The organism is Bradyrhizobium betae, assembly GCF_004123905.1.
GTDB lineage: Bacteria > Pseudomonadota > Alphaproteobacteria > Rhizobiales > Xanthobacteraceae > Bradyrhizobium > Bradyrhizobium betae_A.
This window is the reverse complement of sequence record NZ_MZXW01000053.1, coordinates 1-56,240: the sequence shown is the minus strand read 5'-3', so window position 1 is coordinate 56,240 and position 56,240 is coordinate 1. Positions and strand designations below refer to the sequence as shown.

Below are 56,240 nucleotides of genomic sequence, written 5' to 3'. Positions count from 1 at the left end.
TCGATCACGTAGATGGTGAGGTCGGCCAATTCCGGGGAAAAAGTGGCAGCGAGATTGTCGCCGCCGGATTCGATCAGCACGAGGTCGAGCCCGGGAAATTTCGCGCGCATGTCCGCAACCGCCGCGAGATTCATCGATGCATCCTCGCGGATCGCGGTGTGCGGGCAGCCGCCGGTCTCGACGCCGGCGATGCGGTCCGGCGTCAGCGAGCCCGAGCGCACCAAAAACTCCGCATCCCATTTGGTGTAGATATCGTTGGTGATCGCGGCGATGTCATAGCGCTCGCGCATGGTCTTGCAGAGCAGGTCCATCAGCGCGGTCTTGCCCGACCCGACCGGGCCGCCGACGCCGACACGCAGGGGGCCGTGAGATTTCGCCATGTCACTCGCTCTTTCTTGATGGATTGAAGGCCGCACCACTCACGAGCGAAACAGCCGCGTATATTGCGTCTCGTGCCGCAGGCTGGCGAGATCGGCGCGAAAGGTCGCACTGCCGAGATCGTCCAGCGTCGCATTCAGCGCACGATTGGCGGTTGCGGCAACAGCGCTCTCGAGTTTCACCAGCACGCGCTGGCTGTCGGTCTGACCAAGCGGAACGAGCCGGCTTGCCGCCGAGATCCAGTTCGAGACCAACGCATGCAAGAAGGCGTGCAGTGTCTGTGCCAGCGGCACGCCGTGCATCGCGGCGACGACGCCGACGGCGACGGGATAAACCAATGGCGCGCGGCATGCCGCGACCATGGCATCCAATCCTTCCACATCCCATGCCGCACGGCTGATCTCTATGAAGGCGCGCCCTTGCGAGGTCGTCTCGAGCTGCCGCTCGCGCGACGGCACGAAGGCGGCGGCGAGTTCCGCGATATCGCTCAAGGTGGCGTCATCGCCAGCCTCGGCGACGCGATAGGTATGGACCAGAAACGTCGCGTCGCAAAAGCCCGAGCCGTCACCGAGCATCGCATCGAGCCAGTCGGCAAGCGTCGCCACGTCGGTGATGTCGCCAGCCTCGACCGCCCATTCGATGCCGCTGGAATAGGAGAAGCCGCCGACGGGGAACGCCGGCGACAGCCAGGTCATCAACCGGTACAGCGCCGCCGCCTCGCGCTCGGCGAGGCCGCGGCCTGTGACCGGCTCATTTGTGGTCATGAGCATGCTTGTGGCCGTGGTGATGGTCGGGGTGGTCGCAATGCTCGTCGTGATGATGGTGATCGTGTCCATGATCATGCGCGGCATGATCGTGCGCGTGGTGGTCATGGCCGTGATGATCATGGTGATCGTGACCATGATGGCCATGGTCATGGTGCGCATGGTCGTCGTGGCCATGTGCGTGACCGGCATCGGCATAGGCGCCGCCTTCGGGATCGAACGGCGCCTCGATCTCGACCACGCGGGCACCGAGACCCTTCACCATCGCCTCGATGACGTGATCGCGACGGATGCGTAAGGCCTTGGCCAGGATCTGCGTCGGCAGATGGCGGTTACCGAGATGCCAGCCGACACGGATGAGATGATGCGGATCGCGGCCGCGGATCTCGAGCAGCGGCTCGGGCGCCGCGACCACTTCGACCAGCCTCCCGTCCTCCAGCACCAGCGCATCGCCGCCGCGGAGCGCGACGGCATTCTCCAGGTCGAGCAGGAACTCGAGACCGCGCGTCCCCGTCATCGCCATGCGGCGGCGGTGCCGATCGTCGAAATCGAGCACGACCGTATCCGCCGGCGTTTCCGTGAAACGGTGCTGTCCCCTAACCTGCGTCGCCCGGATCATCGCCATGTCCTCAGAGCTTCTCGACCTTGCCGTCGCTGATGATCTCGATCACCGTCGGCGCCGTCTTCATTTGCGCGGAATATTCGCGCCACACCTTCATGTGCGGCGCCCGACCGTGGGCGTTGAGGTCTTCACGCGTCTCCCAACGCTCGACCACCACGTACTGATTGGGATTGTTGACGCTGACATTGCCGTCATAGGAGAGGCAGCCCTTCTCCTTGAGCGTCTCGACGGTGCAGACCTTGTGCCCCTTGATGAAGTCGTCCTTGTTTTCCGGCTTCATGGGCGTGGTCGCGATGACATAGATCATGGGGTTGTTCCCTGTTGTTCTTGTTAGCGGACGTCGACCTTTTCAGGCGTGATCACTTCGATCTTCGGCGGCGCCGTAAAGCACTTCACCGCGACGCGGCCGAAAATCTTCATGTGCTCCATGCCCCGGTGCGGCACCAGCGCCTCGGCATTCTCCCACTGCTCGACGAACACCATCTTGCTGGGATCGGTGACGCTCTCATGCAGATCATAGGCGATATTGCCGGGCTCCTTCCGCGTCTCCTTGATGCAGGCGGTGGCGGCCGCAATGAATTCGGCGCGCGTCTCGGGCTTGATGGTCAGGGTGGCAACGACGTAGATCACGAGAAATCCTCCCGGCTTTTCTTCTAAAAGGTTTGATACCGGGCCGGACATTAGACCAGCCGGGATCGAACGCAAAACCGGAAAAGCCGCCCCAGGATGCGCCGGAGACATGCGTTGAGGCGCTATTTCAGTACATGAAATACCGCTGCGCCATCGGCAGCACCTCGGCAGGGGCGCAGGTGAGCAGTTCGCCGTCGGCGCGCACCTCATAGGTCTCCGGATCGACCTCGATATTGGGCGTGGCGTCGTTGTGGATCATGCTCTTCTTCGAGATCTTGCTGCGGGTGTTCTGGACCGCATAGAGCTTCTTCTCGATGCCGAGTTTTCGCGCGAGGCCGCCGGTGATCGCCGCCTTCGAGGTGAACACCACCGAGGACGCCGTGCGCGCCCTGCCGAAAGCACCGAACATCGGCTGGTAATGCACCGGCTGCGGCGTCGGGATCGAGGCGTTGGGATCTCCCATCGGGGCCGCGACGATCATGCCGCCCTTGACGATGCAATCCGGTTTGACGCCGAAGAAGGCCGGCGACCACAGCACGAGGTCGGCCATCTTGCCCTTCTCCACCGAGCCGATCAGCTTTGACACGCCGTGCGCGATCGCCGGGTTGATCGTGTATTTGGCGATGTAGCGCTTGACGCGGAAATTGTCGTTGTCCTTGCCTTTGTCCTGCGGCAGCGACCCGCGCTGCTTCTTCATCTTGTCGGCGGTCTGCCAGGTCCGGATGATGACCTCGCCGAGGCGACCCATGGCCTGGGAGTCCGACGACATCATCGAGAGCGCGCCGAGATCGTGCAGGATGTCTTCGGCGGCGATCGTCTCCTTGCGGATGCGGCTTTCCGCGAACGCCAGATCTTCCGCGATCGAGGGATCGAGGTGGTGGCACACCATCAGCATGTCCAGATGCTCATCGATAGTGTTACGGGTGAAGGGGCGCGTCGGGTTGGTCGAGGACGGCAGCACGTTCTTCAGGCCGGCGACCTTGATGATATCAGGGGCGTGACCGCCGCCGGCGCCTTCGGTGTGGAAGGCGTGAATGGTGCGGCCCTTGAACGCCTTGATCGTGTCCTCGACGAAGCCGGATTCGTTCAGCGTGTCGGAATGCAGCATCACCTGGACGTCGTAATCGTCGGCGACCGACAGGCAGTTATCGATCGCGGCCGGCGTCGTGCCCCAATCCTCGTGCAGCTTCAACGCACAGGCGCCGCCCTTGATCATCTCGATCAGCGCGGCTGGCCGCGAGGCATTGCCCTTGCCGGAGATGCCGAGATTGACCGGGAAGGCGTCGAACGACTGGATCATCCGCCCCATGTGCCATGGCCCCGGCGTACAGGTGGTCGCGAAGGTGCCATGCGATGGGCCGGTGCCGCCGCCCAGCATCGAGGTGACGCCGGCCATCAGCGCGTGCTCGATCTGCTGCGGGCAGATGAAATGGATGTGGCTGTCGAAGCCGCCAGCGGTGAGGATCTTTCCCTCGCCCGCGATCACGTCGGTACCGGGGCCGATGATGATGGTGACACCAGGCTGGATGTCGGGATTGCCGGCCTTGCCGATCGCCGAAATCATGCCCTCCTTGATCGCGACGTCGGCCTTCACGATGCCCCAGTGATCGACGATCAGCGCATTGGTGATGACGGTGTCGGCCGCGCCCTGCTTGTTGGTGACCTGCGACTGCCCCATGCCGTCGCGGATCACCTTGCCGCCGCCAAACTTCACCTCCTCGCCATAGGTGGTGAAATCCTTCTCGACCTCGATGATGAGATCGGTGTCGGCCAGCCGCACCTTGTCGCCGGTGGTCGGGCCGAACATGTCGGCATAGACGGAACGCTTTATTTTGACGGACATCACGAGCCCCGTTTGCGTTTGAATGTTTGGTGCGTCACAGCAAGGCCTTCGCTGCTTTCACGGCATCATCGAATTTCTCGTCGAGCCACGCATTGCCGCCGCGGCAGCCCGCTACGACCTCCGTGGCCCACGCGACGTAGTCGGCGAGATCGTCGCGCTCCGCGGCGGTCGGGTCGGTTTGAATGCGCGCTCCCGTATTGCTGATCTTGTCGGCGATCTTGATCAGCTTGGCGCCGGGCGATTTGTGTGGAGCGTCCTCTATCTGTTTCCGCCGCCGCGCGGCCTTCGGCAGGCTCATGTCGTCGGTGCATTCGACGACGAGCGAAGCGACACGAACGGAGAATGTCTGCGCAAGCTCCTCGCGCGTGGTGCCGGTGTCCTCAATCACATCGTGCAGCCAGCCGGCGGCGACCAACTCAGCGTCGACCCCATCGGTCGCGGTCGCAAGCAGGTTTGCGACCTCGGCGAGGTGATTGATATAGGGCTCGTTGCCGCGCCCTTTGCGCGCCATTCCGTTGTGGCGGTGCGCAGCGAGTTCGGCAGCTTCGGTGACGAGGCGGACGGGTGACAGCATGGCAGATACCTCCGTTTCCGCCTCAACCGTGCCGCGCCATGCTCGTTCCTGTGCGCCTCACAGCTTCCCCATTACGTCGCCACGGAAGCCGTAAATCGTCTTCTTCCCCGCCAGAGCGACGAGCTGGACGTCGCGCGTCTGCCCCGGCTCGAAGCGGACGGCGGTGCCGGCGGCGATGTCAAGGCGCATGCCGCGGGACTTCTTGCGGTCGAATTTCAGCGCCGGGTTGGTCTCAAAGAAATGGTAGTGCGAGCCGACCTGGATCGGGCGGTCGCCGGTGTTGGCGACCGTCAGCGTCACGGTCTTGCGGCCGGCATTGAGCTCGATCTCGCCGTCCTGGATGAAGAGTTCGCCGGGGATCATGCGTCTTACTCCTACCTGATCGGTTCGTGCACGGTGACGAGCTTGGTGCCGTCCGGAAACGTCGCCTCGACCTGGATGTCGTGGATCATCTCGGGAATGCCGGGCATCACCTGGTCGCGGGTGAGCACCTGCGCGCCCGATTGCATCAGCTCGGCGACGGTGCGGCCGTCGCGCGCACCTTCGAGAATGAAATCGGATATGATCGCGATCGCCTCGGGATGGTTGAGCTTGACGCCGCGATCGAGCCGACGGCGGGCCACGATGGCCGCCATCGAGATCAGAAGCTTGTCCTTTTCGCGGGGAGACAGGTTCATGAAGAATCTCTTCCGTTCAACTCGTCAATTCAGCCGGTCAATTCAGCCAGAGCCGCGGCAGCGCGGCACCGGTGCGCGCCAGCACGGCCATCATGTCGGCGCGCAAACGCGCCGCATCTTGGGCACAGAACCGCGCCATTGCAAAGCCATTCCAGGCGGATATCCCGACCTCGCCGGAGAATGAGTCCGACGCCTCGCGAATGCGCTCGATCAATGCCTCGTCGCCCGGCACGATCAGTGCCGTGCCGATCGCCGCACCGCCCTGGGCAAATGCGGATCGCCCAAGTTTTGCGCCGATGTCCCCATCGAGCCTTACCGTCTCGGCGAACACCAGCCTGCCGCCACGTCGCAGCTGCCAACGGTCGACGAACTCGCCCTGCTCCATCCGCTCGCCCATGGCGGTGCGGCCGAACACGACGATTTCACAAAGCAGGAGCGAAGCCCTGTCATCAAGTTCGATGTCGAAGCGGCGATGGACCCGGGCGCGATCGAACAGGATGGTCTCCTGGGGCAGCCAACCGAGATGCGCACCTGCACCGACCTTCAATGCGATATTGAGCTGCGCCGCGGCCCCCGGCGCGCGGTAAACCTTCTCGGCCGCCGCCGTTGTCAACGTCAGCCGCGCGGCATCGGCCGCCGCGATCTCAATGTCGAAGCGATCACCGCCGGCAACGCCCCCGGCCGTGTTGACGAACACGCCAGAGAGCCCCTCGCCTTCCGGCGAAGGAAAGCGCACGCGGAGCGAGCCGGATTCATGCAAGACACCGCGCCGCGTCACGCCGTCGCGGGCATGGACGTCGAAGCGCACCGCGCCGCGGGCGCGGTTGGCCTCGAACACCGAAGATGTCGCCAAAGCGTCGCTGCGCATCCGTCTCCCCAGCCGGTCGCTGGCAGGATTTCTTCTTACAGCGCCATCTGGCGGCTGATTTCGGCCGGGTCAAGATTGGAGCGGTCGCAGGTGAACTTCACCGCGCCGCGATCCATCACCGCGAAACTGTCGCCGAGTTCGCAGGCAAAGTCGAGATATTGTTCGACCAGCACGATGGCGATGTTACCGAGATTGCGCAGGTATGAGATAGCGCGGCCGATGTCCTTGATGATCGAGGGCTGGATGCCCTCGGTCGGCTCGTCGAGCAGTAGCAATTTCGGCCGCATCACCAGCGCGCGGCCGATCGCGAGCTGCTGCTGCTGGCCGCCGGAGAGATCGCCGCCGCGCCGGCCGAGCATCGATTGCAGCACCGGAAACAGCGAGAACACGTCGTCCGGGATATTCTTGTCCTCGCGCTTGAGCGGGCCGAAGCCGGTCTTGAGGTTCTCCTCGACCGTCAGCAGCGGAAAGATCTCGCGACCCTGCGGCACGAAGCCGATGCCCTTGCGGGCCCGCTCGTAGGGCTTGAGCCCCGTGATGTCGCTGCCGTCGAACACGATCGCACCCGAGGAGATCGGATATTGCCCGACCATGGCGCGCAGCAGCGAGGTCTTGCCGACGCCGTTCCGCCCGAGCACGCAAGTCACCTTGCCGGGCTCGGCCGCAATCGAGACGCCGCGCAGCGCCTGCGCCGCGCCGTAGAACAGGTTGATGTCCTTGACCTCAAGCATCGCTCAGCGCCCCAAATACACTTCGACGACCCGGTCGTTGGACGAGACCTGGTCGATGGTTCCTTCCGCCAGCACGGTGCCTTCGTGCAGACAGGTGACCTTGACGCCGAGTTCGCGCACGAACGTCATGTCGTGCTCGACCACCATCACGGTGTGGGTCTTGTTGATCTCTTTCAGCAGTTCGGCCGTGAGATGCGTCTCGACGTCAGTCATGCCGGCGACGGGTTCGTCGACCAGCAGCAGTTTTGGATCCTGCGCCAGCAGCATGCCGATCTCGAGCCACTGCTTCTGGCCGTGGCTGAGGCTGCCGGCGAGGCGGTTGCGCGCGTCGGTGAGGCGGATCGTCTCCAGTACCTTGTCGATACGCTCGGACTCGGCCTTGCTGCCCCGCCAGAACAGCGTGCCACGGACGGAGTGATCGACATTGAGCGCGAGCAGGAGGTTGTCCTGCACGGTCTGGCTCTCGAACACCGTCGGCTTCTGGAATTTGCGGCCGATGCCGAGCTCGGCGATGCGGGTCTCGTCGAGGCGCGTCAGATCGGTGACGCCGTCGAACAGCACGGTGCCCTCGTCCGGCTTGGTCTTGCCGGTAATGATGTCCATCATCGTGGTCTTGCCGGCGCCGTTCGGGCCGATGATGGCGCGCATCTCGCCGGGCGCAAGCGTCAGCGACAGATTGTTGATGGCGTGGAAGCCGTCGAACGAGACGTGCACGCCGTCGAGATAGAGCAGTGCGGACGTCGCGCGGGTGTCCATGACGTTCATTGCGCCTACTCCGCCATCTTCGGTTCGGTGACGCCGTCTTCAGCCGCGGCGCTCGCACTGGCCGCGGCGACGCTTTTTTCCTTCGACTGGTCCCACCATGCATTGAAGGTGCCGACGATGCCCTTCGGCAGCAGCAACGTCACCAGGATGAACAGCGCACCGAGCATGAACAGCCAGTACGGTGCGAGCATGCCCGAGGTGAAGAGCGTTTTTGCGTAGTTGACCACGACGGCGCCGAGCGCCGCGCCGACCAGCGTGCCGCGGCCGCCGACCGCGACCCAGATCACCGCCTCGATCGAATTGCCCGGCGCGAATTCGGATGGGTTGATGATGCCGACTTGCGGCACATAGAGCGCGCCGGCGACGCCGGCCATGCAGGCCGAGAGCGTGAACACGAACAGCTTGTAGGATTCGACGCGATAGCCAAGGAAGCGGCTGCGCGATTCCGCGTCGCGGATGGCGATCAGGACCTTGCCGAGCTTGGAGGACACGACGGAGCGGCAGATCAGGAAGCTCAAGATCAGTGCCAGGCAGCTCAGCGCGAACAGCGCCGCACGGGTGCCCTCGGCCTGCACGTTGAATCCCAAAATGTCCTTGAAATCCGTCAGGCCATTGTTGCCGCCGAAGCCGAAATCGTTGCGGAAGAAGGCGAGCAGCAGCGCATAGGTCATCGCCTGCGTGATGATCGACAGGTACACGCCGGTGACGCGGGAGCGGAAGGCGAGCCAGCCGAAGCAGAAGGCGAGCAGGCCCGGCACGAACAGCACCATCAGCGCCGCGAACCAGAACATGTCGAAGCCGTACCAGTACCAGGGCAGCTTCGAATAGTTCAGAAACACCATGAAGTCGGGCAGGACCGGATTGCCGTAGACGCCGCGAGAGCCGATCTGCCGCATCAGATACATGCCCATCGCGTAGCCGCCGAGCGCGAAGAACGCACCGTGCCCGAGCGAGAGGATGCCGCAATAGCCCCAGATCAGGTCGATCGAGAGCGCGAGGATGGCGTAGCAGACATATTTGCCCCAGAGCGCGACGAGATAGGTCGGCACTTGCAGGAACGAGCCTGCGGGCAGCAAGAGATTGGACAGCGGAATCAGCACGCCGAGCGCTGCGACAACCAGCAGGAAGATCGTCGCGCCGCGGTCCAGCGATCGCGTCAGCATGTGAGGGGTCATGCTTCCACCGCACGGCCCTTGAGCGCGAACAGGCCGCGCGGGCGCTTTTGAATGAACAGGATGATGAGAACCAGGATGGCGATCTTGCCGAGGACGGCGCCGGCGACCGGCTCCAGGAATTTGTTGGCGATGCCGAGCGTGAAGGCGCCGACCAGCGTGCCCCACAAATTACCGACCCCGCCGAACACCACGACCATGAAACTGTCGATGATGTAGCTCTGGCCGAGATTGGGGCTGACATTGTCGATCTGCGACAGCGCCACGCCGGCGATGCCGGCGATGCCCGAGCCGAGGCCGAAGGTCAGCGCGTCGACGCGCGAGGTCGCGATGCCCATCGAGGCCGCCATGCGGCGGTTCTGCGTCACCGCGCGCATCTCCAGGCCCAGCGCGGTGTAGCGCAGCATCGCGAGCAGGATCGCAAACACGGCGAGCGTGAAGACAAGGATCCAGAGCCGGTTATAGGTGATGGTGATCTGGCCGAGCTCGAAGGCGCCGCTCATCCAGGAGGGATTGCCGACCTCGCGGTTGGTCGGGCCGAACATGGTGCGCACCGCCTGCTGGAGCACCAGCGACAGGCCCCACGTCGCCAGCAGCGTCTCCAGCGGCCGGCCGTAGAGGAAGCGGATGATGCTGCGCTCGATCAGCACGCCGATGGCGCCGGCGACGACGAAGGCGAGCGGCACCGCGATCAGCAGCGAATAGTCGAACAGGCCGGGATAGCGGGTGCGGATCACCTCCTGCACCACGAAGGTGGTGTAGGCGCCGATCATCACCATCTCGCCATGCGCCATGTTGATGACGCCCATCACGCCGAAGGTGATGGCGAGCCCGATCGCGGCGAGCAGCAGCACCGAGCCGAGCGAGAGGCCGTACCAGGCATTCTGCACCGTGGACCAGACTGCAAGCGAGCTCTGGATCGAGCTGATTGCACTGGCGGCAGCCTTGGTCACCGAGGCCGGCTGGTCGCCCATGCCTGTCAGCAGCGCCAGCGCCTCCTGGTCGCCGCGCGCCTTCAGGGTGGCGACCGCCTCCAGCTTCTCGACCTCGGTGGCATCAGGCTTGAACAGCAGGATCGCCGCGCGGGCGTCGCCGAGTGCGGCCTTGACGGATTTGTTGGTTTCCTTGGCCAGTGCGCCATCGACGGCCTCGAGCGCGGTTTCTTCGTGCGACTTGAAGACGGATTGCGCGGCCTGGAGGCGCGTTCCGATATCCGGCGACTGGAGCGTCAGGCTGCCGATCGCGGCATCGACGCTGCGGCGCAGGCGGTTGTTGAGACGCACCGCGCTCGCGCTGTCGGGAACGCTGGCGACGGGCTCGCCAGTTGCGGCGTCGATCGACTTGCCGTCGGCACCGGTGATGTAAACCTTCTTGCTATCGGAATCGGCCATCAGGCGACCGTCCTGGAGCGCGCTGATGATGGGGAAAGCCAGCTTGTTGCCGCTGCCCGCGACCACGCCGATCGCCTCTTCCGTATCGGAGTAATCGTCGTTGGCGAATTTGGCGACCGCATCCTCGAACGGACCGGCGAAGGCCGGCAGTGCGAACGCGATCAGGAATAGCGAAAGGACAAAGGTGCAGAAACGGGCGGACAAATTGGTTGGCACTGTGGATCACCCCGGCAGAAGCGGGGAGAAGGCGGCGGAATAGCCGCCTTCTCCCGTCGTGCAGTCAAGCGTCAGGTCCGGATCAGGAGCCGGAGCCGAGGCACTTGTTGGTCTTGGTGTTGAAGTTGCCGCACTTCTTGCCGACCCAGTCGCCGACCAGGTCCTTGGAGCCGTCGAGCTCCTTCGACCAGGCGTCGCCCGCGACAAGACCCGGGGTCTTCCACACCACGTCGAACTGGCCGTTGGCTTTGATTTCGCCAATGAACACCGGCTTGGTGATGTGATGGTTCGGGAGCATCTTGGAGGTGCCGCCGGTCAGGTTCTTGGCTTCGATGCCCGGGAGAGCGTCGATGACCTTGTCCGGATCGGTCGACTTCACCTTCTCGACCGCCTTGACCCACATGTCGAAACCGATGACGTGAGCTTCCATCGGATCATTGGTCACGCGCTTCGGATTCTTGGTGTAGGTCTGCCAGGCCTTGATGAACTTCTCGTTCTCGGGCGACTTGATCGACTCGAAGTAGTTCCAGGCAGCGAGATGGCCGAGCAGCGGCTTGGTGTCGATGCCGGCGAGCTCTTCTTCACCCACCGAGAACGCGACCACCGGGATGTCCTTGGCCTTGATGCCCTGATTGCCGAGTTCCTTGTAGAAGGGAACGTTGGCGTCGCCGTTGATGGTCGAGACCACCGCCGTCTTCTTGCCGGCCGAGCCGAACTTCTTGATGTCGGCCACGATCGTCTGCCAGTCGGAGTGACCGAACGGCGTGTAGTTGATCATGATGTCTTCCTGGGCGACACCCTTCGACTTCAGATAGGCTTCCAGGATCTTGTTGGTGGTACGCGGATAGACGTAGTCGGTGCCCGCGAGCACCCAGCGCTTCACCTTCTCGTCCTTCATCAGATAGTCGACAGCGGGGATCGCCTGCTGGTTCGGCGCAGCACCCGTGTAGAACACGTTGCGCTCGGACTCTTCGCCCTCGTACTGCACGGGGTAGAACAGGATGTTGTTCAGCTCCTTGAACACCGGGAGCACCGACTTGCGCGACACCGAGGTCCAGCAGCCGAACACGACCGAGACCTTGTTCTTGGTGATCAGCTCGCGGGCCTTTTCGGCGAACAGCGGCCAGTTCGAAGCGGGATCGACCACGACGGCCTCGAGCTTCTTGCCGAGCACGCCGCCCTTCTTGTTCTGCTCGTCGATCAGGAAGAGGATGGTGTCCTTCAGCGTGGTTTCGCTGATGGCCATGGTGCCGGAGAGAGAGTGAAGCACGCCGACCTTGATGGTGTCGTCCGCGGCCTTCGCGCCAGAAATGGAAGCCAGACCGAGCATCAGTCCGGCGGTCGCGGCGAGCACGCCGCGGCGGCTAAATGACGCCGCTATATCGTGAACGGATTTGTTAAGCATGAGTGTATCATCTCCCTGACGCAGACGTGAAAAAGACGCTGCGAAACGGCCCCACGGCCGCCTGCGATTAACGGAATCGCAAGAACCGTGCCATGGGCTGAGCACATGCCAACCTATTGGTTAGATTAGCCAATCCTCCTGTAATCCCAGTTTTGCCGTAGTCTAATTGCTCAAAACTTGGGCGAATAAAATGTATGCTAATGCGGCAATCAGTTCATTTTTTGGGCAAAACACTGCCTCTGTCTAAAATTCCGGCATAATTATTTTTGCACTGCAACCGCCATTTGAAGCTGCGTTGCCTTGAAAGCGCCCCCTGAATGTTCCATATGAGTGTCTGAGACCTCTTGCGAATCAAGGGGTCGTAGCGAGCCGCGTGTTCTTAAGCCCTTACGGGCCTCTGGCTTGCCCCACCCCATCAAGCCATCCGACACCCCAAACACGCAGGTGTCCTCACGACACCCTTCTGCGTGCGCCGCGCTGAATGCGCCGGGCGACCGCATTTGACATGGAAAGAACCCATCTTTTGACTTCGTTTCAGGACTTCGGCCTCGCCGAACCGATCGCACGCGCTCTCACCGAAGAGAATTACGTCACTCCCACCCCGATCCAGGCCCAGACCATCCCGACCGCGCTGACCGGCCGCGACGTCGTCGGCATCGCCCAGACCGGCACCGGCAAGACCGCCTCCTTCGCGCTGCCGATCCTGCACCGCCTGCTCGAGAACCGCATCAAGCCGCAGCCCAAGACCTGCCGCGTCCTGGTGCTCTCGCCCACCCGCGAGCTTTCGGGGCAGATCCTCGACAGCTTCAACGCCTATGGCCGCCACATCCGCCTGTCCTCGACGCTTGCCATCGGCGGCGTGCCGATGGGTCGCCAGGTCCGCGCGCTGATGCAGGGCGTGGACGTGCTGGTCGCCACCCCTGGCCGCTTGCTCGACCTCGTGCAGAGCAACGGGCTGAAGCTTGGCAGCGTCGAATTCCTCGTGCTCGACGAGGCCGACCGCATGCTCGACATGGGCTTCATCAACGACATCCGCAAAATCGTCGCCAAGCTGCCGATCAAGCGGCAGACGCTGTTCTTCTCGGCCACTATGCCGAAGGACATCGCCGAGCTCGCCGACGCCATGCTGCGTGATCCCGCCCGCGTCGCCGTGACTCCGGTCTCCTCGACCGTGGAGCGCATCCAGCAGCGCATTATCCAGGTCGATTTCTCGGCCAAACCGACGTTCCTTGCCAAGCTGTTGAAACAAGAGCCGGTCAACCGCGCCTTGGTTTTCACCCGCACCAAGCACGGCGCCGACAAGGTCGTGAAGACGCTTGAGAAGGCCGGCATTCCCGCCAGCGCCATCCATGGCAACAAGTCGCAGAACCATCGCGAGCGCACGCTGGCGCAGTTCCGCACTGGCGAGATCCGCACGCTGGTCGCCACCGACATCGCCGCCCGTGGCATCGATGTCGACGGCATCACCCACGTCATCAATTTCGACCTGCCCAACGTGCCCGAGACCTATGTGCACCGCATCGGCCGCACCGCGCGCGCCGGCGCCGAGGGCACTGCGATCTCGCTGGTCGCAGGCGGCGAGGAGCTCAGCTATCTCCGCGACATCGAGCGGCTGATCAAGGTGACGCTGCCGCGCGAGGATCTCCGCACCGACGCCGGCCGCCGCGATGCGGGTCCTCCCGCGCCGCAGCAAAGACAGGGTCGAGGCGGCCGCCCGGGCCAGCGTCCGCAGGGCGCACGGCACGGCGGTGACGGACGACGAGGGGACGAAAGGCATGCCGACGGACGCCACCATAGCGCTGGCAAGCAGGGCGACGGACGCCACGGCGAAGGACGGCATGCTGAAGGAAGGCCTGATGCAAGGCCCGGCAATGGCCCGAAGGGTTCTGGCCGCCGCCGGCCCGGCGGTAAGCCGCATTCTTCGCCAAACGATCGGTCAGAACAGCGTCCTGCGCATAGCGCAGGCAAGCCTGATGGGATACAAGGCGTTGCCTTTTTGCGCCGCGAGAGTCGGCCGAACGGCCAACCGACCCGCAAACCCCAATCGCACTAGCCGTCCACGACCTGGAGAAATTCATGGCTAAGGAAGAGCTGATCCAGTTCGAAGGACTGGTCACCGAAATCCTCCCCGACGCACGCTACCGCGTGCAACTCGACGCCGGACACGAGATCGTCGCCTACACCGCCGGCAAGATGAAGAAGAACCGCATCAAGACGCTGGCGGGCGACCGCGTGACGGTGGAGATGTCGCCCTACGACCTCGAGAAGGGCCGGCTGATTTTCCGCCACAAGGACGAACGTCTCAGCGGGGTGGGCGGACCTCCCCGTCCTGGACAGCGCGGTGGCCAGTTCCGCCGCCGCTGATCCACTTCCAGCGCCTCAGTTGTGGAACTAAAATTCTGACCTGTATGCTGATCCGCCGTGGACACCACGGCGGATCAAAAAATCGTGCACCTCAGGATTGTTTCGAGACCCCGTTTCCAATAAAATAAGCCCATCGATTTTCGGCCGGACGACATTAGCATCCACCGGTACAGCCGGTTCAGACACGCTGACGACCCTTCCAAAAATTCGATCTAACCTGCCTGCGCGAGCGGGCTCTGACATTGTGTATTTGAGAAGGGACTACCCCCATGAGCATGGGAACCGTGAAGTGGTTTAACGCGACCAAGGGCTTCGGCTTCATCCAGCCCGACGATGGCGGCCAGGACGTGTTCGTTCACATCAGCGCCGTCGAGCGTGCGGGCCTCGGCACGCTGCGCGAAGGCCAGAAGGTCTCCTACGAGATCGTCGCCGACCGCCGCTCTGGCAAGTCGGCCGCGGACAATCTGCGTTCCGCCGGCTGAAGCTCGCCGGGCGTTGGCCCGGACGAACCAAGAAACAGAAAAGGCCGTGCGGTACGCACGGCCTTTTTTCATGCACGAAAAAACGGCGGCGCTCAGTAAGTCGTGCAAGCCGTGGCAGGGCTGTAATAGACGCAGGTGGATTGGCGCGGGCGGGTATAGGAGACGTCGCTCAGGGTGATCGAGCTCTTGAGCACATAGCCGACCGACGGCGTGTAGGTGTAGTTGACCTCGCTGAAGATCAGATAGGTGCCGCCGACCGCGAGCGTCGAGGGAATCGTGACCGCGGATTTCTGCGTCCGCGGCACCGATCCCTTGCTCCACTGCACATGCGCCTGCAGGGTCGAGGGATCGACATAGAGCTCGCTGATCGTCGCCGTCACCGGCGAGCTGTCATAGGGCGTCATGATGCCGGTCGAAGCGGCGAAGAAATTGGTCATGTCGGTATCGCCGACAGAGGTCGACTGCGAGGTGAGGTCCGACAGCGTCCGCGCCATCAGCGTGACCTTGCGATCGATCGCCACGGCCGACGAGAATTCCACCGTGCCGAAGAACATCACCAGCATCAGCGGCACGATCACCGCGAATTCGGTCGCCGCCAGACCTCTGCCGTCGGCAAGGAATTCGTACGCCGTGAGACGCGTCGTCCGCCAGAATTTCGTAATCGCCTGCATCGCTAGGGTCCGTAAGGCTCGTTTTTGAACGCGGCCGTGGCCACCAGCAGCCGCTTGCTACCGGAGAGATTGGAAATGTTGTAGCCGAGCCCGGTGACGAAGAGCGGCCACTGATAGAACAGCCGCACCACCACGATGTCGCCCGAACTGCCCGGGCTATAGCCCATGGACGTGTCGAAATTTCCTGAGCCGTTGATGTGGCTCGGCAGCGTCACCGCCGAGAAGGACGAGAAGCTCGAGACGTCGACATAGAGGCTGTTGCAGTCGAACAGCGCCGGGATCTGGCTACAGACATAGGTCTTGAACGTCGTTTGCGTGCAGGGCGAGCTCACGCCGGAGACCGCGCAGGCCGTCACCGAGCCGGATTGCGCCTGCCCGGTCAGCACCACGCGCGCCGAATTCTGCGTGATGGTCTCGAGCACCTGGCCTGCGAAGAACATGAGCGCCGTCTCGATGATGGCGAACAGCAGCGCGAAGAAGATCGGCGCGACCAGCGCGAACTCGACGGCGGCAGAGCCACGGCGGCTGCCACGAAACCGGCGCAGCGCGGCGAGAAACGTGAATCTCCTAGGTGCAGGCGATGGCATCGCGTCAAATTCCCCGGCGGCAATCATCTGCTTCGTTCAATAGCGGAAACTGATTGTTTAAGTGTTTCAGGCGAAACGCACCCGGCGGACCGCACCGTCAAGGATGCGTTAACTACGAACGATCCGAAGGAGATGGAAAAGGGCGAACCTGAAGCGGGCTCCTCATCGCGCGCGTGTCCGGACCGGATCATGGGATCCAGCCCGGGCAAAGCCACCGATCGGTTTTGCTAGTTGGTTTTGGCGCCCGCGCCGGCGCCGCCGCTGGCACTGCTGCTCAGCGAACCGGCCTGGTTCATGGTGTTGTTGAAGTAGTTGTCGCTGTCGCCCAGCGTCACGCGGCGCTGGCACTGCGGCACGCAGCTGTAGGACTCTCGCTCGATCCCGCGATAGACGGTGACGAGCCGGTCGCTCGGACCTTCGACCTGGATCTGGCGATCCACCAGGATCTCGCCGCCCCGGTCGAGCGCAATGAAATTGGTGGCGCCGTAGCCCTTGCCCGTCACGACGATCATGCCGCCGGGCTGGAGCGTGACGTCGGCGATCAGGGGATTGCCGACCACGATGGTCGCCACCTTGCCCGGCAGCCGGACCAGCTTGGCCTGGTCGACATTGACGGCGATGGTCTCGGCGGTGGGCTCGGCAAGGCCGGCAGCCGGCGATGCCAGCACCGCGGCCGCAACCAGAAGACAGACGCGCGCATGACGGCGCAGCAGTTCTTTACGCATACTCTTACCCCCGGGACGTCACAAACCGGCAGAAGCGACTGGATACAGCGGAGCCGGTGCCCGACCCCGCTAACCTGCCCTCAATTCGTGAACGTTCCGCAAATTCGCCGACTATTGTTTGAACGGACTGATGTTTTCGTACACCCCGCTCTAGCGGCGGAACGGATAGGCGAGCTGGCCCGCGATCTCCTTCGGCATGGTCGCTTCGTCCTTGCCGTAATCCTGCGGCAGCTGCCCCTCCGGCATGCGGAAGGTGCCGAACAGCACGTCCCAGATCGGGAACGTGCCAGCGAAATTGGTGTCGCCGCCGTCTTCGAGCGGGGTGTGGTGCCAGCGGTGGAACACCGGCGTCGCCAGCACGTATCTGAACGGCCCGAAGGTCCAGTTCAAATTGGCGTGCACGAAGGCCGAATGGAAGGTCGTGAACGGAGCGACCCAGACCATGACGTTCGGGGAGATGCCGGCCATCAGCAGCACGACGTCGACCCCGATCGTGCCGAGCACGAGGTTGACGGGATGGAAGCGGGCCGCCGAGATCCAGCTGATCTCCTCCGAGGAGTGATGGATCGCATGATACTTCCAGAACTCACCGCCATGGAAAAGCCGGTGCAGCCAGTACAGCATGAAATCGGACAGGACCAGGAACAGCACGGCCTGCATCCAGAGCGGCAATTGCGCCAGCGGGCCGTGGCCGTTGTCGTAGAAGGCGATGAGATCGTCGGCGTCATGGATGTTGAACAAAAGGCTCGCACCAACGATCAGGAGCCCGATCCGCATGGTGCGCGCGAACACCGGAACGAAGAACCAGTAGCAGATGTCGGTGATGATCTCCCGCTTGCGCCACCACGGCACACCGGGATTGCAGGCCCAGAAGTACTCGAGGACCGTGAAGATCAGCGCGAGCACGAAGGTGACGGGGACCACCTTCGCGATGGTCTCGCCGAGCATCAGCGCGACTTGCATGGGCAGGCTCGACATCGTCGCCTCTCTTCCGAAATAGCTGGTCCGCCTTAGGCCTACTCCGTGAAATTTAAGGGAGGGTGAAGCCTGTGGGACGCTTGCGGCGGATCCGGAACCGGAGCGAATTGCGACGGGCGCCTTAAGGTGAAATTCACTTTGGGCACAAGCATCGAGCAGGATTGGGCTTTGCACGGTCGAATTAACTCTACCGAAAGAGCTCGGCTCTCATGGTCACAGCGTCAAAGACAGCGCCGAACGAGGCGATCCAACCCAGATGGAGTTATGTTCATGAAGAACCTGATTGCGCGCTTCGCCAAGGATGAATCCGGCGCCACCGCTATCGAATACGGTCTGATCGCCGCCGGCATCGCGTTGGCCATCATCACCGTCGTCAACAACCTCGGCAGCACGCTGAACACCAAGTTCGGTTCGATCAGCACCTCGCTGAAGTAAGCGACCGACCAGCGATGGCAAAAGCCCCGGACCTCCGGGGCCTTTGTTTTTTTGAGCACGGCGAGTTCCAGTGGCGTTGCGCGAGCACAGACCCGATGCCGCGGTTGCGGCGAGCAAGGCGGAGACGGTGCAGACCGGCTCGCCGGCGTACTGGGTCTGCGTTGCCCTGCTGCTTGCGACGGTCGCACTCGCCGCGCGCATTGCCAGCCTCTGGTGAGCACGCTCACGGGTTCCGCTTCTTGCGGCCGCTGCCGCCGTTGTCGGTTTGTTTAGCTCTGCCGGCTAGCATCGCCCGACGCCGGATCCCGCGGCGAGCCCAAGATTAATACCAAGCTCAAGACGCAGCCCATGATCCTCGACCTCGCGCGCCTTCTGCTGTTTCCCGCCCTGATGGCGTTCGCCGCCGCGAGCGATCTCTTCACGATGACGATCTCGAACCGAGTCTCGCTGGCGCTGGTCGCGGGCTTCTTCGTGCTCGCCTTCGCCGGTGGCATGGCACCTTACGAGATGCTGAGCCATGTCGGCGCCGGCGCGCTGCTCCTGGTCGTGGCCTTCGGCTGCTTCGCGATGGGCTGGATGGGCGGCGGCGACGCCAAGGTCGCAGCTTCTGTCGCGCTCTGGTTCGGCTTCGCCCAGTTGATGGACTTCCTGCTCTACGCTTCGCTGTTCGGCGGAGCGCTGACGCTTCTTCTGCTCCAGTTCCGGCAATGGCCATTGCCTTACGGGCTGGCGGGCCAGGCCTGGCTGGCACGACTGCACGACAAGGAGAGCGGCATCCCCTACGGGATCGCGCTCACGCTTGGCGCGCTGATGGTCTACCCGGAGACCGGATGGGTGAAGGCGATCGACCTCGCACACCTCGCACTGCGCTGAACACACCGGGTAACCCGGCGTTAAGCCGATTTAGATACGCCTCATTAACCATGCTTTGACGAATAGCTGGTCAACTGCCGATTACGGCGGCGGCAGCGTCGCGGCGTTTTGTGGAAAGTGAAGCGTATGAATAGGGCCCGCATAGTCGTCCTGACGGTCGCCATCTGCGCCGGCGGTGTCGCCGCGTATCTGGCGAGCGGCTCGGACAATTCTGCGCCGCCGCCGGCTCCGGTCGCGCAGCTTCCCACCGTCGACGTGCTGGTGGCCAAGAACGACATCGGCCTCGGCCAGACCGTCAAGCCGGAAGACGTGCAATGGCAGACCTGGCCGGCCGCAACCGCCAGCGCCACCTTCATCCGCCGCAACGAGCGTCCCGAGGGCGCAACTCAGGTGACCGGCTCGATCGCGCGCGCTCCCTTCATCCAGGGTGAGCCGATCCGCGACCAGAAGCTGGTCAAGCCCGAGGGCTCCGGCTTCATGGCGGCCATCCTGCCCACCGGCATGCGCGCGATCTCGACCGAGATCTCGCCGGAGACGGGCGCCGGCGGCTTCATCCTGCCCAACGATCGCGTCGACGTCCTTCTGACCCGCCGCCTCAAGAACCCCGACCAGAGCAGCGGCGCGCCTGACGTCGTCACCTCCGAGATCATCCTGACCAATGTTCGCGTGCTCGCCATCGACCAGGCTCCGAAGGAGAAGGAGGGCCAGAACGCAGTGGTCGGCAAGACCGTGACTCTCGAGCTCAATCCGTCGCAGACCCAGGTGCTCACTTCGGGCCGCCAGGCCGGAACGCTGTCGCTGGCGCTACGCAGCATCGTCGACGTCAAGATGAGCGAGATCACGCTCGACGATTCCGCACAGAAGCGCGATGGCGTTTCGATCATTCGCTACGGTATCCCAAGCTCGACGGCAAAGGCACGATGAGGACTGTCGATATGAAATGCAGGGCAGATCTGGCGACGATGCGAACCTCCGTGGTCCGCGCCCTGTCGTTCTCGGCCGCCCTCGCGCTGGTGCTCAACCCGGCGCTGACCCCCGTGGTCGCCGCCGATTACCGTCCGGGGACGCAGGTTGCCGCCGACGGCCAGATGAACGCGCGTTTCCTCTCGCTCGGTGTCGGCAAGTCGATCGTCATCGACCTGCCGCGCGACATCAAGGACGTGCTGGTCGCAGATCCCAAGATCGCGAACGCGGTGGTGCGCTCGGCGCAGCGCGCCTACATCATCGGCGCCTCGGTCGGCCAGACCAACATCGTGTTCTTCGATTCCGCCGGCCAGCAGATCGCGGCCTATGATATCGCGGTCAAGCGCGACCTCAACGGCGTGCGGGCCGCCCTGAAGCAAGTCCTGCCCAATTCCGACATCCAGATCGACGGACTCGGCGACGGCATCGTCCTGACCGGCACTGCGGCGAACCCGATGGAGGCGCAGCAGGCCAACGAGCTCGCCGCGCGCCTCACCGGCGACGCCGGCAAGGTGGTGAATTCGATCGTCGTCCGCGGCCGCGACCAGGTCATGCTCAAGGTGACCGTCGCCGAGGTCCAGCGCAATATAGTCAAGCAGCTCGGCATCGACCTCACCGCGAACCTGAACTACGGCACCTCGGTGGTGAGCTTCACCAACTCCAACCCGTTCACGGCTCTCGGTCGCAACCTCGTCGACGGCAACAATCTGACTACGAAGTTCGGCGCGACGCCGTCGGTGCAGGCCACCCTGCGCGCGATGGAAACCGCGGGCGTGATCCGGACGCTGGCCGAGCCGAACCTGACCGCGATCTCCGGTGAGTCCGCGACCTTCATCGCCGGCGGCGAATTCCCGGTCCCGGCGGGCTATGCGTGCGACCCGACCACGCATGTCTGTACCACCCAGATCAGCTTCAAGAAGTTCGGCATTTCGCTCAATTTCACCCCCGTCGTTCTGAGCGAGGGCAAGATCAGCCTGCGGGTGATGACCGAGGTCTCGGAACTGTCGAACGAAAATGCGATCACGCTGTCCCAGGCCGTGACCTCGACGTCGGTGAACTCGCTGACGGTGCCCTCGATCAGGACCCGCCGCGCCGAGACCTCGCTGGAGATACCCTCCGGCGGCGCGATGGCGATGGCCGGCCTGATCCAGCAGCAGACCAAGCAGGCGGTGAGCGGATTGCCGGGACTGATGCAGCTCCCGATCCTCGGCACGCTGTTCCGCAGCCGCGACTTCGTCAATAACGCAACCGAGCTGGTCGTGATCGTGACGCCCTATATCGTTCGCGCAGTGGCGCAGAAGGACCTGTCGCGGCCGGATGACGGCTTCTCGGCGCCCGCCGATCCGCAGGCCGAGCTGCTCGGCAACATCAACCGCATCTACGGCGTGCCCGGTAAAACCGAGCCGGCACGCAACTACCGCGGCACCTACGGTTTCATCACCGATTGAAGCGGAACGGGGACTTCACGATGACCACAAGACCACCCCAGCTTCGCAAACGCGCCATCGGCCTCGGTGGCGCGCTCGTCGGCATCGCGCTTGCGCTCGGCGGCTGCCAGCACGACGAGGTGACGACCGCCTCCATTCCCGACGACTACAAGCAGCGTCATCCGATCGCGATCGAGGAACAGAACCGCTCGATCGTCGTCTTCGTCGGCCATGCCCGCGGCGGCTTGAGCGCCGCCCAACGCGCCGACGTGATGGGCCTGGCATCGACCTGGCTGCACGAAGGCACCGGCGCCATCCATATCGATACCCCGTCCGGCACGCCCAACGCGCGCCCGGTCGCGGAAACGATGCGTGAGATCCAGTCGATGCTGGCGGCCGCGGGCGTTCCGCCGCGCGGCGTCACCGTTCGCACCTACCAGCCGGGAGACAAGCGCTTCCTACCGCCGATCCGGCTGACATATTCCAGGATCGCCGCCGTCGCCGGTCCATGCGGCCTGTGGCCGGAGGACATCGGCCCCTCGATGAAGAACAAGAGCTGGTTCGAGAACAAGGACTATTACAATTACGGCTGCTCCTATCAGCGCAACATGGCAGCCATGATCGACAATCCGTCGGACCTCGAGCAGCCGCGTTCCGAAACGCCGTCCTACACGACACGGCGCACCGCCGCTTTCGAGAAATACCGCAAGGGCAATCCGACCTCGGTTACCTATCCTGAGGCCGAGAAGGCCAAACTCAGCGACACCGGCAAATGATCAGTTACGCTCGCCAGACACACGAAGAGCAGCCGGACGCATCCCTCCCGCCGGTCGAGGAGCATATTGCGCCCGCACCGCGCGTTTCGGTCCAGGCCTTCTGCGAGACCGTGGAGACCGCCGCCGCAGTGCAGTCGGCCGGCGAGGACCGCCGCCTCGGCAAGGCTCACTTGAAGATTCAGATGGGCGGCATGGCGGCCGCGATCGAAGCCTACCGCTCAGCCCCCACGCCGAACGTGATCGTGATCGAGAGCGACGGCCGCAACGACCTCCTGGGCGGACTCGACCAGCTCGCCACTGTCTGCGACGCCGGCACCCGCGTGGTCGTGATCGGCCGCATCAACGACGTCACGCTCTACCGCGAGCTGGTGCGCCGCGGCGTCAGCGACTACGTGCTCGCGCCAGTCGGCGCGATCGAAGTCGTGCGCTCGATCTGCAACCTGTTCTCGGCACCGGAAGCCAAGGCAGTCGGCCGCATCATCGCCGTGGTCGGCGCCAAGGGCGGCGTCGGCGCCTCCACCATCTCCCACAATGTCGCCTGGGCGATTGCGCGCGACCTCGCGATGGACGCGGTCGTCGCCGATCTCGACCTTGCCTTCGGCACGGCCGGCCTCGACTATAACCAGGACCCGCCGCAGGGCATTGCAGACGCCGTGTTCTCGCCAGACCGCGTCGATACGGCCTTCATCGACCGTCTGCTGTCGAAATGCACCGACCATCTCAGCCTGCTGGCGGCGCCGGCGACGCTTGACCGGGTCTATGATTTCGGCTCCGACGCCTTCGACGCCGTGTTCGACACGCTGCGCTCCACCATGCCCTGCATCGTGCTCGACATCCCGCATCAATGGTCGGGCTGGACCAAGCGCGCCCTGATCGGAGCCGACGACATCCTGATCGTGGCGGCGCCCGACCTCGCCAATTTGCGCAATACCAAGAACCTGTTCGACCTTCTGAAGGCCGCGCGGCCCAACGACCGGCCACCGCTCTACTGCCTGAACCAGGTCGGCGTCCCGAAAAGGCCCGAAATCGCCGCCGCGGAGTTCGCCAAGGCGATCGAGAGCCAGCCGGTCGTCTCGATCCCGTTCGAGCCGCAGATCTTCGGGTCGGCGGCCAACAACGGCCAGATGATCGCGGAGATATCCGCCAACCACAAGTCGATCGAGATGTTCCTCCAGATCGCCCAACGCCTGACCGGCCGCAGCGAGACGAAGAAACAAAAGTCGTCCTTGCTTTCACCCCTGATTGAGAAGTTGCGGCGAAAATAGGCCGCATGGAGTTGTTAAGTGTTCGGTAAGCGTAGCGGAACAGACACCGATACTCGGGCTCCCAAGCCCGGCGCCGGGTCGCCAGAGCCTGCCACGGCTCCGGCGCCGACGGTGTCGCGCGCGCCGCCCCCGCCGGCCATCGCCTCGCCGCCGCTCGCTCCGGCAAAGCCTGCGCCGACCATGGAGGCCCGCCGGTCCGACAATTATTACGAGGTCAAGGCGACCATCTTCGGCGCGCTGATCGAGGCCATCGACCTCGCCCAGCTCGCCAAGCTCGACTCCGAGTCCGCGCGCGAGGAAATCCGCGATATCGTCAACGAGATCATCGCGATCAAGAATATCGTGATGTCGATCGCAGAGCAGGAAGAGCTGCTCGACGACATCTGCAACGACGTGCTCGGCTACGGTCCGCTGGAGCCGCTGCTGTCGCGTGACGACATCGCCGACATCATGGTCAACGGCGCCAACACTGTCTTCATCGAAGTCAACGGCAAGATCCAGAAGACCGGCATCCGCTTCCGCGACAACCAGCAGCTGCTCAACATCTGCCAGCGCATCGTCAGCCAGGTCGGCCGGCGCGTCGACGAATCCTCGCCGATCTGCGACGCGCGCCTCGCCGACGGCTCCCGCGTCAACGCCATCGTACCGCCGCTGTCGATCGACGGCCCTGCGCTCACCATCCGCAAATTCAAGAAGGACAAGCTGACGCTGGATCAGCTCGTCAAGTTCGGCGCGATCTCGCCGGAAGGCGCCGAAATTCTCCAGATCATCGGCCGCGTCCGCTGCAACGTGCTGATCTCCGGCGGTACCGGCTCGGGCAAGACCACGCTGCTCAACTGCATGACCAATTATATCGAGCACGACGAGCGCGTCATCACCTGCGAGGACGCGGCCGAGCTCCAGCTCCAGCAGCCCCACGTGGTGCGGCTCGAAACCAGGCCGCCCAACATCGAGGGCGAAGGCCAGGTCACCATGCGTGAGCTGGTGCGCAACTGCCTGCGTATGCGCCCCGAACGCATCATCGTCGGCGAAGTCCGCGGCCCGGAGGCCTTCGATCTCCTCCAGGCCATGAACACCGGCCATGACGGCTCGATGGGCACGCTGCACGCCAACAATCCCCGCGAAGCGCTGTCGCGCTGCGAATCCATGATCACGATGGGTGGTTTCTCCCTGCCCTCGCGCACCATCCGCGAGATGATCTGCGCCTCGATCGACGTCATCGTCCAGGCCGCGCGTCTGCGCGACGGTTCGCGCCGCATCACCCACATCACCGAGGTGATGGGCATGGAAGGCGACACCATCATCACCCAGGACATCTTCCTCTACGACCTGGTCGGCGAGGACGCGAACGGCAAGATCATCGGCAAGCACCGGTCGACCGGCATCGGCCGTCCGAAATTCTGGGAGCGTGCGCGCTATTACGGCGAAGAGAAGCGCCTTGCCGCCGCGCTCGACGCCGCGGAAGTGGCACCGAATACGTGAGCAGGTCAGCGCAGCCATGAACATGCAGGTCCTCGCCCTCGCCTTCCTCGCCACCGCCGCCGTCGGTGGGATCGCCTGGGTCTTCCTTTATCCGCTGCTGTCCGGGGAGCGGAAGGCAGAGAACCGCCGCGCGTCGATCGCGCGCGCCGATGCGCCCGCGGCCAAGCAGACCGAGAAGAGCCAGCGATCGCGCCGTGAGCAAGTCGAGACCTCGCTGAAGGATCTCGAGGCACGGCGCCAGCAGGAGAAGAGTGTTCCGCTCAGCGTCCGCCTGTCGCAGGCAGGGCTCGACTGGACGACGCAGAAATTCTGGATCGTGTCCGCCGTCGTGGGCGGCGCGCTGTTTGCGGGCGCCATGTTCGCCGGTGGTGGCCTGCTCGGCGCCGCGGGGCTTGCCTTTGCCGGCGGCTTCGGCCTGCCGCGCTGGGCACTCGGCTTCCTGAAGAAGCGCCGCGAAACCAAGTTCCTGGCGGCGCTGCCCGATGCCGTCGATATCATCGTCCGGGGCATCAAGGCGGGCCTGCCGCTGTTCGAATCGATCAAGGTCGTCGCTGCGGACGCGCCCGAGCCGCTGCGCAGCGAGTTCCTGTCCATCATCGAGACGCAGGCGATCGGCATGCCGCTCGGCGAGGCCTGCTCGCGCCTCTACGAGCGCATGCCGCTGCCGGAAGCCAATTTCTTCGGCATCGTCATCTCGATCCAGCAGAAGTCGGGCGGCAACCTTTCCGAAGCGCTGGGCAACCTCTCCAAGGTGCTGCGTGACCGCAAGAAGATGAAGGAAAAGATCCAGGCCATGTCGATGGAAGCCAAGGCTTCGGCCGGCATCATCGGCTCGCTGCCGCCGATCGTGATGTTCCTCGTCTATCTGACGACGCCGCACTACATCTCGCTTCTGTGGACCCATCCCACCGGCCAGCTCATGCTGGTCGGCTGCGTCGTCTGGATGTCGGTCGGCATTATGGTGATGAAGAAGATGATCAACTTCGATTTCTGACGGTGCAACATGGTTGATTTCCTCATCACGAGACTGCATGACGTCCGCTTCATGACCATGCTGCTGGCGGCCATCGCCGCCAGCGCCACCGTCTATACGCTGGTGATGCCGCTGTTCGCCGGCGAAGGCCTGTCCAAGCGCATGAAGGCGGTGGCCAGCGAGCGTGAGCGCATCCGGCAGCGCGAGCGCGAACGCCTCCACAAGAACGAGAAAGTCTCGCTGCGCCAGACGCCGAAGCAGATCGTCTCCAAGGTCGTCGATGACTTCAACCTCACGAAATGGCTCGCGCAGGAAGCCGCGCGGGAAAAGCTCATCATGGCGGGCTACCGTGGCCAGGCGCCCTACATCACCTTCCTGTTCGCCCGCATGGTGACCCCGATCGTGCTGTTCGTCGGAACGGTCATCTACGTGTTCCTGATCGCGCACATGGAAAAGCCGATGCCCATCAAGATCGGCATCTGCGTCGGTGCCGCCTATCTCGGCCTTCAAGCGCCGATGCTGTTCCTCCGGAACGCGATCTCCAAGCGCCAGCTCTCGATCAAGCGCGCCTTTCCCGACGCGCTCGACCTGCTGCTGATCTGCATCGAATCCGGCATGTCGGTCGAAATGGCGTTCCGCAAGGTCGCCGTCGAAATCGTGGGCCAGTCCATCGCGCTGTCGGAAGAATTCACGCTGACCACGGCCGAGCTGTCCTATTTGCAGGACCGCAAGGTCGCGTACGAAAACCTGGCGAAGCGCACCGGGCTCGAAGGTGTCAAATCGGTGTGTCTCGCGCTTCAGCAGGCGGAGCGTTACGGCACCCCGCTGGGGCATTCCCTGCGCGTCATGGCGCAGGAAAACCGCGACATGCGCATGAACGAGGCCGAGAAGAAGGCTGCCGCGCTGCCGCCGAAGCTGACGGTACCGATGATCCTGTTCTTCCTGCCGGTGCTGTTCGTCGTCATTCTCGGCCCGACCGGCATCAAGATCTCCGATCTGCAGTGACGCGAGAGACGGACCGCAAGCGGTCCGCGATCGACGTCAAAAAATCAAGTCCTTGATCAGTCGGGCTGGCTGAGCGAGGCGACCGGCGTCCGCTTCGGCGCGCCGCGGGGGGCCTCGTTGCGGCTCAGCATTTCCTTCAGGTAGGCGACATTGGCCGCGGCCTGGTCCGGTGGCAGGTCCGCCTTCACGATGGTCTCGGCTTCCGGGAAGCGGCCCTGGAGGCCAACGACGAGGCCGAGATTCTGCCGCACCCGGCTGCTGGCACGCGGCGATGCGTAGGCCTGCCGCAGTGCCTCTTCGGCCTTGGGCAGATCCCTCGAGAGCATATAGGACAGGCCGATATTGGAGAGCACGCCGGGATCACCCGGCGCGATCTTTAGCGCGCTCGTATAGTAGGAACGCGCTTCGTCGTGACGACCCATCTGGTCGAGCGCGGTGCCCTGCACCGAGAGCAAGCGCCAATCCGGATTGTCGGGCGAATGCGCCTTCGACAACACGTCGAAGGCCTGCTGGAAATTACCGTTATCAGCGAGCGCACGGCCGTACTGGGCGAGCAGCGGCTTGTTGCCGGGATTGGCGATGGTGGCCTGCTCGAGCACGGCGACGGCCTGGGCGCGCTGACCGTTGGCGCGCAGGGCCTGGCCATAGCCGACCGCGGCCTCGGCGTCCTTGGGGTTGGCGCGGTAGCGCTCACCATAGACTTCGACGGCGCGCGCGGGATCGGTGGGGGCGGCGGGAGCAGCATCCGCGCGCGACCCGATCGAGCCGGTGACGTCGGAGAGTTTTGACATTGCCGCGCAGCCGCCGAGACTCATGGCCACCAGCGCGACAAGCGAGGCAGACGCGAGAAGCCGGGCAGGACTGAACCGTTGACGCATGACGCTTTGACTCTCGAGCGGATGGATCGAGTCGAACGCGCCAGCAATAGACTGTTAACCCTAATGGCCGGTTAACGCCGTCCCCGCCCCTCACGACGGTGTCTGCGGCGGCGCGTCCCCGCCGAGGCCCAGATCGAGGTCGAGCACTTTCACCTGCTCGTTCAGGTCCCGCAGCAACAGCAGCCTCTGTCGCGCCTGGGCCTCGACATCGATGCCGGCATGGGGAAGTCCGGGCCATTCGCGGCGGAGATCGTCGCGATTGACCTGACGCTTCGCGACGAGGTCGTCGAGCCGAGACGGTTCAATGCCGAGCACGGCGGCGGATTGCGCGATCAACCGGCGCAGCAGCCCTGCCACCGCGGCGAGCGCCGCAACGTCACGCTTGCGCCCGGACCTGGCGAGCTTGCCGTCGAGATCAGCCAGGGCATGCGAGGTGACGAGATAGGTGTGGAGCGCATTCGCCCAGTCCGTATCGCCGTCTGCGTAGAAGGCGCGGCGCGTCAGGAGCCGGCGGACCAGCGCCGTAACCTGCTCCCGCGTCAACGTCGCCATTGAAGCGATCTCGATTGCCGACTGGACGGCCCGGTCACGGGAATAATCCCGTCCTGCCGGCAGCCGGATCACACCATCCGGCAGGTTCGAATCGAGCGCGCGGAAGCCGCTATCGTTGCGCGGCCGCGAATAACGCGTGATCGCGAACCCATACTCGGAATTGTCGGCATGGGACATCGGAGCGAAATGGATGATGTTGAAGCCTGCATCATCGCCAGCCTGCCCGGTCGAAGACGGACAGGACAGCACGTAGATCGTGCGCCAGAACGCCTCATCGCCATCGCTCCGCGTCGCACGCGGTTCGGGAATCGAATAGCGCGTCAGTCCCTCGACATGCCGGTGTCCGTGCAGGACCAGGTTGACGTTGAGCGAGGTCGCCGCTTCGAGGAAGGTCGCGGGCGCGGCGAGATACATCAGCGGTTCGTCGGGCACGCCGAGAAACCGTTTTCCTTCTCCGGTCGCCTGCGGCAGCGGATGATGGTGCAGTGCCAGCACGCGCACCAGATTTTCCGTCGGCTCGGCATAATCGGCGCGCCCCGCAGACCCCATGCTGCCCGCAAGCTCGACGCTCAGCCTGGCGGAATCCACGACAAGCGCATGGTAGGTGGTCTCGTCGATATTGCCGCGCGCAAGCGTCGTCAGGCTCGCGCGGTTGGAATCCAGCAACACCAGATCGAGGCCGGCCTGCCGGTAATAGACGCTCTTCGAGGTCCGCGGCAGATGCAAATAATCATAGACGTCGTGACGGCCCCCGCGCTGGCTCGGCCGCTTGACGTCGTGATTGCCGGCAACCGCCTGGATGTCGGTGAATAGCCCGCTCTGCCGGAAGGACGCGATGACGGCGAGCGCCTCGTCGAGCGCGCGCGGCGTCGGGTCGTCGACGAGGTCACCCGTGATCAGCAGGATGCGATCGGGAACATCTTCGAAGCCCGCCATCCTCTCCCGGAGCGCGGCACTGAGCGCCTCGATCGTCGCAAGCAGCCGTCCTGACCCGTCCAGATGCAGGTCGGAGATCTGCGCAATAACGAACGATCTATCCATTTTGCGCCGCTCATTGCGAATGCTGCGCCGCCCAAACGATCAGAGAAATGCCTTCGCGAGAAGATTCAGCCAAGTTTCGGCCCCGGGCAAGGACTACCCCCGGCAAGTATCAATCGTATGCCGCTACGCTACTGCATGCGATGAGTGCAGCGCCGCGCCGAACAATTTAAAATATTCCTCAATCATGCCACAACCGCAGCGCTAGTAAAGCCCCGCGGTCGCGCTCTCGTGAACGACAGTTCTCAACGTGGATAGCTACGAGATCCGGCCGTCGCCGGTTTCGCTTCGCCCGATCAATATTCGATGGCCATGCGCTTGCGGATTTCGTCGATGCGCTTGTCGAGCGCATCGAAGCGCGCGTGGACGGAGCGGTCGTGGAGATAGAAGACGTAGCCGCCGGCCAGGAACGCGAAGATCCAATGATGGTGCTCGACATAGCCAAAGATCGCCTCGACGGCCTGGCCAATGAACGTGACCACGCTCCACACGAATTCCATCGCATTTCCTCCCGGCAGACTTGCTTTCGGCCGCCCGCGATCTCTCCGTCCGGGGGCCGTTTTTCGGAACCTAGCATGGCCCCCCAGTTGCGAGTAGCGGCTCGCTGAACGGTGACAGCGAAGCCGATTGCAGCCGCAGCAAAACTCTGCGAAGTCTCGTCCGTTCGCTGACCTGCTTGATCTGACGACACGGACCCGCCAATGCCTTCTGTCTTCGAGACCTCGCCCAACGCCATCCCGATCACCTTCGTCACCAAGTCGAGCTGGGATCAGGTCGCCGAGACGCTGCCGGCGGCACAACGCCAGTTCGCCAATGCGAACGGTTTTGCGGCGAAGCCCGGCGGCTATCTGGCGCTGCCGGCGCCCGACGGCGCGATCGCACAGGTGCTGTTCGGCCTCGAGGACGAAGGTGCAAGATCACGCGACCTGTTCCGGCCGGGCGCCCTGCCCGGCCTGCTGCCACCGGGCATTTATCGCTTTGCCAATGCACCGCACGATGCACGACTGGCGGCGCTCGCTTTCGCACTGGGGTGCTATCGCTTCGCCCGTTACCGCAAGGCCGACAGGCCCGATGTCCGGCTGGTGCCACCGGCTGGCGTCGATGCGACCGAGATCAGCCGCATTGCGGACGCAGCGTTTCTGGCGCGCGATCTCATCAACACGCCGTCCAACGACATGGGTCCGGAGGAACTCGCCGCGGCTGCGCAAGAGCTTGCCAGCGAATTCGGTGCGAGCTTTGCCTGCACCATCGGCGAGGATCTGGAGACGAATTTCCCGCTGATCCACGCCGTCGGCATGGCCTCGGATCGCGCGCCGCGGCTGATCGACATCGGCTGGGGTGATCCCACCCATCCCAAGGTGACGCTGGTCGGCAAGGGCGTCTGCTTCGACACCGGCGGGCTCGACCTCAAGCCGTCGAGCGGCATGCTGATCATGAAGAAGGACATGGGCGGCGCCGCCAACGTGCTGGCGCTGGCGCGCATGGTGATGGACGCGAAGCTGAAGGTGCGGCTGCGCGTACTGATTCCTGCGGTCGAGAACGCTGTCGCGGGCAATGCCTTCCGCCCGCTCGACGTTTTTACCTCGCGCAAGGGCATCACGGTCGAGATCGGCAACACCGACGCGGAGGGACGCCTGGTGCTCGCCGACGCGCTGGCGCTGGCCGATGAGGAGAAGCCCGAGCTGCTGATCGATCTGGGTACGCTGACGGGTGCCGCGCGGGTCGCGCTGGGGCCGGATTTACCACCCTTTTACACCAATGATGAGACGCTGGCCGCCGATGTCGCGCGTTGCGCGGCGAAGGAGAACGATCCGTTGTGGCGCATGCCGCTGTGGCCGCCTTACGATGCGTGGCTGGACTCCAAGACCGCCACCATCACCAACGCACCATCAGGCGGCTTTGCCGGCTCGATTACCTGCGCGCTGTTTTTGCAGCGCTTCGTCGAGCACGCCAAGAGCTGGCTTCATGTGGATATTTATGGCTGGACGCCGTCGGCCAAGCCGGCACGGCCCGAGGGCGGCGAGTGCCAGGCCGCGCGCGCCATCTACAAGGTACTGAGCGAGCGCTATGCGTGATTCACGGCTGACACCGGCGCGGGGCGACCTCGCCGCAAAATATCTCGAAGGCCTGGTGAAAGCCGATCGCTTCGTCGAGGGCGAAGAATTCGAGGTGGTCGCACCGATCGCGCCGGTGCGCGAACAGCCCTCCTCGAACGCGATGCTGATGACAGAGGCGCTACGCGGCGAGCGGATCACGGTCTACGATCGCAATGGCGAGGGCTGGGCCTGGGGCCAGCTCAATGGCGACGGCTATGTCGGCTGGCTGCCTGATGCGGCGCTGATCAAGCCGGCGGCCGCGCCGACACACATGGTCAGCGCGCTGCGGACGCTCGCCTTTCCCGGCCCCTCGATCAAGCTGCCGCCTGTCGACACGCTGGTGCTGGGGTCGAAGCTCACGATCGCGCGGGAGGATGGCAATTTCGCCGTGACGCGCGAAGGGACCTTCCTGCCGAAGATCCATCTCGTCCCGCTCGATCATCGCGAGCCGGACTTCGTCGAGGTCGCCGAACGCTTCGTCGGCACGCCCTATCTCTGGGGCGGCAAGAGTAGCCTCGGCATCGACTGTTCGGGCCTCGTCCAGGTCTCGCTAACGTCAGCCGGCACCGGCTGCCCGCGCGACAGCGACATGCAGCAGGCCGGCCTCGGCCGCGCACTGGAATCGCATGAGTGGCGTCGGTTGCGGCGCGGTGATCTGATCTTCTGGAAGGGCCATGTCGCCATCGTCTGCGACGGCGGCACCATGGTTCACGCCAACGCGCATCACATGTCGACGGTGATCGAGCCGATCGAGCCGGCGCTTGAACGGATCAAGGCGGCCGGCAGCGAGGTTGCCGCGATCAAGCGGCTGTAACCAGACATCGTAGGATGGGTAGAAGCGAAACCCATCATCCATACGGCGCGGTTGCGATTAGATGGGTTTCGTTTCGCTCTACCCACCCTACAAGTACTGCCGACAACGGAATTACTGGTTTGCCGCCGCAGCGGCGGTCGCCACATATTTCGTGTAGAATTCGGCGACCCGGCCGCGCCACATACCGACGAACGCCTCTGAAGTGACGTTGTCCACCGATTTCCAGGTACGCTTGAACGCCGGAAGTGCATTGCCCCAGATCGCGCGTTTGCACCACCTCTCGCCCTTCTCCTTGCCTTCGCTGGTTGCGCACATGGATTTCCAAGCGACGCGAGCGGGCTGGCTGATGTGCTCAGCGGCGCCTTCCCAGCCCTGCTGATGGATCAGGTAAAGATCGCTCATGTCCGGCTTACGGTGCGTGATCCACTCGAACTGGATGCCTTCGGTAATGATTTTGTAGGCAGCCGCAACGGCGTTGTCCCGCGGACTGCGAATCTGCCCGAAGCCGAACTTCCCGAACTCATATTGGCTCAGCTGAAACAGGCCGATATACGACCCGGTGCGTTGATTGGGGTTGAAACCGGACTCGATCTTGGCAACCGCCATCATGAAATTGAAATCGAGACCGAACGCGTCGGAAGCGCGCTTGATCTCTTCGGCCGGCGTTCCGACCGGGATGTCCTTGAACGAACGCAAGACGATCTCCGCCGGCTTCTCGGCGGGCGGCAGTTCGGACCAGACGTAGTAGACTAGATAACGGAAATCCTGCGTCGACGCCGCTTTGGGGGCATCGTCGGACGCATCGCGTGCTGCCGGCAGCGGCTGGACGCTATCCTGTCCCAACGACGCCAATTTCGGCGCGACGAGATCATCGGCGATTTCGGTTCCGGCGCTCAACGGCGCAGAACCTGCTGACGTCACCGAGCCAGATTCTGCCGAACCAGGTTCTGCTCTTTCTGCCCGAAGCGCTGCTGCAAGTCTGGCGGATGCCTCTGCGTACAACGCAGGTGTCACCAGGTTCGCAGTGGCCGCCATGTTCGCTGCCGCGTCCGGCATGACGTCAGGCACCGTCGCGGCCGGTCTGTTTCCGGCGGCCAGATAAAGTCCTACGGATGCGATGACACCCACGATGCAGCTGGTGTGCCAAGCCTTCATTGCCCGAAGTCCACGGATGGCTTCTGTACGAAGGCTGTTCGCATGGTTCCTGCGGCCTGTGGTGAATCCCCTTCGTAGAATCTTATGGTTTAAATGTGGTGAACGGGAGCAGACTTTCTGCCTCGCCAATCATCGGACGTGTTCCACTATGGGCAGAAGCTGATGCCGGACAATGAGTTATCGGGCGTCCGTTGTCCGCCAGAAGCGGGCCTGAATCTGTTCACGCCACGTAACAGGCGCAACCGAAAGAGCTACGTCGCCGCCGCCCCATTCCCCGCCGTCTCCAGCCGGAACGCCGCCGCAAACAGGGCGCGGGTGTAATCCGTCTTCGGGCTCTTGAACAGCTCGGCGGCCTGGCCCTCCTCGACCACCTTGCCGTTGCGCATCACGATGAGATGGCTGGCAAGCGAGGCGACGACGCGCAGATCGTGCGAGATGAACATGTAGGTGAGCTCGCGCCTGCGCTGGAGCTCGCGCAAGAGGTCGACCATCTGCGCCTGGATCAGCATGTCGAGCGCGCTGGTCGGCTCGTCCAGCACGACGAAATCCGGCTCCAGCACCACCGCGCGCGCGATGCTGATGCGCTGGCGCTGGCCGCCCGAGAATTCATGCGGATAGCGGTAGCGGGTATCCGCCTTCAGGCCGACATCCTCCAGCGCCTTGACGACGCGCGCCTCGCGCTCCACGCGCGACAGCCTTGGCTGATGGACGCTGAGGCCCTCGGCGATGATGTCGGCGACCGACATGCGCGGGCTGAGCGAGCCGAACGGATCCTGGAACACGATCTGCATGTCGCGCCGGAACGGCCGCATCTCCTTGAAGCGCAGGCCCTGGATGTCCTTGCCCAGGAACACGATGCGTCCGTTCGAGGAGATCAGGCGCAGCAGCGCGAGCCCCAGCGTGGTCTTGCCCGAACCGGATTCACCGACCACGCCGAGCGTCTCGCCCTTGCGCACGGCGACGCTGACGCCGTCGACCGCCTTGATGTGGCCGACCGTCTTGCGCATCAGGCCGCGCTTGATCGGAAACCAGACTTTCAGATCATCAGCCGACATCACCACCGGCGCGTCCGGCTGCGGCGGCGCGGGATCTGGCTTCGGCTCGGCCGCGAGCAGGTCACGCGTATAGTGATGCTTCGGGCTCTTGAAGACCTGCTCGACCGGCCCCTGCTCGACGATCTCGCCGCTCTTCATGACGCAGACATGGTCGGCGATGCGGCGCACGATGCCGAGATCGTGGGTGATGAAGAGCAGGCTCATGCCGAGCCGCGAACGGATCTCGGCGAGCAGCGTCAGGATCTGCGCCTGCACGGTGACGTCGAGCGCCGTGGTCGGCTCGTCCGCGATCAGCAGATCCGGCTCGTTGGCGAGCGCCATCGCAATCATCACGCGCTGACGCTGGCCGCCGGAGAGCTGGTGCGGATAGCTCTTCAACCGCGTTTCCGGCTCGGGAATGCCGACCTGCGTCAGCAGCTCCAGCGTCCGCTCGCGCGCCCGCGCGTTGCTGGTGGGATTGTGGAGCTGGATGATCTCGCCGATCTGCGCCTCGATCGTGTGCAGCGGATTGAGCGAGGTCATCGGCTCCTGGAAGATGATGGAGATGTCGCTGCCGCGAACCTCCCGCATCTCTCGCTCCGACCGGTCGATCAGCTCCTGCCCCTTGAAGCGGATGCTGCCCGAGGGATGCGACGCGTTCGGATAGGGCAGCAGCTTCAGGATCGAGAGCGCGCTGACCGACTTGCCGGAGCCGGATTCGCCGACCAGCGCGACGCATTCGCCGCGCTTGATCTGGAACGAGACCTTGTCGACCGCGAGCGTGGTGACGCCACCCTGGTGGAAGGCCACCGAGAGGTCGCGCACGGCAAGCAGGGGCTGGTTGATCGCGTCCATCACGCCCTCACTTGAACGTCTTGCGCGGATCGAAGGCGTCGCGCACGGCTTCGCCGACGAAGATCAGCAGCGACAGCATGATCGCGACCGAGAAGAAGCCGGAGAAACCGAGCCAGGGCGCCTGCACGTTGGACTTGCCTTGCGACAGCAGTTCGCCGAGCGACGGCGAGCCGGGCGGCAGTCCGAAGCCCAGGAAGTCGAGCGCCGTGAGCGTCATGACCGACGAGGAGACGATGAACGGCAGGAACGTCATCGTCGCAACCATCGCGTTCGGCAGCAGATGCTTGAACATGATCACGGAACTCGACACGCCGAGCGCCCGCGCCGCCTGGATGTACTCGAAATTGCGCCCGCGCAAGAATTCCGCACGCACGAGCCCGACCAGCGACACCCAGGAAAACAGAAGCAGGATGCCGAGCAGCACGAAGAAACCAGGGACGAGCACCGACGACAGGATGAGCAGCAGATAGAGCGAAGGGATCGCCGTCCATATCTCGATGAAACGCTGGAACAGCAGGTCGATCCAGCCCCCGAAATAGCCTTGCACCGCGCCGGCTGCGATGCCGATGACGGAGGAGATGATGGTCAGACAGAGGCCGAACAGCACCGAGATGCGGAAGCCGTAGATCAGCCGCGCCACCACGTCGCGGCCCTGATCGTCGGTACCGAGCCAGTTATATTCGAGATCACGGCAACTCTTCAGGCCCTTCTTCTCGACGACGGCCTTGCACTGCGCCTCCGTCAGCATCCAGGTCGGCGGGGACGGCGCCGGCGTCGGCAGGTCGAGATTGTGGGTGTCGTAGGAGTAGCGGATCAGCGGCCAGACGACGCTGCCGCCCTTGTCCTTGATCAATTTCTGCAAATAGGGATCGCGATAGTCGGCCGCCGTTTCGAAGTCGCCGCCGAAGGTCGTCTCGGAATAGGTGACGAAGGCCGGCCAATAGAGATGGCCGTCATATTTGACCAGGAACGGCCGGTCGTTGGCGATCAGCTCGGCGAACAGCGACACCACGAACAGGATCATGAAGATCCAGAACGACCAGTAGCCACGCCGGTTCGCCCTAAAATTATCCCAGCGCCGCCTGTTGAGCGGCGATGGCGCGAACGGCTTGCGCGTAATCGGCGCAGTCGCACCGAGCGGCGAGCCTGTGGTGGTCTCGATCGGGGTGGGAGCGGTCAGCGTCATCAGACCTCCCGCGCCTCGAAATCAATCCGCGGATCGATCCACATGTAGGTCAGATCCGAAATGAGGTTGACCACGAGACCGACGAGCGAAAAGATGAAGAGCGTGCCGAACACCACGGGATAGTCGCGATTGAGAACGCTCTCGAAACTGAGCAGTCCGAGGCCATCCAGCGAGAAGATGGTCTCGATCAGAAGCGAGCCCGAGAAGAAGGCGTGGATGAAGGTGCTGGGAAAGCCGGCGATGACAATGAGCATCGCGTTGCGGAAGACGTGGCCATAGAGCACGCGATTTTCGCTGCAACCTTTCGCGCGCGCGGTCATCACGTATTGCTTGCGAATTTCGTCCAGGAACGAGTTCTTGGTCAGGAACGTCATGGTGGTGAACGCGCCGAGCCCCATGGCGATCAGCGGCAGCGTCAAATGCCAGAAGTAATCGATGATCTTCCAGTACCAGGGAAACTGCGACCAGCCGTCCGACGTCAGTCCGCGCAGCGGGAACCAGTTGAAGAACGAGCCTCCGGCAAACAGGATGATCAGGAGGATCGCGAACAGGAAGCCGGGGATGGCATAGCCGAGCACGAGCACGCTCGACGTCCAGGTGTCGAAGCGCGTGCCGTCCTTGACCGCCTTGCGGATGCCGAGCGGTATCGAGATCAAATAGGTCAGGAACGTCAGCCAGATGCCGAGCGAGATCGAGACCGGCAGCTTTTCCTTGACCAGCTGGAGCACGCTGACGTCGCGAAAATAGCTGTTGCCGAAATCGAAGCGGGCGAAATTCCACACCATCAGCGCGAAGCGTTCCGGTGCCGGCTTGTCGAAGCCGAATTGCTTCTCCAGCTTCTTGATGAAGTCGGGGTCGAGGCCCTGCGCGCCGCGATATTTCGAATTGATGGCATCGCCACCGGCGCCCAGCTGGCCAGGCGCACGCTGCGCAAAGTCACCGCCGCCCGAAATGCGCGATGTGCCGCCGGTGTCGGCGCCCGAGAGCTGCGCGATCACGCGCTCGACCGGGCCGCCCGGCGCAAACTGCACGACGACGAAGGAGACGAAGAGGATCCCGAGCAAGGTCGGGATCATCAAAAGGATACGGCGGGCGATATAGGCGCTCATGATTATTTCGCCTGCTCGAGTTTTGCCGCCTTGGCGGGATCATACCACCAGATGTCGGGAGCACCGACGCCGTTTGCATAGCGTGGCAGCTTCTGCGGATGGGCGAATTGGTCCCAATAAGCGAGCCGGTGCGTCTTGTTATACCATTGCGGCACCCAGTAACGGCCGGCGCGGAACAGGCGGTCGAAGGCGCGACAGGCGACGGTCAAATCCTCGCGGTTGTCGGCCGCCATGATCTTCTCGATCATGGCATCGATCGCCGGATTGGCGACGCCGGCAAGATTGTACGAGCCCTTGGTTGCCGCCACCTGCGAGGAGAAGAACGAACGCATGGCATCGCCCGGCGTCGCCGACATGCTGAAACGCTGGATCGTCATGTCAAAGTCGAAATCTTCCTGCCGCGCCTTGTGTTGCACAGCGTCGACCAGACGCACGCTCGCTTCGATACCGAGCGTGCCCAGGTTCTTGATGTAGGGCGCGTGGTGCGGCTGGAACGAAGGCTCGTCCAGCAGGAACTCGATCCTGAACACCTCACCGTTCGGCAGCACCCGCTTGCCGTCCTTGATGGGCACGCCGGCCTCGGTCAACAATTGCTGCGCCTTGCGCAACAGGCCGCGGTCCTGTCCGGAGCCGTCGGACGTTGGAGGCGTGAACGGTGCGGTGAACACGTCGTCGGGAACCTGGCCGCGGAACGGCTCCAGCAGCTTCAGTTCCTCCGGAGACGGAGGCCCATTGCCTGCCATGAGGTCCGAGTTCTGGAACGGAGACACCGTGCGGGCATAGGCGCCGTACATGATGCTCTTGTTGGTCCATTCGAAGTCGAAGGCATTGATCAAGGCCTCGCGCACGCGCGGGTCTTTGAACTTGTCGCGCCGCGTGTTGATGAACCAGCCTTGTGCGCCCGACGGTGTATCGTCAGGGACCACCTCCATCTTGACGCGCCCGTCTTTCACTGCCGGAAAGTCGTAACGCGTCGCCCAGATGCGCGAGGTGAATTCCTCCCGATAGAGATAGTTCTTGCCGGTAAAGCCTTCGAACGCGACATCGCGATCTCGATAGAATTCATAGCGCACGATTTCGAAATTGTAGCTGCCGCGGCAAACCGGCAGATCGGCTGCCCACCAGTCCTTGACGCGCTCATACTCGATATAGCGGTTGACCTCGAACTTGCCGACCTTGTACGGACCGGAGCCGAGCGGGATATCGAGCGACGTTTCGTCGAAGGCGCGGGACGCATAGTACGTCTTCGAGAAGATCGGCAAGCCCGCGACATAAAGCGGCACGTCTCGGGCACGCCCCTTGGCGAAGGTCACAACGAGCGTCGCATCGTCGGTCGCTTCCGCGCTGACCATGTCGCGCATCTGCACGATGATCAGCGGATGGCCCTTGGCCTTCAGCGCCGTCAGCGAAAACGCGACGTCGTGGGCGGTGAGCTTGGTGCCGTCATGGAATTTAGCCTCGGGCCGCATCGTGAAGCGATAGGTGAGCTTGTCCGGCGAGATCTGCACGGATTTGGCGGCAAGCCCGTACATCGCGTCAGGCTCGTCGTTGGCGCGCACCATCAGCGGCACAAACGTCATGTCCATGCCTTGCGCGCCGTCACCCTTCAGGATGAAGGCGTTGAGCGAGTTGAATGTCTGGTAGGACTGGTTGTAGGCGCGCACCGACGGAATCAGCGAGAACGTACCGCCCTTCGGCGCATCCAGATTGACGTAGTCGAAATGATGGAAGTCGGCGGGATATTTGAGATCGCCGAACGCCGAGATGCCGTGGGCCTCAATGGGCCCCTCGGACGCCGCCGCGCTGCGGAGTGCGGCAGCGCCAAGCGCTCCGCCCACACCCAGGGCCAGCACATGGCGTCGTGAAAACTGCGTCATGCGGAACACGTCCTTCACGACTTCTTTGCGATCCGCGCCGCCTTGTCTGCGTCGTACCACCAGACGAACGGGAAGCCCGACTGACCGTATCTGGGCAATTCCGCTGGCCGGCCGAAGCGATCCCAACGCGCGGTGCGCACCTTGGTGTAGGTCCACTGCGGCACGACATAGTGATTCCACAGCAGCACGCGGTCGAGCGCCTTGGTGGCTGCGACGAGGTCGTCGCGATCCCTGGCGTAGATCACCCGTTCGATCAGCTTGTCGATCGCGGGATTCTTGATGCCGGCAATATTACGCGACCCGGCGATGTCGGCCGTTTTTGACGACCAGAACTCACGCTGCTCGTTACCCGGCGATTGTGACTCGCCCCAGGAGTTGGTGACGATGTCGAAATCCCACTCGCGAGTCCTGTTCTCGTATTGGGTCGGATCGACCGTCCGCACGCTGACGGCAATGCCGAGCCGTTCCAGCGAGGGCTTGTAGAACAACGTGATCCGCTCGAAGCTCGGATCCGAATTCAGCAATTCCAGGGCGAACTGGGTGCCGGTCTTGATGTCGATCAGCTTGCGATCGCGCACCTCGTAGCCGGCTTCCTTGAACAGTCGGAGCGCTTCGCGCAGATTGTCGCGCACGGCTTCCGGACCGCCGCCGACCGGATTGGTGTAGGCCGTCGTGAAGACTTCGGGCGGCACTTCGGCGCGGACGGTCTCGAGGATCTCGAGCTCCTTGCCCTGCGGCAATCCGGTCGCCATCAGCTCGTCGATGCCATCGAAATAGCTGCTGACGCGCTTGTACTGACCGTAGAAGATCTGCTTGTTCATCTCCTCGAAATCGAACGCGTAGTTGAGGGCACGGCGCACGCGCGGATCCCCGAACTTGGCGCGACGCAGGTTCGGCACGAAAGCCTGCATGACGCCCGAGCTGCGATTGGCGAACTCTTCGAGGATCACGCGCTTTTCAGCCACCGCCGGGAAATCGTAGGCGGTCGCCCAGTTCTTGGCGCTGTTCTCGGTGCGCCAATCGACCTGATCGGCCTTGAAAGCCTCGATCGCCACGGTGGCGTCGCGGAAATACTCGTAGCGCAGCTCGTCGAAATTATTGCGACCCACGTTGGCGGCGAGGTCACGGCCCCAATAATCCTTGACGCGCTCGAGCGCGATTGAGCGTCCGGCAACGAATTCCTTGACCTTGTAGGGGCCCGAACCAAGCGGCACTTCGAGCGTGGTCGCCGAGACATCGCGCCTGCGGCCCTGTGCGTCCGTCCCCTCCCACCAATGTTTCGGCAGAACCGTGAGCTGCCCGACGATCTGCGGCAGCTCGCGGTTACCAGGTGCGTCGAACACGAACTTCACCTCGCGGTCGCCGACCTTTTCGGCCTTCACCACATGGCTGTAATAAGCCGAGTACATCGGGTGGTGCTTCTTGAAGGAATCGAGCGAGAAGATCACGTCGTCCACGGTAACAGGCTTGCCATCATGCCACTTGGCCTCGGCGCGCAAACGGTAGGTGACGAAGGAAAAATCGTCCGGATGGCTGATGGCTTCGGCGAGCGCGCCGTATTCGGTCGAGACCTCGTCGAGCGCGGGTGTCAGGAGCGATTCGTAGACGAACGCGACGGCTCCGGAGACCTGCCCCTTCACGCCGGCGACGACGATGTTGAAATTGTCGAAGGTGCCGACGGCGATCTGGCGCGCGACGCCGCCCTTGGGCGCGTCCGGATTGACGTAGTCGAAGCGCTTGAAGTCAGCCGGGTACTTGACCTTCCCGAACAACGACAGCGCATGCCGCCAAGGCAGCTCGCCCGCCGATTGGGCCTTGGCCGCGCCGATGACGGGGACGCCCGCAACGGAACCAAGAGCGGGGAGCGCTGCGGCAGCAGTGCCGGTGAGCAGGAGATCGCGTCGGGTAATGGCCAAATCAACATTCCTGGTCTTGAAGGAGGTTACCCCCTTTAAGTGCTCAATATAGGCGAGGTTTCGACCGAATATGTTGCTTTTTCCTCATCTTGGAAGGCGGGGCGGCCTGCCGGATGCGGCCAAACGCCCCGATAACGTCGTCGCGAGGCCCGGATAACGAAACGGCCAGGCTTTTCAGCCTGGCCGCATCTTCCAAGACAGAATCTTGAGGCCTTACTTCGCCGCGGTGGGCAGCGGCTTCGGGCTGTCGGAGAGGCTGTTCAGATAGGCAATGACGTCGGCGCGCTCGCTATCCTTCGGGATGCCGGCAAAGCCCATCGCGGTACCGGGGACAGCCGCCTTCGGGTTGGCGATGAATTTGTTGAGCGCATCGAAATCCCAGGTGCCGCCCTTGGCCTTCATCGCGGCCGAGAAGTTGAAGCCGCCGCGGCCTTCGCCGACATGGTCGCCGACGACGCCGAAGAGGTTCGGACCGACGCGATTGGGGCCACCCTTCTCGAAGGTATGGCAGGCGCCGCACTTCTTGGCGGCGGCAGCGCCCTTCTCGACGGAGGCAGTCTGGAGAAGCTTTTCGATCGGCTCGGAGGGGACCGCGGCGGCGCCGCCTTCCTTGCCGTGGCCGGCATCTTCCTTCACGGCGATCTCGAAGCCCGGCTTTTCCGGCATCTTGGGCGAGAACAGCGCCTGGGCGGTGAAGCTCGTCACCAGCAGGATGAGACAGGTGCCGAGCACGGCACCGAGAATCTTATTGAGTTCGAAAGAGTCCATTTCCGGCCAGGCCCCACACCGCAGTAAGGAAATAGCGGCCGGGCGGCCGCCAGGACGAGCCTCAGAGAATCAAACGTTCCTTATTGTTTCCCCGAGTTTTGCCATTGAGATATCGGTTTGCCCGGGGTCTGGCAACCCGTATAAGCGACCCGGCTTCGAACCCGTCCCCACCCCATTTCTCGACGCGGAAAACCTCCCGTTTTCAGGCCCTTGAACAGATGACCGATCCTCGCATCCTGGTGCTGATCCCGGCCCGCATGGCCGCCACCCGCTTGCCCGGCAAGCCGCTCGCGGATATCGCGGGCCTGCCGATGATCGTGCATGTAATGCGGCGCGCCGAGGCCGCCGGCATCGGCCGGGTCGCGGTTGCAACCGATACCGCCGAGATCGCTTCGGTAGTATCAGCCCATGGCGGCGAGGCGGTGATGACCCGCAGCGACCACCCCTCGGGCTCCGACCGCATCCACGAGGCCATGCAGAAGCTCGATCCGGACGGCAGGGCCGAGATCGTGATCAACCTCCAGGGTGATTTCCCGACGATCACGCCGCAGACCATCCGCGAGGTGCTGCCGCCCTTTGACGATCCGGCGGTCGATATCGTGACGCTGGCCTCGCAGATCCACACCGAGGAAGAAGACCTCGCGCCGAGCGTCGTGAAGGCCATCGGCTCGCCGATCGGGCCGAGGCGGATGCGGGCACTTTATTTCACACGCGCGACCGCCCCCTACGGCGACGGACCACGTTACCACCATATCGGCCTCTATGCGTACCGCCGCGCTGCGCTGGAGCGCTACGTCTCGCTGCCGCGCTCTCTCCTGGAAATTCAGGAAAATCTGGAGCAGCTCCGGGCGGTGGAAGCTGGCATGCGCATCGACATCATCATCGTCGACAGCGTGCCCCGCGGCGTCGACACGCCGCCCGACCTCGAAACCGCCCGCAGCATCCTTTCCAAATCCTGAGCCGCTGTTACAAGGCCCGTCATGAGCAAGATGAAAATCGCATTCCAAGGCGAACCTGGGGCCAATTCCCACATCGCCATCGTCGAGGCCTATCCCGACGCCGAGCCGTTGCCCTGCGCCACCTTCGAGGACGCGCTGTCGGCGATCTCCTCGGGCGAGGCCGATCTCGGCATGATCCCGATCGAGAATTCGGTCGCCGGCCGTGTCGCCGACATCCATCATCTGCTGCCGGCCTCCGGCCTCTTCATCATCGGCGAATGGTTTCTCCCCGTGCGCCATCAGTTGATGGCGGTGAAGGGCACAAAGCTCGAAGACATCAAGAGCGTCGAGAGCCATGTCCATGCGCTCGGCCAGTGCCGGCGCATCATCCGCAAGCTCGGCATCAAGCCAATCGTGCACGCCGACACCGCCGGCAGCGCCCGCGACATCTCCGAGCGTAACGACAAGGGCGTCGCCGCGATCGCTTCGCGCCTCGCCGCAAAGATCTACGGCCTCGACATCCTCGCCGAGGACATCGAGGACGAGGCGCACAACACTACCCGCTTCGTGGTGCTGGCGCGCGAGCCGAAATGGGCCGCGCAAGGCTCGGGCCCGCTGGTCACGACTTTTGTTTTCCGCGTGCGCAATTTGCCGGCCGCGCTCTACAAGGCGCTCGGCGGCTTTGCCACCAACGGCGTCAACATGACCAAGCTCGAGAGCTACATGGTCGACGGCAATTTCTTCGCGACGCAGTTTTACGCCGATGTCGACGGCCATCCCGACGACAAGGGCCTTGCGTTCGCGATCGAGGAATTAAAGTTCTTCTCACGCGAATTCCGCATCGTCGGCGTGTATCCGGGCCACCCGTTCCGCGCGACGTTCAGCGAGACGCAGCAGGATTGATCTCGTGTCCCGGACGCGCAAAGCGCGAGCCGGGACCCAGGAACGGCTTCAAGCCGCCTGCCTCGCCAATCCGAACGCCTCCGCCAGCAACGAATACGACTTCTTGCGCGCCTCGTGATCGTACACGGCCGTGATCACCATCAACTCGTCCGGCTTGCTCGCATCGATCAGCGGCTGGAGCTTCTGCTGCACCGTCGCAGGACTACCGACGAACAGGCGTGAACGGTTGCGCTTGATCGAGGTGCGCTCGGAATCCGTGTAGGGATAGGCCAGCGCCTCCTCGACGCTCGGGAGCGGCAGATATTGGCCGCGGTCTCGGCGCAGGCGGTTGAGATCGAAGGAGGTCGCGAGCTTCTCGGCCTCCTCATCGGTCTCCGCCGCGATGGCAGCGACCGCGAGGATCGCGCGCGGGCTCGCGCTCCAGGCCGAGGGCTGGAAGCGATTGCGGTAGTGCACCATCGCATCGATCGCATCATGGGACGCGAAATGATGCGCGAAGGCGAAGCCCATGCCGACTTGCGCGGCCAATTCCGAGGAATAGTCGCTGGAGCCGAGCAGCCAGATCGGCGGCAACGGCGTATCGTCGGGCATTGCGACGACGTTGTGATAGGGGTGGCCCGAGGGGAATTCCCGGGTCTGCCACAGGATCAATTCGTGCAGCCGCTCCAGGAAGTCATCGCCCTCGCGGCGGTCGAGTCGGCTGCGCAGCGCATAGGCCGTGGCGCCATCCGTGCCAGGGGCTCGGCCGAGGCCGAGGTCGATGCGGCCGGGAAACAGCGCCTCCAGCATCTTGAAGCGCTCGGCCACGACCAGCGGGGCATGGTTGGGCAGCATCACACCGCCGGAGCCGACGCGGATGTGCTTCGTCACCGCCGCGATCTGCCCGATCATCACGTCGGGCGCTGGGCTCGCCACCGAGGCGAGGTTGTGATGCTCGGCAAGCCAGTAGCGGACATAGCCGAGCCCATCGACGTGCCGCGCCAGATCGATGCTGTTGCGCAGCGCCGCGGCGGGTTTCGTGCCTGTGGTGACGACGGAGAGGTCGAGAACTGAGAGCGGGATCATGCCGCGCTAACGTAGTGGAGGCTCGCGGAGCGGCAATGGGCAGACTCGCAGGTCTGGCGCGCGCCGGCCGCGAGTAGGGGGCAGCGGGTCGATCCAGCGCGGTGGGACAAATCTGACCGTAGCAACATCATCTTCACATTGCCCACATGCCTAAATCGCCTCTGGCGGCCACCTATTTTCTTACATATCGTTGATTTAAAATATTATTTTTAGACCCACGTCCTTCCCACTCTTCCTCAGATATGCGCAACAATTCGTTTCTTGGCGATAAAAGTGGGCCACTTCCCATCTCCGATGGGCTGTCGAAAAACCCCTCTTTGCCCTATCTTACCCTCTCCCAATCGAGACCTGACCGCCCGCCGCCAAAACCTGGCGAGCCCCTGGAGTGAGTGGTGCCATGACCGATCTGACGATTCCTGCCCACACCGACGGGCAAGACGCGCACCTGAAGCGGCCTGCGATCTCCTTCGAGTTCTTTCCGCCCAAGACCGAAGATATGGAGCGGAATCTCTGGGAGACCATCAACCGGCTGGCCCCGCTCGACCCGAAATTCGTCTCGGTGACCTATGGCGCCGGCGGCTCGACCCGTGAGCGCACCCATTCCACCATCGCCCGCATCCTGAAGGAGACCGCGCTGTTGCCGGCCGCGCATCTGACCTGCGTCGGCGCCTCGCGCGGCGAGATCGACGAGATCGTCGACCGCTATCACGAGGTCGGCGTCCGCCACATCGTCGGCCTGCGCGGCGATCCCGCCGGCGGCATCGGCACGCCCTACGCCTCGCATCCCGACGGTTACCAGACGTCCGATGCGCTCGTTGCCGGCATCAAGAAGCGGCATGCCGACATCGAAGTGAGCGTGTCTGCCTATCCCGAGAAGCACCCTGAGGCGCGCGACTTCGACGCGGACATCGATACGCTGAAGGCCAAGGTCGATGCGGGCGCCACGCGCGCAATCACCCAGGTGTTCTTCGATAACGACCTCTACTTCCGCTATCTCGATCGCGTCCGTGCCCGCGGCATCAACATCCCGATCGTGCCGGGCATCATGCCCATGCACAATTTCAAGCAGGCGAGAGCCTTCGTCACCCGCGCCGGCACGACCGTTCCGGACTGGTTCGCCGCAAAATTCGAGGGCCTCGAAGATGACGCCGAGACCCGCAAGCTGGTGGCAGCCACCGTCGCGGCCGGCCAGGTGCAGAAGCTGGCGAAGCACGGCGTCGACACCTTCCATTTCTACACCATGAACCGCGCCGATCTCGTGTTCGCGATCAGCCATTTGCTCGGCATCCGCGCCAAGAGCGCGCAGAAGGCGGCTTAAGATAAGATGACCGTATCTCCCTCACCCAAGCGAACTGCCCTACTCAATGCTGCACGCGAGCGCATCCTCGTGCTCGACGGCGCCATGGGCACGATGATCCAGAATCTCCAGTTCGACGAAGCCGCCTTCCGCGGCGAGCGCTTCAGGAATTTTCATCGCGACCTCCGCGGCAACAACGACCTCTTGATCCTGACCCAGCCGCAGGCGATCGAGGACATCCACGCCGCTTACCTGCGCGCCGGCGCCGACATCGTCGCGACCAACACGTTCTCCACCACCTCGATCGCGCAGGCCGATTACGATCTCACCGACATCGTCTACGAGATGGCGCGCGAAGGCGCCCGCCTCGCCGGCAATGCCGCCCGCCGCGTCGAGGCCGAGGACGGCAAGCCGCGCTTCGTCGCCGGCGCCATCGGGCCGACCAACCGCACCGCCTCGATCTCGCCGGACGTTTCCAATCCCGGCTACCGCGCCGTCACCTTCGACGATCTGCGAAAGTCCTATGGCGAGCAGATCAACGGCATGCTCGACGGCGGCGTCGACCTGCTGCTGGTCGAGACCATCTTCGACACGCTGAACGCCAAGGCGGCGCTCTATGCGATTGCCGAGATCACCGAAGCGCGCGGCATCGACGTGCCCGTGATGGTGTCGGGCACCATCACCGACAAATCCGGCCGCCTGCTCTCCGGACAGCTACCGGAAGCATTCTGGAATTCGGTGCGGCACACCAAACCCGTCACCATCGGCTTCAACTGCGCGCTCGGCGCCGAAGATCTGCGCGCGCATATCGCCGATATCGGCCGCGTCGCCGATACGCTGGTCTGCGCCTATCCGAATGCCGGCCTGCCCAACGAATTCGGCCAGTATGACGAGACGCCGGAATACATGGCGCGCCTGGTCGGCGAGTTCGCCCGCGATGGTCTTGTGAATATCGTCGGCGGCTGTTGCGGCACCACGCCGGACCATATCGCCGCGATCGCGGCTGCGGTCGCCCCGCACAAGCCGCGCATCGTGCCGGAGATCGAACCGCGCTTGCGGCTCTCCGGCCTTGAGCCGTTCGTGCTGACGGACGCGATTCCCTTCGTGAACGTCGGCGAGCGCACCAACGTCACCGGCTCCGCCCGCTTCCGCAAGCTGATCACCAACGGCGACTACACGGCTGCGCTGCAGGTCGCCCGCGACCAGGTCGAGAACGGCGCGCAGATCATCGACGTCAACATGGACGAGGGCCTGCTCGACTCCGAAGCCGCGATGGTAACCTTCCTCAACCTGGTCGCCGCCGAGCCCGACATCGCCCGCGTCCCCGTGATGGTCGATTCCTCGAAATTTTCGGTGATCGAGGCCGGCCTGAAATGCGTGCAGGGCAAGCCGGTCGTCAATTCGATCTCGATGAAGGAAGGCGAAGAGAAGTTCATCCACGAGGCCAAGATCGCCCGCCGCCATGGCGCGGCCGTGGTGGTCATGGCATTCGACGAGGTCGGTCAGGCCGATACGTTCGCGCGCAAGACCGATATCTGCAAGCGCGCCTACGACATCCTGGTGAACCGCGTCGGCTTCCCACCTGAGGACATCATCTTCGATCCGAATATCTTTGCGATCGCGACCGGCATCGAGGAGCACAACAATTACGGCGTCGACTTCATCGAGGCGACGCGCTGGATCCGCAAGAACCTGCCGGGCGCGCACATCTCGGGCGGCGTCTCCAATCTGTCGTTCTCGTTCCGCGGCAACGAGCCGGTGCGCGAGGCCATGCACTCGGTGTTCCTGTATCACGCCATCAAGGCCGGCATGGACATGGGCATTGTCAATGCCGGGCAGATGATCGTCTATGACGACATCGACCCCGAGCTGCGCCAGGTCTGCGAGGACGTCATCCTCAACCGCGACCCCGGCGCGTCCGAGCGGCTGCTGGCACTCGCGGAAAAATTCCGTGGCAACAAGACCCAGACCAAGGAAGCCGATCTCGCCTGGCGCGAATGGCCGGTGGCGAAGCGGCTGTCGCATTCGCTGGTGCATGGCATCACCGAATTCATCGAAACTGACACCGAAGAGGCCCGCAAGAATTCTTCGCGCCCGCTCGACGTGATCGAGGGACCGCTGATGGCCGGCATGAATGTGGTCGGCGACCTCTTCGGCGACGGCAAGATGTTCTTGCCGCAGGTGGTGAAGTCCGCGCGCGTCATGAAGCAGGCCGTGGCGTGGCTGATGCCGTTCATGGAGGAGGAAAAGGCGCGCAATCTTGCCAACGGCATCGGCACAGAAGGCTCCTCGTCCGCCGGCAAGATCGTGCTCGCGACCGTCAAGGGCGACGTCCACGACATCGGCAAGAACATCGTCGGCATCGTGCTCCAGTGCAACAATTACGAGGTCATCGACCTCGGCGTGATGGTGCCCGCCGCAAAGATCGTCGAGACCGTGAAGGCGGAGAAGGCCGACATCGTCGGGCTATCCGGCCTGATCACGCCCTCGCTCGACGAGATGGCGTTCTTCGCCGGCGAATTGCAGCGCGAAGGCCTCAAGCTGCCGCTGCTGATCGGCGGCGCCACGACGAGCCGCGTGCATACGGCCGTGAAGATCGACCCGAGCTATCGGGCCGGCCCGGTGGTGCACGTCAACGACGCCAGCCGCGCCGTCGGCGTCGCGTCCTCGCTGCTCAGCCCTGAGAAGCGCGAGGCCTATGCCGCCGAGGTGCGGGCCGAATACGCCAAGATCTCGGACGCGCATTTGCGCGCGCAGGCCGACAAGAAGCGCCTGAAGCTCGCGGCCGCGCGTGCCAACCGCGTGCCGGTCGACTTCGCCGCCAACAAGCCGGTGAAGCCGACCTTCCTCGGCACGAAGAGCTTTGACGAGTACGATCTCGCCGAGCTCGTGCCCTATATCGACTGGACGCCGTTCTTCCAGACCTGGGAGCTCGCCGGACGTTTCCCTGCCATTCTCGACGATGCCAAGGTCGGCGAAGTCGCGCGCTCGCTCTACGACGATGCGCGCAAGATGCTCGACCTGATCGTCAAGGAGAAATGGTTCCGGGCACGCGCCACGGTCGGCTTCTGGCCGGCGAATGCCGAAGGTGATGACATCGTGCTCTATGCCGACGAGAGCCGGACGAAGCAGATCGCGACGCTGCACACGCTGCGCCAGCAGCTCGAAAAGCGCGAGGGCCGTTTCAATGCCGCGCTCGCCGACTTCATCGCGCCCGCGGGCACGCCCGACTATGTCGGCGGCTTCGTCGTCACCGCGGGCATCGGCGAGGACGTGGTCGCCGATCGCTTCAGAAGCGCCAACGACGACTACTCCTCGATCCTGTGCAAGGCGTTGGCCGATCGCCTCGCCGAGGCTTTTGCCGAGCGCATGCATGCCCGTGTGCGGCGCGAGTTCTGGGCCTACGCGCCGGACGAGGCGCTGTCGACCGACGATCTGATCCTGGAGAAGTATCAGGGCATCCGCCCCGCGCCCGGCTATCCCGCGCAGCCCGATCACACCGAGAAGGCAACGCTGTTCGAGCTGCTCGATGCGGAAGCCACCGCTGGCGTGAAGCTGACCGAGAGCTTTGCGATGTGGCCGGGCTCGTCCGTGTCAGGGCTCTATTTCGCCAACCCCGAGAGCTATTATTTCGGCGTCGGCAAGATCGAGCGCGACCAGGTCGAGGACTACGCGGCGCGCAAGGGCATGACGGTTACCGAGACCGAGCGCTGGCTCGCACCGGTGCTGAACTACATCCCGTCGCGCGAAGAGACCGCCTTCACGGCAACGCCTGCGAACGACGAGACGTCGAAGGACCTCGCCTCCCATCCGCCGGGCTGCACCTGCGCGGTGCATCTCGTCTGGCAGAAGAAGCGCGCGGGGGCGGGGTAGGCCCCCGCCTTCAATACAAAATACGAAAACAACCCCATGCACAGTAGCGATGGGGTTGAAAGGCCTGATGAATTTCGATTTTGCCGAATTTGACTTGACCCGTCGGGCAAAACAGCTGTATTGTTGCATCATCGCCCGCCGCGCCCGGTTCGTGCTCCGGCGAGTATAAGTGCTCCATTCTCGTCATTGCGAGCCACCGGGTCCGCGCGAAGTGCGGCCCGATGACAGGCTCAGCGAAGCAATCCAGAATCTTTCCGCGGCGGCAGTCTGGATTGCTTCGCTGCGCTCGCAATGACGGAGCAAGTGGCGACGTCACGACGTCCAACTTACATCTTAAAACAACGGACACATCTTCGATCGCGGGAACCCATCGCTTGTGAACTCGATCACTTGTCCGCTCAACCTCGATTCGCTACTCTGTCGGCCTACTACCTTCAAACCGATGGTTCGTTCGGGATCGAACACATGAAGCAGTTCATTGCACTGTTCGTCGCCGCGATCGCCCTTGTCGTGCTGCCTACGATTGCCGCGGCTGACTGTCCGAAAGGCTACGTGCCATGCGGCGAGCGAAGTCAGTTGTGCTGCCCAGGAAAGTAGCAAGCCGTAAATGGCTTTGGCTTGGCAGCGGAGTGTTTGTCGCGATCGGCCTCGTGATGGTCGCGGCCTGGGTCGGGTTTCCACGCAAGAAGCAGACGATCACGGCCATCCTCTCCGAGACCGGGTATTTCGAGGTGGTGCCGCCCAGCACCTTCGGCGGCCCCGGCACCATCAACACGATCGAGTATCTGAGCAACGGCCGGCTGGAGCTGCATCCGACCTGCGATGTCGATCCGACGATCCTGACCGGCAAGATCCAGAAATCACCAACCTTGGACCGCGACCTGAAGCAGTCGCTCGAGAGGAATCTCGACGTGTCCGCGCAGGTCAGGGACAAGCTGTCCGCCGTCGCCGGCATGCAGGAGGTCGATTCGATTCACCTCAAGCTCGAGAACGCCAACATCCTGCTGATCTCCGACGAATCGCTGATCTCGACCCGCAACGCGCTGCTGAAGGCCGAATGCGAGGACGCGGTCACCCAGAACATTTCAGTTGGCGGCGTCGTGTGCCAGACGCGGTCGGTGCTGGAGGCCGACGTCGTCTATGAGATCAAATATCACAACAAGATCTCGATGGAGGAGCGGGCCAAGCTGACATCCGAGATTGCCGCGAAGCTCGAGCTGGACGCCCACGAGGGCGGCGACGACAAGGTATCCGGCTCTCAATTGTTCTTCGGCATCAGGCTGTCACCGAATCCGATCGTGCTGAAGACGGCGACGGGCAAGATTAAGCCCTGTACGCGGGGGTAGGATCGCCGCTACGGTTTCACCCCTTCGGCGGTGCGAGCGGCTGAACGATCTCCTTGAACGGCGCCAGCGCCTCGCAACGATCGGCATGCGCCGCAAGCGCCGGATAGCGCGCCCCGTCGAACAGCTGCGGATGCGCCTCGCGGGTAAAGCGGACGACACAGGCGACCGCGATATCGGCATGGCCGATGCGGTCACCAAGCCAGTAGGGCGTCGTGACCTTCGTGCGTTCGGTTTCCAGCACGCCGAGCACATCCGCAATCTGCGCCTGGCATCGCTCGACCCACAACGCAAGCTGCTCCTTCCGCAGCACGCGCTCGTAGAGCAGGCTGACCGCCTTGTCGCCGAGGCCGGAAGCAAGCGCGCAGATGCGCAGATGCTTGCGCCGCTCGGCGCCACCGCGCGGCAGCATCGCCTTGGCCTCGCCGACCAGCTCGTCGAGATAATCGAGAATGATCGTGCTCTCGATCAGCGCCTCGCCGTCGTCGAGCACCAGCGTCGGCACGCGGCGCAGCGGATTATACGGCGCGATCTTGTCGGCATCGCCGAAGGTCGACCACGGCCTGTGCTCGAAGCCGAGCCCGTAAAGCCGCAGCGCGATCGCGACGCGGCGGACGAAGGGGGAGTCGTACTGGCCGATCAGGAACATGGGTCTCGCTCTCCCCAGACATTGGCCGGGCAGTGTCCACGGAAAGATCGGCGTAGCGCAAGGAACAACTTGGAAATAGAGCGTTGCGCCGGATGCAACGGCTCACCCGACAGCCCATGCGCAAGGCGGACGCGGCGCGCTCAAAGCCCATTTTGGATCGAGCGCTTGATCGCCGCGATCGCGGTCTCGTTGCGCTTGTACATCGTCCACTGCTTGATCCGCTTGGCGCGCACCAGCTTTGCCGCCGTCAGCACCCGCATATGCTCGCTGACCGTCGGCGCACTGACGCCAAGCTTCTCGGCAATGAGCAATCCGCAGACGCCGTCCTCGACCAGGTCGCCATCAGCCTGCTCGCGAAAATGCTTCCTGGGATCGCGCAGCCATTCCAGGATCTGCAAGCGGCGCTCATTGGCCATCGCGCGCAGCGCGGGTGCGAACTTCATTTAGCTATTTTGCTAATTACCTAATTGATGTCAACTCTCCGAAGCGTTATCATGGACAGCATCATGACAGCGACAATGGACATCACCCGGGAGCGGATTGCGGCGACCGAGGCCGTCATCCGCCCGCATATCCGGCGGACGCCGCTTGTTCAGGCCGATCTCGCCGATTTCGGCCTGCCCGCGCTGCCCGTCATTTTCAAGCTGGAGATGCTGCAGCATTCCGGATCGTTCAAGGCGCGGGGTGCCTTCGCCAATTTGCTGCTGCGGCAGGTGCCGGAGGCCGGAATCGTCGCCGCATCGGGCGGCAATCACGGCGCGGCCGTCGCCTATGCGGCACAGCAGCTCGGCGTTCCCGCTACGATCTTCGTGCCCGACATCACCTCGCCGGCCAAGGCCGAGCGGATCAGGGGCTATGGCGCAAGGCTCGTGATTGCCGGCAACCGCTATGCCGATGCGCTCGCCGCGAGCGAAGCCCATGTCGCGCAGACCGGCGCCATGCCCGTCCATGCCTACGACCAGGCCGAGACCCTGCTCGGCCAAGGCAGCGTCGGCCTGGAGCTGGAGCAGAACGCGCCTGATATCGACACGCTGCTGGTGGCCGTCGGCGGCGGCGGACTGATCGGCGGCATTGCGGCGTGGTACCAAGGCCGGACGCGCATCGTCGCGGTCGAGCCCGAGCAATCGCCGACCCTGCACAGTGCTTTCGCGGCGGGCGCCCCGGTCGATGCGCCGGCGGGCGGCCTCGCCGCCGACAGCCTTGCGCCGCGCCGCGTCGGCGAACTGATGTTTCCGATCGCGCGCGCCCATGTCGAGCGGGTCGTTCTCGTCAGCGACGACGCGATCCGGCAAGCCCAGGCCGCTCTGTGGTCGAGCCTGCGCCTCGTGGCCGAGCCCGGCGGCGCAGCCGCCTTTGCCGCGCTGCTCTCGGGCCGCTATCGTCCGTCATCCGGGGAAAGGGTCGCAGTGCTGATCTGCGGCGCCAACACCACGGCGGTTAATTTCGACAGCTAGAGCGTGGACTCACTGTGCGCAGCCAGCCACGACCGGATGGATGCACTCTGGAGAGGCAAGATAATTGGCGACGAGTTGTCGTCGCGCGTCGCGATTCAACGACATTGCGCCATAGGGGCACGCTTCATGACAAGCACGTCGGCGAACATTGCGCTCCTGTCCAAGCGGGTCGAAAAGGCCGCACAGGAACGGATTGAGGCAGGCACCTACCAGACGCTCGTGTTCGGCGTCGTGGATGGTGACAAGAGCGAGGTTGTGGCCTTCGGCAAACTCGACGACGGCAACGCGCCTGATGGTGAAACAGTCTACGAAATCGGCTCGATCACCAAGACCTTCACGGCCACACTCTTGGCGCAGGCAATCCTGTCGGGCCGGTTGGCGCTCGACACGCCGGTGGCAGAGCTCTTGCCGGAGTCCAAAATCCCGTCCCGCGGCGACAGAAACATTACGCTCGGCGACCTGGCCACGCATCATTCCGGCTTGCCGCGAATGCCAACTAACTTCACGCCAAAGGACCCAGCCAATCCCTATGCCGACTACGACGCGGCGAAGATGAATGTGTTTCTTGCGGGATACCAACTGCCCCGCGACCCAGGGGCCTCCTACGAATATTCGAATCTGGGATTTGGGCTCCTGGGCCATGCGCTTGCCCGGTCCGTGCCCGCCACCTATGACGCACTCATCAAAGACCGCATTCTGAAGCCGCTCGGCATGACGATGACCGGCACGGCGTTCACGGACGCAATGCGTGCTCATCTCGCCCCTGGTCACGACGACGGAGGCAGCGCCGCGAAGAACTGGGACCTGGGCGCATTGGCAGGAGCTGGCGCTCTCCGTTCCACGGCTCATGACATGCTGCGCTATCTGAAGGCCAACATGGGCATCGGTGAGCCGGCATTGGCCGCCGCGATGAACTTCGCGCAACAGCCGCGTAGCAATACCGCGAAAATCGGCTTGGCGTGGGTGACGACCGACAAGGGAATCGTCTGGCACAGCGGCGGAACCGGCGGGTACCGAAGCTTTCTCGGTTTCACCACTGATCGGAAACGAGGTGTTGTCGTTCTGACAAACACGTTCGCGGATCTTGATGATCTCGGATTCGCGACGCTGGATTCCGATGCGCCGCTTGCGCCTGCATATAAGGCAATCGTCCTCCCTAGCGCGTCACTTGATGAATATGCCGGGATCTACGAGTTGGCCGAAAACTTCCTCCTGTACGTGCGTCAGATGAATGACGGGCTTTATGCCCGGGCCACCGGGCAAGGTGCGTTCCCGATTTTTCCGTGGGCGCCCAACGAGTTTTTTGCCAGGGTCGCCGGAATCAGCATGACCTTTACGCGTAATCTTGAGGGCGCGGTAGATGGACTTGTTTTGCACCAGCATGGTGACCGCTCCGCGCCGAAGCGAATTGAGGCGAAAGACACCGAACGTCACAATGGCTCTGACATGGCCTCCGAACTGTTGAGTGAGGTACAGCTTCTAAACGATGATGATACGCCGATGGAGTTCGTGATTTTCATATTGGAGTGGGTGTTCGGCAAAGACCGTGAGACTGCAACTCGGATCATGCTTGAGATTCATGACAAGGGTGTCGGTGCATGCGGCATCTACCCCCACCACGTCGCTGACGCGAAGTTGACAGAGGTATCCGAGCTGGCACGCCAGCACGGCCATGCACTGCAATGCGTGCGCGAGCGAATTGCATCCGCCGGTTAATTTCCCGAAACGCAATCCATTTTGCGGTTGCACAAAGCCGCTCGGGATCGGAGCAAAGCAGACTTTGACAGAGATTTATGAGTGCGCGCCCTGGTCTTGAGGAGATTGCATGATCGGGCCTCGCGCTGTCGTCCCAATGTCGATCCTGCTTGTGTTGATCGCCGGCCTCGCCCACGCCCAAGACTGTCCGATCGGCTTCCAGACGCCATCGAAAAACATCGCCTGCCAGTTTTTCACCGACAACAGCCATGGCATGCTCCGCTGCGACATCATGGACATGGAGGCGCGCCCGCGCCGGCCTGCCGATTGCGAGCTCGACTATGGCCATGCCTTCGAGATGAGCGCGAAGGGCAGTGCGGGGCGCATCTGCGCCGGCGACACGGTGATGGACGCCTCGCTGCCAGTGCTCGCCTATGGCGAGGTGTGGCAGCGTGCGGGATTCACCTGCCGGTCGGAGCAGACGGGGCTGACGTGCTTCAATGCGATGCAGCGCGGGCTTTCGCTGGCGCGAGCGGAGCAGAAGGTGTTTTGAGGAGTAGCCCGCCTGGAGCAGAGCGGAATGCGGGGATGCTGTCCCTGATTGCCCTGCGCCCCCTTCCGACACGAACCGGCCCCCCGGTGGTATGCCGATTTGCACAGGGCAGGCACCGCCCACCCCCCACCATTCCGCGCGCCTCAAAAC

At 63.6% G+C, this 56,240-nt stretch carries 56 protein-coding genes and 1 pseudogene (1 of these 57 running past the window's edge); 25 read left to right on the top strand and 32 right to left on the bottom strand.

Annotation, left to right across the window (positions count from 1 at the left end):
- The 15 genes from ureG to urtA form a co-directional block, all read right to left on the bottom strand.
- On the bottom strand, positions 1-380 hold the 5' portion of the coding sequence (gene ureG, locus B5V03_RS35380) for an urease accessory protein UreG (RefSeq protein ID WP_129275013.1). 244 nt of this gene lie to the left of the window's left edge; the window shows 380 of its 624 coding nt (coding positions 1-380); it begins with the start codon at positions 378-380; its stop codon lies beyond the left edge, outside the window.
- A 39-nt stretch (positions 381-419) separates the two neighbouring features.
- Positions 420-1,148, bottom strand: coding sequence for an urease accessory protein UreF (locus B5V03_RS35375; RefSeq protein WP_129275494.1), 729 nt, complete (start codon positions 1,146-1,148; stop codon positions 420-422).
- Complete coding sequence (locus B5V03_RS35370; protein WP_129275012.1) at positions 1,129-1,761, bottom strand: urease accessory protein UreE; 633 nt, start codon at positions 1,759-1,761, stop codon at positions 1,129-1,131. The genes B5V03_RS35375 and B5V03_RS35370 overlap by 20 nt, the downstream gene beginning before the upstream one ends.
- A 10-nt stretch (positions 1,762-1,771) precedes the next feature.
- Positions 1,772-2,071 (bottom strand): putative quinol monooxygenase, encoded by a 300-nt coding sequence (locus B5V03_RS35365; RefSeq protein ID WP_129275011.1) that lies wholly within the window; start codon positions 2,069-2,071, stop codon positions 1,772-1,774.
- A gap of 23 nt (positions 2,072-2,094) precedes the next feature.
- Positions 2,095-2,394 carry a putative quinol monooxygenase gene (locus B5V03_RS35360; protein ID WP_129275010.1) on the bottom strand — a complete coding sequence of 100 codons (300 nt, stop codon included), beginning with the start codon at positions 2,392-2,394 and terminating at the stop codon, positions 2,095-2,097.
- 127 nt (positions 2,395-2,521) lie between these two features.
- Complete coding sequence (gene ureC, locus B5V03_RS35355) at positions 2,522-4,237, bottom strand: urease subunit alpha (protein ID WP_129275009.1); 1,716 nt, start codon at positions 4,235-4,237, stop codon at positions 2,522-2,524.
- 34 nt (positions 4,238-4,271) lie between these two features.
- Positions 4,272-4,811 (bottom strand): HD domain-containing protein, encoded by a 540-nt coding sequence (locus B5V03_RS35350; RefSeq protein WP_129275008.1) that lies wholly within the window; start codon positions 4,809-4,811, stop codon positions 4,272-4,274.
- A gap of 57 nt (positions 4,812-4,868) precedes the next feature.
- Positions 4,869-5,174: an urease subunit beta gene (locus B5V03_RS35345; protein ID WP_092227079.1), complete on the bottom strand. Its 306-nt coding sequence runs from the start codon at positions 5,172-5,174 to the stop codon at positions 4,869-4,871.
- Between the two features lie 11 nt (positions 5,175-5,185).
- Entirely contained in the window at positions 5,186-5,488 is a 303-nt protein-coding gene (locus tag B5V03_RS35340; protein WP_007605424.1) for an urease subunit gamma, read from the bottom strand.
- A 37-nt stretch (positions 5,489-5,525) separates the two neighbouring features.
- Complete coding sequence (locus B5V03_RS35335) at positions 5,526-6,356, bottom strand: urease accessory protein UreD (protein WP_129275007.1); 831 nt, start codon at positions 6,354-6,356, stop codon at positions 5,526-5,528.
- Between the two features lie 35 nt (positions 6,357-6,391).
- The gene (gene urtE / locus B5V03_RS35330; protein ID WP_129275006.1) at positions 6,392-7,087 is read right to left on the bottom strand and encodes an urea ABC transporter ATP-binding subunit UrtE; all 696 of its coding nucleotides are present in this window, start codon (positions 7,085-7,087) and stop codon (positions 6,392-6,394) included.
- A gap of 3 nt (positions 7,088-7,090) precedes the next feature.
- Positions 7,091-7,852, bottom strand: a complete 762-nt coding sequence (urtD, locus tag B5V03_RS35325) for an urea ABC transporter ATP-binding protein UrtD (protein ID WP_129275005.1) — start codon at positions 7,850-7,852, stop codon at positions 7,091-7,093.
- Positions 7,853-7,857: 5 nt separating this feature from the next.
- Positions 7,858-9,027 carry an urea ABC transporter permease subunit UrtC gene (gene urtC / locus B5V03_RS35320; protein ID WP_129275004.1) on the bottom strand — a complete coding sequence of 390 codons (1,170 nt, stop codon included), beginning with the start codon at positions 9,025-9,027 and terminating at the stop codon, positions 7,858-7,860.
- Positions 9,024-10,631, bottom strand: coding sequence for an urea ABC transporter permease subunit UrtB (urtB, locus tag B5V03_RS35315; RefSeq protein ID WP_129275003.1), 1,608 nt, complete (start codon positions 10,629-10,631; stop codon positions 9,024-9,026). Before urtB ends, urtC begins: the two co-directional genes overlap by 4 nt.
- An 82-nt stretch (positions 10,632-10,713) precedes the next feature.
- Positions 10,714-12,036 carry an urea ABC transporter substrate-binding protein gene (urtA, locus tag B5V03_RS35310; RefSeq protein ID WP_164988500.1) on the bottom strand — a complete coding sequence of 441 codons (1,323 nt, stop codon included), beginning with the start codon at positions 12,034-12,036 and terminating at the stop codon, positions 10,714-10,716.
- A gap of 481 nt (positions 12,037-12,517) precedes the next feature.
- Between urtA and B5V03_RS35305 the strand changes: the two genes are divergently transcribed.
- The 3 genes from B5V03_RS35305 to B5V03_RS35295 all read left to right on the top strand — a co-directional run bounded on the left by B5V03_RS35305 (position 12,518) and on the right by B5V03_RS35295 (position 14,882).
- Entirely contained in the window at positions 12,518-14,089 is a 1,572-nt protein-coding gene (locus tag B5V03_RS35305; protein ID WP_129275001.1) for a DEAD/DEAH box helicase, read from the top strand.
- Between the two features lie 23 nt (positions 14,090-14,112).
- Complete coding sequence (gene infA, locus B5V03_RS35300) at positions 14,113-14,400, top strand: translation initiation factor IF-1 (RefSeq protein WP_129275000.1); 288 nt, start codon at positions 14,113-14,115, stop codon at positions 14,398-14,400.
- Between the two features lie 269 nt (positions 14,401-14,669).
- Positions 14,670-14,882: a cold-shock protein gene (locus B5V03_RS35295; protein WP_028170322.1), complete on the top strand. Its 213-nt coding sequence runs from the start codon at positions 14,670-14,672 to the stop codon at positions 14,880-14,882.
- A 92-nt stretch (positions 14,883-14,974) separates the two neighbouring features.
- On the opposite strand, the gene B5V03_RS35290 is transcribed toward B5V03_RS35295, so the two are convergent.
- The 4 genes from B5V03_RS35290 to B5V03_RS35275 all read right to left on the bottom strand — a co-directional run bounded on the left by B5V03_RS35290 (position 14,975) and on the right by B5V03_RS35275 (position 17,843).
- Positions 14,975-15,553 (bottom strand): TadE/TadG family type IV pilus assembly protein, encoded by a 579-nt coding sequence (locus B5V03_RS35290; RefSeq protein ID WP_129274999.1) that lies wholly within the window; start codon positions 15,551-15,553, stop codon positions 14,975-14,977.
- 2 nt (positions 15,554-15,555) lie between these two features.
- Complete coding sequence (locus B5V03_RS35285) at positions 15,556-16,140, bottom strand: TadE/TadG family type IV pilus assembly protein (protein WP_129274998.1); 585 nt, start codon at positions 16,138-16,140, stop codon at positions 15,556-15,558.
- 227 nt (positions 16,141-16,367) lie between these two features.
- Positions 16,368-16,865, bottom strand: a complete 498-nt coding sequence (locus B5V03_RS35280; RefSeq protein ID WP_129274997.1) for a pilus assembly protein N-terminal domain-containing protein — start codon at positions 16,863-16,865, stop codon at positions 16,368-16,370.
- Between the two features lie 150 nt (positions 16,866-17,015).
- Positions 17,016-17,843, bottom strand: coding sequence for a sterol desaturase family protein (locus B5V03_RS35275; protein ID WP_129274996.1), 828 nt, complete (start codon positions 17,841-17,843; stop codon positions 17,016-17,018).
- A 270-nt stretch (positions 17,844-18,113) separates the two neighbouring features.
- On the opposite strand from B5V03_RS35275, the gene B5V03_RS35270 reads away from it, so the two are divergent.
- The 10 genes from B5V03_RS35270 to B5V03_RS35230 all read left to right on the top strand — a co-directional run bounded on the left by B5V03_RS35270 (position 18,114) and on the right by B5V03_RS35230 (position 27,042).
- On the top strand, positions 18,114-18,278 hold the full coding sequence (locus B5V03_RS35270; protein ID WP_129274995.1) for a Flp family type IVb pilin: 165 nt from the start codon (positions 18,114-18,116) through the stop codon (positions 18,276-18,278).
- A 76-nt stretch (positions 18,279-18,354) separates the two neighbouring features.
- Entirely contained in the window at positions 18,355-18,495 is a 141-nt protein-coding gene (locus B5V03_RS41850) for a hypothetical protein (RefSeq protein WP_164988495.1), read from the top strand.
- Positions 18,496-18,626: 131 nt separating this feature from the next.
- The gene (locus tag B5V03_RS35265) at positions 18,627-19,151 is read left to right on the top strand and encodes an A24 family peptidase (protein ID WP_129274994.1); all 525 of its coding nucleotides are present in this window, start codon (positions 18,627-18,629) and stop codon (positions 19,149-19,151) included.
- 126 nt (positions 19,152-19,277) lie between these two features.
- Complete coding sequence (gene cpaB / locus B5V03_RS35260) at positions 19,278-20,075, top strand: Flp pilus assembly protein CpaB (protein WP_164988499.1); 798 nt, start codon at positions 19,278-19,280, stop codon at positions 20,073-20,075.
- An 11-nt stretch (positions 20,076-20,086) separates the two neighbouring features.
- Entirely contained in the window at positions 20,087-21,562 is a 1,476-nt protein-coding gene (locus B5V03_RS35255) for a type II and III secretion system protein family protein (protein WP_164988498.1), read from the top strand.
- Between the two features lie 20 nt (positions 21,563-21,582).
- The gene (locus B5V03_RS35250; protein WP_129274991.1) at positions 21,583-22,317 is read left to right on the top strand and encodes a CpaD family pilus assembly protein; all 735 of its coding nucleotides are present in this window, start codon (positions 21,583-21,585) and stop codon (positions 22,315-22,317) included.
- Positions 22,314-23,582 (top strand): AAA family ATPase, encoded by a 1,269-nt coding sequence (locus B5V03_RS35245; protein WP_129274990.1) that lies wholly within the window; start codon positions 22,314-22,316, stop codon positions 23,580-23,582. The genes B5V03_RS35250 and B5V03_RS35245 overlap by 4 nt, the downstream gene beginning before the upstream one ends.
- A gap of 18 nt (positions 23,583-23,600) precedes the next feature.
- Entirely contained in the window at positions 23,601-25,064 is a 1,464-nt protein-coding gene (locus B5V03_RS35240; protein WP_129274989.1) for a CpaF family protein, read from the top strand.
- A gap of 16 nt (positions 25,065-25,080) precedes the next feature.
- Positions 25,081-26,058 carry a type II secretion system F family protein gene (locus tag B5V03_RS35235; RefSeq protein ID WP_129274988.1) on the top strand — a complete coding sequence of 326 codons (978 nt, stop codon included), beginning with the start codon at positions 25,081-25,083 and terminating at the stop codon, positions 26,056-26,058.
- A 9-nt stretch (positions 26,059-26,067) separates the two neighbouring features.
- Positions 26,068-27,042 carry a type II secretion system F family protein gene (locus tag B5V03_RS35230; protein WP_129274987.1) on the top strand — a complete coding sequence of 325 codons (975 nt, stop codon included), beginning with the start codon at positions 26,068-26,070 and terminating at the stop codon, positions 27,040-27,042.
- A gap of 56 nt (positions 27,043-27,098) precedes the next feature.
- Here B5V03_RS35230 and B5V03_RS35225 read toward each other — a convergent pair whose 3' ends face one another.
- The 3 genes from B5V03_RS35225 to B5V03_RS35215 all read right to left on the bottom strand — a co-directional run bounded on the left by B5V03_RS35225 (position 27,099) and on the right by B5V03_RS35215 (position 30,010).
- Positions 27,099-27,920 carry a tetratricopeptide repeat protein gene (locus tag B5V03_RS35225; RefSeq protein WP_129274986.1) on the bottom strand — a complete coding sequence of 274 codons (822 nt, stop codon included), beginning with the start codon at positions 27,918-27,920 and terminating at the stop codon, positions 27,099-27,101.
- Positions 27,921-28,010: 90 nt separating this feature from the next.
- Positions 28,011-29,513: a metallophosphoesterase family protein gene (locus B5V03_RS35220; RefSeq protein WP_129274985.1), complete on the bottom strand. Its 1,503-nt coding sequence runs from the start codon at positions 29,511-29,513 to the stop codon at positions 28,011-28,013.
- A 293-nt stretch (positions 29,514-29,806) separates the two neighbouring features.
- The gene (locus B5V03_RS35215; protein ID WP_092032077.1) at positions 29,807-30,010 is read right to left on the bottom strand and encodes a hypothetical protein; all 204 of its coding nucleotides are present in this window, start codon (positions 30,008-30,010) and stop codon (positions 29,807-29,809) included.
- Between the two features lie 201 nt (positions 30,011-30,211).
- On the opposite strand from B5V03_RS35215, the gene B5V03_RS35210 reads away from it, so the two are divergent.
- Together B5V03_RS35210 and B5V03_RS35205 are read left to right on the top strand one after the other, a co-directional pair.
- A complete protein-coding gene (locus B5V03_RS35210) occupies positions 30,212-31,585 on the top strand; it encodes a leucyl aminopeptidase family protein (protein ID WP_129274984.1) in 1,374 nt (457 codons plus the stop codon).
- Positions 31,578-32,420, top strand: coding sequence for a C40 family peptidase (locus tag B5V03_RS35205; RefSeq protein WP_129274983.1), 843 nt, complete (start codon positions 31,578-31,580; stop codon positions 32,418-32,420). Before B5V03_RS35210 ends, B5V03_RS35205 begins: the two co-directional genes overlap by 8 nt.
- 111 nt (positions 32,421-32,531) lie before the next feature.
- On the opposite strand, the gene B5V03_RS35200 is transcribed toward B5V03_RS35205, so the two are convergent.
- The 7 genes from B5V03_RS35200 to B5V03_RS35170 all read right to left on the bottom strand — a co-directional run bounded on the left by B5V03_RS35200 (position 32,532) and on the right by B5V03_RS35170 (position 42,320).
- Complete coding sequence (locus B5V03_RS35200) at positions 32,532-33,575, bottom strand: transglycosylase SLT domain-containing protein (protein ID WP_129274982.1); 1,044 nt, start codon at positions 33,573-33,575, stop codon at positions 32,532-32,534.
- Between the two features lie 251 nt (positions 33,576-33,826).
- Positions 33,827-35,464, bottom strand: coding sequence for an ABC transporter ATP-binding protein (locus B5V03_RS35195; RefSeq protein WP_129274981.1), 1,638 nt, complete (start codon positions 35,462-35,464; stop codon positions 33,827-33,829).
- Between the two features lie 7 nt (positions 35,465-35,471).
- Complete coding sequence (locus tag B5V03_RS35190) at positions 35,472-36,650, bottom strand: ABC transporter permease (RefSeq protein WP_129274980.1); 1,179 nt, start codon at positions 36,648-36,650, stop codon at positions 35,472-35,474.
- Positions 36,650-37,759, bottom strand: a complete 1,110-nt coding sequence (locus B5V03_RS35185; protein ID WP_129274979.1) for a microcin C ABC transporter permease YejB — start codon at positions 37,757-37,759, stop codon at positions 36,650-36,652. The genes B5V03_RS35190 and B5V03_RS35185 overlap by 1 nt, the downstream gene beginning before the upstream one ends.
- A 2-nt stretch (positions 37,760-37,761) precedes the next feature.
- Complete coding sequence (locus B5V03_RS35180; RefSeq protein ID WP_129274978.1) at positions 37,762-39,636, bottom strand: extracellular solute-binding protein; 1,875 nt, start codon at positions 39,634-39,636, stop codon at positions 37,762-37,764.
- A gap of 14 nt (positions 39,637-39,650) precedes the next feature.
- The gene (locus tag B5V03_RS35175; RefSeq protein ID WP_129274977.1) at positions 39,651-41,552 is read right to left on the bottom strand and encodes an extracellular solute-binding protein; all 1,902 of its coding nucleotides are present in this window, start codon (positions 41,550-41,552) and stop codon (positions 39,651-39,653) included.
- 213 nt (positions 41,553-41,765) lie between these two features.
- Positions 41,766-42,320 (bottom strand): c-type cytochrome, encoded by a 555-nt coding sequence (locus B5V03_RS35170; protein WP_129274976.1) that lies wholly within the window; start codon positions 42,318-42,320, stop codon positions 41,766-41,768.
- A 218-nt stretch (positions 42,321-42,538) separates the two neighbouring features.
- On the opposite strand from B5V03_RS35170, the gene B5V03_RS35165 reads away from it, so the two are divergent.
- Both B5V03_RS35165 and B5V03_RS35160 read left to right on the top strand, forming a co-directional pair.
- Entirely contained in the window at positions 42,539-43,279 is a 741-nt protein-coding gene (locus B5V03_RS35165; RefSeq protein WP_129274975.1) for a 3-deoxy-manno-octulosonate cytidylyltransferase, read from the top strand.
- Positions 43,280-43,300: 21 nt separating this feature from the next.
- Positions 43,301-44,161 carry a prephenate dehydratase gene (locus B5V03_RS35160; RefSeq protein ID WP_129274974.1) on the top strand — a complete coding sequence of 287 codons (861 nt, stop codon included), beginning with the start codon at positions 43,301-43,303 and terminating at the stop codon, positions 44,159-44,161.
- Positions 44,162-44,209: 48 nt separating this feature from the next.
- On the opposite strand, the gene B5V03_RS35155 is transcribed toward B5V03_RS35160, so the two are convergent.
- Positions 44,210-45,226, bottom strand: coding sequence for an LLM class flavin-dependent oxidoreductase (locus B5V03_RS35155; RefSeq protein ID WP_129274973.1), 1,017 nt, complete (start codon positions 45,224-45,226; stop codon positions 44,210-44,212).
- A 397-nt stretch (positions 45,227-45,623) separates the two neighbouring features.
- On the opposite strand from B5V03_RS35155, the gene metF reads away from it, so the two are divergent.
- The 4 genes from metF to B5V03_RS35140 all read left to right on the top strand — a co-directional run bounded on the left by metF (position 45,624) and on the right by B5V03_RS35140 (position 51,742).
- Entirely contained in the window at positions 45,624-46,544 is a 921-nt protein-coding gene (gene metF, locus B5V03_RS35150) for a methylenetetrahydrofolate reductase [NAD(P)H] (RefSeq protein WP_164988497.1), read from the top strand.
- Between the two features lie 6 nt (positions 46,545-46,550).
- Entirely contained in the window at positions 46,551-50,396 is a 3,846-nt protein-coding gene (gene metH, locus B5V03_RS35145) for a methionine synthase (protein WP_129274971.1), read from the top strand.
- Positions 50,397-50,861: 465 nt separating this feature from the next.
- A complete protein-coding gene (locus tag B5V03_RS42850) occupies positions 50,862-50,993 on the top strand; it encodes a hypothetical protein (RefSeq protein ID WP_277996652.1) in 132 nt (43 codons plus the stop codon).
- Between the two features lie 32 nt (positions 50,994-51,025).
- Complete coding sequence (locus tag B5V03_RS35140) at positions 51,026-51,742, top strand: hypothetical protein (protein ID WP_245502445.1); 717 nt, start codon at positions 51,026-51,028, stop codon at positions 51,740-51,742.
- Between the two features lie 16 nt (positions 51,743-51,758).
- Here B5V03_RS35140 and B5V03_RS35135 read toward each other — a convergent pair whose 3' ends face one another.
- Positions 51,759-52,388, bottom strand: coding sequence for a glutathione S-transferase family protein (locus B5V03_RS35135; protein WP_129274969.1), 630 nt, complete (start codon positions 52,386-52,388; stop codon positions 51,759-51,761).
- Positions 52,389-52,528: 140 nt separating this feature from the next.
- On the bottom strand, positions 52,529-52,831 hold the full coding sequence (locus B5V03_RS35130; protein ID WP_129274968.1) for an ArsR/SmtB family transcription factor: 303 nt from the start codon (positions 52,829-52,831) through the stop codon (positions 52,529-52,531).
- Positions 52,832-52,858: 27 nt separating this feature from the next.
- On the opposite strand from B5V03_RS35130, the gene B5V03_RS35125 reads away from it, so the two are divergent.
- The 4 genes and pseudogenes from B5V03_RS35125 to B5V03_RS35115 all read left to right on the top strand — a co-directional run bounded on the left by B5V03_RS35125 (position 52,859) and on the right by B5V03_RS35115 (position 56,090).
- On the top strand, positions 52,859-53,842 hold the full coding sequence (locus tag B5V03_RS35125) for a threonine/serine dehydratase (RefSeq protein WP_129274967.1): 984 nt from the start codon (positions 52,859-52,861) through the stop codon (positions 53,840-53,842).
- 36 nt (positions 53,843-53,878) lie between these two features.
- A pseudogene (locus B5V03_RS35120) lies at positions 53,879-55,207 on the top strand (serine hydrolase); the annotation flags it as partial.
- Between the two features lie 6 nt (positions 55,208-55,213).
- A complete protein-coding gene (locus tag B5V03_RS42625) occupies positions 55,214-55,558 on the top strand; it encodes an ATP-dependent Clp protease adaptor ClpS (RefSeq protein ID WP_245502464.1) in 345 nt (114 codons plus the stop codon).
- Positions 55,559-55,667: 109 nt separating this feature from the next.
- Positions 55,668-56,090 (top strand): DUF6636 domain-containing protein, encoded by a 423-nt coding sequence (locus B5V03_RS35115; RefSeq protein WP_129274965.1) that lies wholly within the window; start codon positions 55,668-55,670, stop codon positions 56,088-56,090.
- Positions 56,091-56,240 lie beyond the last annotated feature (150 nt).

Excerpts from the sequence above, each read along its gene's own strand:
- B5V03_RS42850 (WP_277996652.1), top strand. The coding sequence starts at position 50,862 with ATGAAGCAGTTCATTGCACTGTTCGTCGCCGCGATCGCCCTTGTCGTG.
- urtC (WP_129275004.1), bottom strand. The coding sequence starts at position 9,027 with ATGACCCCTCACATGCTGACGCGATCGCTGGACCGCGGCGCGACGATC.
- urtE (WP_129275006.1), bottom strand. The coding sequence starts at position 7,087 with ATGCTTGAGGTCAAGGACATCAACCTGTTCTACGGCGCGGCGCAGGCG.
- B5V03_RS35130 (WP_129274968.1), bottom strand. The coding sequence starts at position 52,831 with ATGAAGTTCGCACCCGCGCTGCGCGCGATGGCCAATGAGCGCCGCTTG.
- B5V03_RS35245 (WP_129274990.1), top strand. The coding sequence starts at position 22,314 with ATGATCAGTTACGCTCGCCAGACACACGAAGAGCAGCCGGACGCATCC.
- infA (WP_129275000.1), top strand. The coding sequence starts at position 14,113 with ATGGCTAAGGAAGAGCTGATCCAGTTCGAAGGACTGGTCACCGAAATC.
- B5V03_RS35135 (WP_129274969.1), bottom strand. The coding sequence starts at position 52,388 with ATGTTCCTGATCGGCCAGTACGACTCCCCCTTCGTCCGCCGCGTCGCG.
- B5V03_RS35225 (WP_129274986.1), bottom strand. The coding sequence starts at position 27,920 with ATGCGTCAACGGTTCAGTCCTGCCCGGCTTCTCGCGTCTGCCTCGCTT.
- B5V03_RS35235 (WP_129274988.1), top strand. The coding sequence starts at position 25,081 with ATGAACATGCAGGTCCTCGCCCTCGCCTTCCTCGCCACCGCCGCCGTC.
- B5V03_RS35340 (WP_007605424.1), bottom strand. The coding sequence starts at position 5,488 with ATGAACCTGTCTCCCCGCGAAAAGGACAAGCTTCTGATCTCGATGGCG.
- cpaB (WP_164988499.1), top strand. The coding sequence starts at position 19,278 with ATGAATAGGGCCCGCATAGTCGTCCTGACGGTCGCCATCTGCGCCGGC.
- B5V03_RS35160 (WP_129274974.1), top strand. The coding sequence starts at position 43,301 with ATGAGCAAGATGAAAATCGCATTCCAAGGCGAACCTGGGGCCAATTCC.
- B5V03_RS35185 (WP_129274979.1), bottom strand. The coding sequence starts at position 37,759 with ATGAGCGCCTATATCGCCCGCCGTATCCTTTTGATGATCCCGACCTTG.
- B5V03_RS35210 (WP_129274984.1), top strand. The coding sequence starts at position 30,212 with ATGCCTTCTGTCTTCGAGACCTCGCCCAACGCCATCCCGATCACCTTC.
- metF (WP_164988497.1), top strand. The coding sequence starts at position 45,624 with ATGACCGATCTGACGATTCCTGCCCACACCGACGGGCAAGACGCGCAC.
- ureC (WP_129275009.1), bottom strand. The coding sequence starts at position 4,237 with ATGTCCGTCAAAATAAAGCGTTCCGTCTATGCCGACATGTTCGGCCCG.
- B5V03_RS35250 (WP_129274991.1), top strand. The coding sequence starts at position 21,583 with ATGACCACAAGACCACCCCAGCTTCGCAAACGCGCCATCGGCCTCGGT.
- B5V03_RS35220 (WP_129274985.1), bottom strand. The coding sequence starts at position 29,513 with ATGGATAGATCGTTCGTTATTGCGCAGATCTCCGACCTGCATCTGGAC.
- B5V03_RS35200 (WP_129274982.1), bottom strand. The coding sequence starts at position 33,575 with ATGAAGGCTTGGCACACCAGCTGCATCGTGGGTGTCATCGCATCCGTA.
- B5V03_RS35170 (WP_129274976.1), bottom strand. The coding sequence starts at position 42,320 with ATGGACTCTTTCGAACTCAATAAGATTCTCGGTGCCGTGCTCGGCACC.
- B5V03_RS35230 (WP_129274987.1), top strand. The coding sequence starts at position 26,068 with ATGGTTGATTTCCTCATCACGAGACTGCATGACGTCCGCTTCATGACC.
- B5V03_RS35365 (WP_129275011.1), bottom strand. The coding sequence starts at position 2,071 with ATGATCTATGTCATCGCGACCACGCCCATGAAGCCGGAAAACAAGGAC.
- B5V03_RS35265 (WP_129274994.1), top strand. The coding sequence starts at position 18,627 with ATGATCCTCGACCTCGCGCGCCTTCTGCTGTTTCCCGCCCTGATGGCG.
- B5V03_RS35115 (WP_129274965.1), top strand. The coding sequence starts at position 55,668 with ATGATCGGGCCTCGCGCTGTCGTCCCAATGTCGATCCTGCTTGTGTTG.
- B5V03_RS35180 (WP_129274978.1), bottom strand. The coding sequence starts at position 39,636 with ATGACGCAGTTTTCACGACGCCATGTGCTGGCCCTGGGTGTGGGCGGA.
- urtA (WP_164988500.1), bottom strand. The coding sequence starts at position 12,036 with ATGCTTAACAAATCCGTTCACGATATAGCGGCGTCATTTAGCCGCCGC.
- B5V03_RS35350 (WP_129275008.1), bottom strand. The coding sequence starts at position 4,811 with ATGCTGTCACCCGTCCGCCTCGTCACCGAAGCTGCCGAACTCGCTGCG.
- B5V03_RS35295 (WP_028170322.1), top strand. The coding sequence starts at position 14,670 with ATGAGCATGGGAACCGTGAAGTGGTTTAACGCGACCAAGGGCTTCGGC.
- B5V03_RS35270 (WP_129274995.1), top strand. The coding sequence starts at position 18,114 with ATGAAGAACCTGATTGCGCGCTTCGCCAAGGATGAATCCGGCGCCACC.
- B5V03_RS35305 (WP_129275001.1), top strand. The coding sequence starts at position 12,518 with ATGCGCCGGGCGACCGCATTTGACATGGAAAGAACCCATCTTTTGACT.
- B5V03_RS35155 (WP_129274973.1), bottom strand. The coding sequence starts at position 45,226 with ATGATCCCGCTCTCAGTTCTCGACCTCTCCGTCGTCACCACAGGCACG.
- B5V03_RS35370 (WP_129275012.1), bottom strand. The coding sequence starts at position 1,761 with ATGATCCGGGCGACGCAGGTTAGGGGACAGCACCGTTTCACGGAAACG.
- B5V03_RS35285 (WP_129274998.1), bottom strand. The coding sequence starts at position 16,140 with ATGCCATCGCCTGCACCTAGGAGATTCACGTTTCTCGCCGCGCTGCGC.
- B5V03_RS35215 (WP_092032077.1), bottom strand. The coding sequence starts at position 30,010 with ATGGAATTCGTGTGGAGCGTGGTCACGTTCATTGGCCAGGCCGTCGAG.
- B5V03_RS35290 (WP_129274999.1), bottom strand. The coding sequence starts at position 15,553 with ATGCAGGCGATTACGAAATTCTGGCGGACGACGCGTCTCACGGCGTAC.
- B5V03_RS35280 (WP_129274997.1), bottom strand. The coding sequence starts at position 16,865 with ATGCGTAAAGAACTGCTGCGCCGTCATGCGCGCGTCTGTCTTCTGGTT.
- B5V03_RS35255 (WP_164988498.1), top strand. The coding sequence starts at position 20,087 with ATGAAATGCAGGGCAGATCTGGCGACGATGCGAACCTCCGTGGTCCGC.
- B5V03_RS35165 (WP_129274975.1), top strand. The coding sequence starts at position 42,539 with ATGACCGATCCTCGCATCCTGGTGCTGATCCCGGCCCGCATGGCCGCC.
- B5V03_RS35345 (WP_092227079.1), bottom strand. The coding sequence starts at position 5,174 with ATGATCCCCGGCGAACTCTTCATCCAGGACGGCGAGATCGAGCTCAAT.
- metH (WP_129274971.1), top strand. The coding sequence starts at position 46,551 with ATGACCGTATCTCCCTCACCCAAGCGAACTGCCCTACTCAATGCTGCA.
- B5V03_RS35335 (WP_129275007.1), bottom strand. The coding sequence starts at position 6,356 with ATGCGCAGCGACGCTTTGGCGACATCTTCGGTGTTCGAGGCCAACCGC.
- B5V03_RS35375 (WP_129275494.1), bottom strand. The coding sequence starts at position 1,148 with ATGCTCATGACCACAAATGAGCCGGTCACAGGCCGCGGCCTCGCCGAG.
- B5V03_RS35125 (WP_129274967.1), top strand. The coding sequence starts at position 52,859 with ATGTCAACTCTCCGAAGCGTTATCATGGACAGCATCATGACAGCGACA.
- B5V03_RS35190 (WP_129274980.1), bottom strand. The coding sequence starts at position 36,650 with ATGACGCTGACCGCTCCCACCCCGATCGAGACCACCACAGGCTCGCCG.
- B5V03_RS35195 (WP_129274981.1), bottom strand. The coding sequence starts at position 35,464 with ATGGACGCGATCAACCAGCCCCTGCTTGCCGTGCGCGACCTCTCGGTG.
- urtD (WP_129275005.1), bottom strand. The coding sequence starts at position 7,852 with ATGAACGTCATGGACACCCGCGCGACGTCCGCACTGCTCTATCTCGAC.
- B5V03_RS35275 (WP_129274996.1), bottom strand. The coding sequence starts at position 17,843 with ATGTCGAGCCTGCCCATGCAAGTCGCGCTGATGCTCGGCGAGACCATC.
- B5V03_RS35205 (WP_129274983.1), top strand. The coding sequence starts at position 31,578 with ATGCGTGATTCACGGCTGACACCGGCGCGGGGCGACCTCGCCGCAAAA.